Origin of the sequence: Prosthecobacter vanneervenii, assembly GCF_014203095.1 — a bacterium.
GTDB lineage: Bacteria > Verrucomicrobiota > Verrucomicrobiia > Verrucomicrobiales > Verrucomicrobiaceae > Prosthecobacter > Prosthecobacter vanneervenii.
In genome coordinates this window covers 57672-113874 of sequence record NZ_JACHIG010000009.1, presented here as the reverse complement: position 1 = coordinate 113874, position 56203 = coordinate 57672, and the positions used below count along the sequence as shown (strand labels likewise).

At 59.3% G+C, this 56203-nt stretch carries 52 protein-coding genes (2 of these 52 only partly in view); 27 read left to right on the top strand and 25 right to left on the bottom strand.

Features of this window, described 5'->3' with window-relative positions:
• The 9 genes from HNQ65_RS19205 to radC all read left to right on the top strand — a co-directional run.
• Positions 1 to 550: the 3' portion of a hypothetical protein gene (locus tag HNQ65_RS19205; protein ID WP_184341998.1), read on the top strand. Its footprint begins 467 nt before the window's first position; 550 of the gene's 1017 nt are visible here — the last part of the coding sequence; its start codon lies off the left edge, out of view; the stop codon is at positions 548 to 550.
• A gap of 47 nt (positions 551 to 597) precedes the next feature.
• Positions 598 to 1170, top strand: a complete 573-nt coding sequence (locus tag HNQ65_RS19200; protein ID WP_184341996.1) for a hypothetical protein — start codon at positions 598 to 600, stop codon at positions 1168 to 1170.
• Between the two features lie 11 nt (positions 1171 to 1181).
• The gene (locus HNQ65_RS19195; protein WP_184341993.1) at positions 1182 to 1919 is read left to right on the top strand and encodes a TlyA family RNA methyltransferase; all 738 of its coding nucleotides are present in this window, start codon (positions 1182 to 1184) and stop codon (positions 1917 to 1919) included.
• Between the two features lie 147 nt (positions 1920 to 2066).
• Positions 2067 to 2501, top strand: a complete 435-nt coding sequence (locus HNQ65_RS19190; RefSeq protein WP_184341991.1) for a type II secretion system protein — start codon at positions 2067 to 2069, stop codon at positions 2499 to 2501.
• A gap of 109 nt (positions 2502 to 2610) precedes the next feature.
• Positions 2611 to 3018: a hypothetical protein gene (locus HNQ65_RS19185; RefSeq protein ID WP_184341988.1), complete on the top strand. Its 408-nt coding sequence runs from the start codon at positions 2611 to 2613 to the stop codon at positions 3016 to 3018.
• A 40-nt stretch (positions 3019 to 3058) separates the two neighbouring features.
• A complete protein-coding gene (locus tag HNQ65_RS19180; protein ID WP_221306220.1) occupies positions 3059 to 3544 on the top strand; it encodes a LysM peptidoglycan-binding domain-containing protein in 486 nt (161 codons plus the stop codon).
• Between the two features lie 6 nt (positions 3545 to 3550).
• The gene (locus HNQ65_RS19175; RefSeq protein ID WP_221306219.1) at positions 3551 to 4168 is read left to right on the top strand and encodes an N-acetylmuramoyl-L-alanine amidase; all 618 of its coding nucleotides are present in this window, start codon (positions 3551 to 3553) and stop codon (positions 4166 to 4168) included.
• Positions 4169 to 4272: 104 nt separating this feature from the next.
• Complete coding sequence (locus HNQ65_RS19170; protein WP_184341984.1) at positions 4273 to 5283, top strand: polyprenyl synthetase family protein; 1011 nt, start codon at positions 4273 to 4275, stop codon at positions 5281 to 5283.
• Between the two features lie 37 nt (positions 5284 to 5320).
• On the top strand, positions 5321 to 6016 hold the full coding sequence (radC, locus tag HNQ65_RS19165; protein ID WP_184341982.1) for a RadC family protein: 696 nt from the start codon (positions 5321 to 5323) through the stop codon (positions 6014 to 6016).
• 20 nt (positions 6017 to 6036) lie between these two features.
• On the opposite strand, the gene HNQ65_RS19160 is transcribed toward radC, so the two are convergent.
• A complete protein-coding gene (locus tag HNQ65_RS19160) occupies positions 6037 to 6999 on the bottom strand; it encodes a phosphoglycerate dehydrogenase (RefSeq protein ID WP_184341980.1) in 963 nt (320 codons plus the stop codon).
• 48 nt (positions 7000 to 7047) lie between these two features.
• Between HNQ65_RS19160 and HNQ65_RS19155 the strand changes: the two genes are divergently transcribed.
• The gene (locus HNQ65_RS19155) at positions 7048 to 7308 is read left to right on the top strand and encodes a hypothetical protein (RefSeq protein WP_184341978.1); all 261 of its coding nucleotides are present in this window, start codon (positions 7048 to 7050) and stop codon (positions 7306 to 7308) included.
• Between the two features lie 87 nt (positions 7309 to 7395).
• The gene (locus tag HNQ65_RS19150; protein WP_184341976.1) at positions 7396 to 7809 is read left to right on the top strand and encodes a cupin domain-containing protein; all 414 of its coding nucleotides are present in this window, start codon (positions 7396 to 7398) and stop codon (positions 7807 to 7809) included.
• A 21-nt stretch (positions 7810 to 7830) separates the two neighbouring features.
• Here the strand turns inward: HNQ65_RS19150 and HNQ65_RS19145 are convergent, their stop codons facing one another.
• A complete protein-coding gene (locus tag HNQ65_RS19145) occupies positions 7831 to 9048 on the bottom strand; it encodes a hypothetical protein (protein WP_184341974.1) in 1218 nt (405 codons plus the stop codon).
• 135 nt (positions 9049 to 9183) lie between these two features.
• On the opposite strand from HNQ65_RS19145, the gene scpB reads away from it, so the two are divergent.
• Positions 9184 to 9888: an SMC-Scp complex subunit ScpB gene (scpB, locus tag HNQ65_RS19140; protein WP_184341972.1), complete on the top strand. Its 705-nt coding sequence runs from the start codon at positions 9184 to 9186 to the stop codon at positions 9886 to 9888.
• A gap of 15 nt (positions 9889 to 9903) precedes the next feature.
• Positions 9904 to 10989: a bifunctional chorismate mutase/prephenate dehydratase gene (locus HNQ65_RS19135; protein WP_184341970.1), complete on the top strand. Its 1086-nt coding sequence runs from the start codon at positions 9904 to 9906 to the stop codon at positions 10987 to 10989.
• Between the two features lie 7 nt (positions 10990 to 10996).
• Here HNQ65_RS19135 and HNQ65_RS19130 read toward each other — a convergent pair whose 3' ends face one another.
• The 3 genes from HNQ65_RS19130 to xseB form a co-directional block, all read right to left on the bottom strand.
• Positions 10997 to 11944: an SUMF1/EgtB/PvdO family nonheme iron enzyme gene (locus HNQ65_RS19130; RefSeq protein ID WP_184341968.1), complete on the bottom strand. Its 948-nt coding sequence runs from the start codon at positions 11942 to 11944 to the stop codon at positions 10997 to 10999.
• 487 nt (positions 11945 to 12431) lie between these two features.
• Positions 12432 to 14321 (bottom strand): 1-deoxy-D-xylulose-5-phosphate synthase, encoded by a 1890-nt coding sequence (dxs, locus tag HNQ65_RS19125; RefSeq protein ID WP_184341965.1) that lies wholly within the window; start codon positions 14319 to 14321, stop codon positions 12432 to 12434.
• Between the two features lie 3 nt (positions 14322 to 14324).
• A complete protein-coding gene (gene xseB, locus HNQ65_RS19120) occupies positions 14325 to 14672 on the bottom strand; it encodes an exodeoxyribonuclease VII small subunit (RefSeq protein WP_184341963.1) in 348 nt (115 codons plus the stop codon).
• 244 nt (positions 14673 to 14916) lie between these two features.
• On the opposite strand from xseB, the gene HNQ65_RS19115 reads away from it, so the two are divergent.
• Positions 14917 to 15993: a hypothetical protein gene (locus HNQ65_RS19115; RefSeq protein ID WP_184341961.1), complete on the top strand. Its 1077-nt coding sequence runs from the start codon at positions 14917 to 14919 to the stop codon at positions 15991 to 15993.
• Positions 15994 to 16092: 99 nt separating this feature from the next.
• On the opposite strand, the gene HNQ65_RS19110 is transcribed toward HNQ65_RS19115, so the two are convergent.
• The 5 genes from HNQ65_RS19110 to folD form a co-directional block, all read right to left on the bottom strand.
• Positions 16093 to 17391, bottom strand: a complete 1299-nt coding sequence (locus HNQ65_RS19110; protein WP_184341959.1) for a DUF1501 domain-containing protein — start codon at positions 17389 to 17391, stop codon at positions 16093 to 16095.
• 46 nt (positions 17392 to 17437) lie between these two features.
• Positions 17438 to 19651, bottom strand: coding sequence for a DUF1549 domain-containing protein (locus tag HNQ65_RS19105; protein ID WP_184341957.1), 2214 nt, complete (start codon positions 19649 to 19651; stop codon positions 17438 to 17440).
• A gap of 118 nt (positions 19652 to 19769) precedes the next feature.
• Positions 19770 to 21257 carry a sulfatase family protein gene (locus tag HNQ65_RS19100; RefSeq protein WP_343076574.1) on the bottom strand — a complete coding sequence of 496 codons (1488 nt, stop codon included), beginning with the start codon at positions 21255 to 21257 and terminating at the stop codon, positions 19770 to 19772.
• A 22-nt stretch (positions 21258 to 21279) separates the two neighbouring features.
• Positions 21280 to 22836, bottom strand: coding sequence for a S10 family peptidase (locus HNQ65_RS19095; RefSeq protein WP_184341953.1), 1557 nt, complete (start codon positions 22834 to 22836; stop codon positions 21280 to 21282).
• A gap of 49 nt (positions 22837 to 22885) precedes the next feature.
• Positions 22886 to 23764 (bottom strand): bifunctional methylenetetrahydrofolate dehydrogenase/methenyltetrahydrofolate cyclohydrolase FolD, encoded by an 879-nt coding sequence (folD, locus tag HNQ65_RS19090; RefSeq protein ID WP_184341951.1) that lies wholly within the window; start codon positions 23762 to 23764, stop codon positions 22886 to 22888.
• A 232-nt stretch (positions 23765 to 23996) separates the two neighbouring features.
• Here folD and HNQ65_RS19085 point away from each other — a divergent pair, with 232 nt between their 5' ends.
• Both HNQ65_RS19085 and HNQ65_RS19080 read left to right on the top strand, forming a co-directional pair.
• Positions 23997 to 24584, top strand: coding sequence for a sigma-70 family RNA polymerase sigma factor (locus tag HNQ65_RS19085; RefSeq protein WP_184341949.1), 588 nt, complete (start codon positions 23997 to 23999; stop codon positions 24582 to 24584).
• Between the two features lie 293 nt (positions 24585 to 24877).
• On the top strand, positions 24878 to 25309 hold the full coding sequence (locus HNQ65_RS19080; protein ID WP_184341947.1) for a hypothetical protein: 432 nt from the start codon (positions 24878 to 24880) through the stop codon (positions 25307 to 25309).
• A gap of 53 nt (positions 25310 to 25362) precedes the next feature.
• Here HNQ65_RS19080 and HNQ65_RS19075 read toward each other — a convergent pair whose 3' ends face one another.
• Both HNQ65_RS19075 and HNQ65_RS19070 read right to left on the bottom strand, forming a co-directional pair.
• On the bottom strand, positions 25363 to 25569 hold the full coding sequence (locus tag HNQ65_RS19075; protein WP_184341945.1) for a hypothetical protein: 207 nt from the start codon (positions 25567 to 25569) through the stop codon (positions 25363 to 25365).
• Entirely contained in the window at positions 25566 to 25817 is a 252-nt protein-coding gene (locus tag HNQ65_RS19070) for a hypothetical protein (protein WP_184341943.1), read from the bottom strand. Before HNQ65_RS19070 ends, HNQ65_RS19075 begins: the two co-directional genes overlap by 4 nt.
• Before the next feature lie 182 nt (positions 25818 to 25999).
• Between HNQ65_RS19070 and HNQ65_RS19065 the strand changes: the two genes are divergently transcribed.
• Positions 26000 to 26695, top strand: a complete 696-nt coding sequence (locus tag HNQ65_RS19065) for a 3-keto-disaccharide hydrolase (RefSeq protein WP_184341941.1) — start codon at positions 26000 to 26002, stop codon at positions 26693 to 26695.
• Here HNQ65_RS19065 and HNQ65_RS19060 read toward each other — a convergent pair.
• Positions 26650 to 27282: a hypothetical protein gene (locus HNQ65_RS19060; RefSeq protein WP_184341939.1), complete on the bottom strand. Its 633-nt coding sequence runs from the start codon at positions 27280 to 27282 to the stop codon at positions 26650 to 26652. The two genes, HNQ65_RS19065 and HNQ65_RS19060, sit on opposite strands and share 46 nt — an antisense overlap.
• A complete protein-coding gene (locus HNQ65_RS19055; RefSeq protein ID WP_184341937.1) occupies positions 27282 to 28394 on the bottom strand; it encodes an NHL repeat-containing protein in 1113 nt (370 codons plus the stop codon). The genes HNQ65_RS19060 and HNQ65_RS19055 overlap by 1 nt, the downstream gene beginning before the upstream one ends.
• Before the next feature lie 119 nt (positions 28395 to 28513).
• Between HNQ65_RS19055 and HNQ65_RS19050 the strand changes: the two genes are divergently transcribed.
• Positions 28514 to 30754, top strand: coding sequence for a redoxin family protein (locus HNQ65_RS19050; protein WP_246438428.1), 2241 nt, complete (start codon positions 28514 to 28516; stop codon positions 30752 to 30754).
• Between the two features lie 55 nt (positions 30755 to 30809).
• Here HNQ65_RS19050 and HNQ65_RS19045 read toward each other — a convergent pair whose 3' ends face one another.
• Positions 30810 to 32276, bottom strand: coding sequence for a S1 family peptidase (locus HNQ65_RS19045; RefSeq protein WP_184341933.1), 1467 nt, complete (start codon positions 32274 to 32276; stop codon positions 30810 to 30812).
• Between the two features lie 240 nt (positions 32277 to 32516).
• Here HNQ65_RS19045 and HNQ65_RS19040 point away from each other — a divergent pair, with 240 nt between their 5' ends.
• The gene (locus HNQ65_RS19040; protein ID WP_184341931.1) at positions 32517 to 33326 is read left to right on the top strand and encodes an AAA family ATPase; all 810 of its coding nucleotides are present in this window, start codon (positions 32517 to 32519) and stop codon (positions 33324 to 33326) included.
• Entirely contained in the window at positions 33283 to 34248 is a 966-nt protein-coding gene (locus tag HNQ65_RS19035; RefSeq protein ID WP_184341929.1) for a hypothetical protein, read from the top strand. The genes HNQ65_RS19040 and HNQ65_RS19035 overlap by 44 nt, the downstream gene beginning before the upstream one ends.
• A 20-nt stretch (positions 34249 to 34268) precedes the next feature.
• Here HNQ65_RS19035 and HNQ65_RS19030 read toward each other — a convergent pair whose 3' ends face one another.
• The gene (locus tag HNQ65_RS19030) at positions 34269 to 36881 is read right to left on the bottom strand and encodes a protein kinase domain-containing protein (protein ID WP_184341927.1); all 2613 of its coding nucleotides are present in this window, start codon (positions 36879 to 36881) and stop codon (positions 34269 to 34271) included.
• 194 nt (positions 36882 to 37075) lie between these two features.
• On the opposite strand from HNQ65_RS19030, the gene HNQ65_RS19025 reads away from it, so the two are divergent.
• On the top strand, positions 37076 to 37552 hold the full coding sequence (locus HNQ65_RS19025; protein WP_184341925.1) for a low molecular weight protein arginine phosphatase: 477 nt from the start codon (positions 37076 to 37078) through the stop codon (positions 37550 to 37552).
• Positions 37553 to 37604: 52 nt separating this feature from the next.
• Entirely contained in the window at positions 37605 to 39308 is a 1704-nt protein-coding gene (gene rpiB / locus HNQ65_RS19020) for a ribose 5-phosphate isomerase B (protein WP_184341923.1), read from the top strand.
• Here the strand turns inward: rpiB and HNQ65_RS19015 are convergent, their stop codons facing one another.
• The 5 genes from HNQ65_RS19015 to HNQ65_RS18995 all read right to left on the bottom strand — a co-directional run bounded on the left by HNQ65_RS19015 (position 39309) and on the right by HNQ65_RS18995 (position 46600).
• Positions 39309 to 40199, bottom strand: a complete 891-nt coding sequence (locus tag HNQ65_RS19015; RefSeq protein ID WP_184341921.1) for a CvfB family protein — start codon at positions 40197 to 40199, stop codon at positions 39309 to 39311.
• Between the two features lie 39 nt (positions 40200 to 40238).
• Positions 40239 to 41462: an outer membrane protein assembly factor BamB family protein gene (locus HNQ65_RS19010; RefSeq protein ID WP_184341919.1), complete on the bottom strand. Its 1224-nt coding sequence runs from the start codon at positions 41460 to 41462 to the stop codon at positions 40239 to 40241.
• A gap of 14 nt (positions 41463 to 41476) precedes the next feature.
• Positions 41477 to 42487, bottom strand: a complete 1011-nt coding sequence (gene tsaD / locus HNQ65_RS19005; protein WP_184341917.1) for a tRNA (adenosine(37)-N6)-threonylcarbamoyltransferase complex transferase subunit TsaD — start codon at positions 42485 to 42487, stop codon at positions 41477 to 41479.
• An 872-nt stretch (positions 42488 to 43359) separates the two neighbouring features.
• Complete coding sequence (locus HNQ65_RS19000) at positions 43360 to 43872, bottom strand: hypothetical protein (protein ID WP_184341915.1); 513 nt, start codon at positions 43870 to 43872, stop codon at positions 43360 to 43362.
• A 16-nt stretch (positions 43873 to 43888) separates the two neighbouring features.
• Complete coding sequence (locus HNQ65_RS18995; protein WP_184341913.1) at positions 43889 to 46600, bottom strand: PQQ-dependent sugar dehydrogenase; 2712 nt, start codon at positions 46598 to 46600, stop codon at positions 43889 to 43891.
• Between the two features lie 98 nt (positions 46601 to 46698).
• On the opposite strand from HNQ65_RS18995, the gene HNQ65_RS18990 reads away from it, so the two are divergent.
• The 3 genes from HNQ65_RS18990 (at position 46699) to HNQ65_RS18980 (ending at position 49355) form a co-directional block, all read left to right on the top strand.
• Positions 46699 to 47559, top strand: coding sequence for a hypothetical protein (locus HNQ65_RS18990; protein WP_184341911.1), 861 nt, complete (start codon positions 46699 to 46701; stop codon positions 47557 to 47559).
• A gap of 92 nt (positions 47560 to 47651) precedes the next feature.
• The gene (locus HNQ65_RS18985) at positions 47652 to 48653 is read left to right on the top strand and encodes a sugar phosphate isomerase/epimerase family protein (protein ID WP_184341909.1); all 1002 of its coding nucleotides are present in this window, start codon (positions 47652 to 47654) and stop codon (positions 48651 to 48653) included.
• Between the two features lie 114 nt (positions 48654 to 48767).
• On the top strand, positions 48768 to 49355 hold the full coding sequence (locus HNQ65_RS18980; protein ID WP_184341907.1) for a Uma2 family endonuclease: 588 nt from the start codon (positions 48768 to 48770) through the stop codon (positions 49353 to 49355).
• Between the two features lie 21 nt (positions 49356 to 49376).
• Here HNQ65_RS18980 and HNQ65_RS18975 read toward each other — a convergent pair whose 3' ends face one another.
• Both HNQ65_RS18975 and HNQ65_RS18970 read right to left on the bottom strand, forming a co-directional pair.
• Positions 49377 to 50729 carry a neutral/alkaline non-lysosomal ceramidase N-terminal domain-containing protein gene (locus HNQ65_RS18975; protein WP_184341904.1) on the bottom strand — a complete coding sequence of 451 codons (1353 nt, stop codon included), beginning with the start codon at positions 50727 to 50729 and terminating at the stop codon, positions 49377 to 49379.
• Positions 50730 to 50733: 4 nt separating this feature from the next.
• The gene (locus tag HNQ65_RS18970) at positions 50734 to 51957 is read right to left on the bottom strand and encodes a PQQ-binding-like beta-propeller repeat protein (RefSeq protein WP_184341902.1); all 1224 of its coding nucleotides are present in this window, start codon (positions 51955 to 51957) and stop codon (positions 50734 to 50736) included.
• Between the two features lie 191 nt (positions 51958 to 52148).
• Here HNQ65_RS18970 and HNQ65_RS18965 point away from each other — a divergent pair, with 191 nt between their 5' ends.
• The gene (locus tag HNQ65_RS18965; protein ID WP_184341900.1) at positions 52149 to 54524 is read left to right on the top strand and encodes a Tex family protein; all 2376 of its coding nucleotides are present in this window, start codon (positions 52149 to 52151) and stop codon (positions 54522 to 54524) included.
• Positions 54525 to 54529: 5 nt separating this feature from the next.
• On the opposite strand, the gene HNQ65_RS18960 is transcribed toward HNQ65_RS18965, so the two are convergent.
• Positions 54530 to 55384 (bottom strand): alpha/beta hydrolase, encoded by an 855-nt coding sequence (locus HNQ65_RS18960; RefSeq protein ID WP_184341898.1) that lies wholly within the window; start codon positions 55382 to 55384, stop codon positions 54530 to 54532.
• A gap of 72 nt (positions 55385 to 55456) precedes the next feature.
• Here HNQ65_RS18960 and HNQ65_RS18955 point away from each other — a divergent pair, with 72 nt between their 5' ends.
• On the top strand, positions 55457 to 56062 hold the full coding sequence (locus HNQ65_RS18955; protein WP_184341896.1) for a hypothetical protein: 606 nt from the start codon (positions 55457 to 55459) through the stop codon (positions 56060 to 56062).
• Between the two features lie 84 nt (positions 56063 to 56146).
• On the opposite strand, the gene HNQ65_RS18950 is transcribed toward HNQ65_RS18955, so the two are convergent.
• On the bottom strand, positions 56147 to 56203 hold the 3' end of the coding sequence (locus HNQ65_RS18950; RefSeq protein ID WP_184341893.1) for a hypothetical protein. The gene runs 192 nt beyond the window's last position; the window shows 57 of its 249 coding nt (coding positions 193-249); its start codon lies off the right edge, out of view; the stop codon is at positions 56147 to 56149.

The window sequence follows — 56203 nt, the reverse complement described above, 5'->3', positions numbered from 1 at the left end:
CCGGCGGAAGCATTTTCTCCTCGGCTCCGGCCGCAACGCCAAACCAGCAGACGCGCTCCACAGCCCTGGTTTTGATGATCCTTTCCAGCCCACCAAGCCCGGCTCAGATCCCTTCGGCGCTGTCAAAAATGATTCTGCCATCCAGCCGCCGCACAACCTACCGGCCAAGCCTCAGAGCAAAAGCATGGACCCCGTCACACGTTCTGCGGCTCTGGCCAAGGAGCTGCGGCGCTTTCAGAGCCTGCTGGTCTTTAATGAGGAGGTGCGAACCAGACCTGCGGTGCTGCGGCTGCTCTCCACTGTGGCTGATCTGGCGGCGCATTTGATCCATGTGCTGTGTCAGTTTGCCGAAGTGGAAAAAGACCAGTGGCAGTTTCTTGTGGTTGATCTGGAGCAAAGTCTTCCCCTTTTTGCCGCAGCTCTCAATGCCACGGACAAACTGGTGCAGCAGCATCCGCAAGGTGCGGACATGGAATGGCTGGCAGGTGTGCAGGCCAGTCTGCTCAATATCGAGCTGCGCATGCGCGAACTGCTAGGCCTGCTGCGCTGAAGACGACGCGGGGTTGATCCTTTGGGAGCTTGCGTCTAGCATGCGGCATGCGTCTTTCACACTATGCTCTAGCTCTTACCATAATTCTTCTCGCCATCACCGGCTATCTGGCCTGGGAGGCCCAGGAAGAAGCCAAGGGAGCGCGCAAGGAGCTGGAACTGGTGCGCAAGCAGCAGGCTGCCCACGAAGCTGCCATGCCAGCAAAACCAGTGACTGTAGCTGAACTGCCGCCGCCACCTGTCGCGCCTCCTCCTTCTACTGTGCCACCGCTCGCAGGCAGCAGCCTGATGCCGGGCACTCCAGCTCCTCTTCCGTCCCCTCCTCCTGCCGCAGCGCCGCTGACAGATCTGCAAAAGCAGATTCTCGGAATGCCAGCCTTTGCCAAAGTGGTGGAATCTCACACCGACCAGGGCTTTGCCGTGATCAATGTCGGCAAGGACAAGCAACTCACTCCGGGAATGAAATTTGATGTGCGCCGGGGCAACGGTCTCGTTGGTCGCGTCAGCGTGGGTGAGACGATCGAGGCTGCGGAGGCCGTGGTGGATATTGACAACACCATTGTCATCCCCGGGGTGCGGATTGAAGCCGGAGACGAGCTGATTCTGCCAGTCCGCAAGTAACGATCCCTCAGATGCCACGTGAACGACTCGATCTGGCCCTGCTCAAACTGGGCATCGTGCCATCTCGCGAACAGGCGAAGCGCCTCATCATGGCCGGAGAGGTCAGTGTCATGGGAAAGCGTATCACGCAGCCGGGATGGCTGGTTAAGGATCATGAACAGATCGTCGTGCGGGAACGCCCCAAGTTTGTCAGCCGAGGCGGGTTGAAACTGGAGGGCGCGTTGCAGCACTTTGGCATTGATGTCGCCGGCATGACCTCCCTCGATGTGGGTGCCTCCACAGGAGGTTTCACAGACTGCCTTCTGCAGCGTGGTGCGGTGAAGGTGTTCGCCTATGATGTCGGCACCAACCAGCTCGCGTGGAAGCTGCGCAGTGATCCCAGGGTGGTCTCACGGGAGCAGTTCAACCTCCGGCACATGCGACCCGAGGATGTGGGGCAGGACGTGGACATTTTGGTCGCAGACTTGTCCTTCATCTCCCTCACGCTGGTGCTTCCTGCAGTTCTTCAAGTGCTGCGTCCTGGTGGGCATGCTGTGGTGCTGATCAAGCCGCAGTTTGAGCTGAGCCGGGAGGAAATTGGTGCGGGAGGCATTGTGCGAGAGCCGGAACTCCACGCCAAAGCCTGTGCGCGGATCGAGGATTTTGTGCGGTCCCAGCCGCATCTTGAGTGGCGGGGAATGACTGAGTCGACCATTCAAGGGACCGACGGCAACCGAGAGTTTCTGGCTTGGATCGGCAAGCTACAGTGATTTGTGAGATGGAATTCAGTGGAGTGTAAGGTCTTGCGCCTTTCTCACATTTGAGACTCTAATACGCATATTTCGCGTGATTTCGATAATTTCTGGTTGCTTTCCGGCAATAATTATCATAATTTATTATTATTCGCAGAAACAATTATGAAATTTGCCTCACAAACTTCCTCGCTCCGCAGAACGCGCTCTGCGTTCAGCCTGTCTGAAGTCCTCATGGTTGTGGCCATCATAGGTGTGATGGTCGGCATTGTGGTGCCAATGCTGAATCAAAATGATGCGGTGTATGCCGCCCGTGATCGTCGTAATGCGCAGGAACTTTGCTCCACTTGTGCGGTTGCCCAAGCGGCGGGTGTGAACTTTGTGCAGGATGAAAGCGTGATTGATACCGTGCGCTCGATTGTGCGTGGCGGCATGTCCGTAAATGGCGCCATGCGTGGCCGAGTTTTTGTGGTGCCCGGATTGAGCGAAGAAGACATGGTGGGGGCCTCCAAATACCTTCGTGTCAAGGATGGTCAGTTGATGTATTCGCCTACTGACGCGGGCAGTGGTGGCGGCGGCAGCGGCAACCAGCAGTTGTAACCGACTTTTTGTGCGGGAGGGAGGGCTCGGAACTGATGCAGGCTGGCGCACGATAGGCAGCGTGATTTGCCTTGCCTGCACCCCGGCTTGCTACCAGCATGCGCCCTTCATGAATTCTGCATTCTTCAAAAAGAACTGGTACTTTTTCACCCCGGCGGTCATTGTCGTCGTTCCGGCGCTGATGATGGCGTACAGCACTGTCAATTACGGCTACCCGATCTCCGAGTCCCTGAACTCAGTGATGCATTATGGCTCCACGGGCACGCGTTATGCCATGGGATTTTCCGAGCGGAATTTTAAGATGGTGCGGCCGGGCATGGATGGCAGGGCTGTCTTTAATCTCCTGAGAGTGCCCATGGAAGGAAACAGCCCTGGGGCAGAAGTCACCAAATGGCGCTACAGCCTGCCCGCCAGCGGGGTCAAGTATTACCATGAGAGGAGTGTCGTCATGGCGATGGACAAAAACGGCATCCAGAGGGTGAAAGAGACCATCAGTCATTTTCATCCGGTGAATTGATTCATGACTGAAACAGGCGAGAATGCCGCACCTCTCATGCATGAATCATAGCACGTCATTTTTCATCAGAACCACCCTGGTGGCTCAGCTGCTGCTGCTGGCTGCGTGTGAAAATTCCTCTCACATCAAGGGGCTGCCCAAGGATCTGCCGGTCATCAATCTGCACGGTTCCCCCAGCACGCCGGCGCATAGCATGTCCCATGCGGACTATCCCTTTGCTGACAACGGCGACTACAAAAGCGACTGGGCGGCCGAGGGCGGCCAGTCTCCAGGCATGGACTACTCCTCCTGGCGTTCCTCTCACGGGAGCTCGTCTCGAAATTCCTCCAAGAAGAAAACGTCCAAATCCAGCGGCAAAAGCTCCAGCAAAGGTAGTGCTCACAAAGGCGGCGCCTATACCATCAAAAGCGGGGACAACCTGGGCGCTATCGCTCGCAAGCATGGCACGACAGTGGCCAAGCTCAAGGCCGCCAACGGCTTGTCCTCTGACAGGATACGTGCCGGCAAAACGCTCAAAATCCCCTAGCATCCTGTGAGGCCAGGTCTCTCAGGTATCGCGGCATGGTGCCTAGCGTTGATCGTGTGGGCTGCGGCGGGCTGCTTGCAGGCGGCCTCTGTTCGTTTTTCCACGGTGGTGATTGATGCCGGGCACGGGGGGAAGGACGGTGGCTCGGTGAAGAATCATCTGATCGAGAAAAAGCTCTGTCTGGATGTGGCCAGGCGAGTGGAAAGTGGGCTGAAATCGAGCGGCCTAAAAACCACGATGACCCGGCGCTCAGACTCCTTTGTGGAACTGGAGCAGCGAGCGCGTATGGCCAATCGGGTGCCTGCGTCTATTTTTGTCAGCATTCACTTCAACAGTTCCCGCAGGTCTGGTATCTCGGGAACGGAGGTGTATTATCGAAGCGCTCTTGGCAAGGTGATCGCTTCGGCCATCAGCCGGTCTTTCAAGGCGCGGGTGGCTGTAGGCTCGCGGGGAGTCCTCTACGGCGATTTCAAGGTCCTGCGGGAAACGAAGATGCCAGCCGTGCTGGTGGAGTGCGGCTATATCAGCAATAAAAAGGAGGCCCTACGCTGCGCAGATCCGGCTCACCGGCAGAAGCTTGCGGACGCTATTGTCAAAGGGCTGCTGGCTGTCCGCTCCAGGTGACTGGCAGTGCAGCTTTCAATTCTTTTGAAAGTTCACCTTTGCGAGGCACTAGCACGGCATTTGACGAAGCCCCCGCCGTGGTGGATGGAATGGGGTAGTTTTCCATGTCAGCCCCCGTCATCAGCGCCAGCAATCCCGTCTTCCCGTTTCATCTCGTGCGGGCGGACTTGGAACGTGTGGAAGCGTCCATCCTCGAACAGGCCCGCGCCTTTGACCCTGGGGTCGAAGGTTATGTGAGCTATGTCTGCAAAACGTCAGGCAAACGCATTCGTCCAGCTCTGGCAGTGCTTTCCGGTGGTGCCACCGGTGGCACGCATGAGGGGCATACCCGCCTCTCCGTCATTCTGGAACTCGTCCACATCGCCTCCCTCGTGCATGACGACATCATGGACGGTGCGGACATCCGTCGCGCCCAGCCTACTGCTGTGGCCAAATGGGGCAGCAGCCTGAGCGTGCTGCTGGGAGACAGCCTCTTTGCCTATGCGCTGGAGCTTGCCACAGAATTTGACGACACCCACGTCTGTCGCACCATTGCCCGTGCCTCGCGCGATGTCTGCACTGGGGAGATCCTGCAGACTCAGCGCCGTTTCGATTTCAATCTCTCGGTCACGGACTATCTCAAGATGATCGAGATGAAGACCGCCGCACTGTTTGCTGCCGCCAGCGAGCTAGGGGCGCGTCTCAATCATCAGCCCGAATCCGTGCAGGTGGCGCTGCGTGGCTACGGCCTCAAGCTTGGCACTGCCTACCAGATCTATGACGACTGCCTCGACATCGTCGGAGATGAAAAGACCGTGGGCAAAACGCTGCGGACTGATCTGGCCCGTGGGAAGCTCACTCTGCCGATTCTCTACCTGCTGGAAGGTGCCACGGAGGCGCAGAAGCAGAAGCTAAACCGCATGCTGCTCAAGGGAGAACCCATGGACACCACGATCCTCGCTGGGATCGCTGACTATGAGGGAGCGGTGGAGCGTGCGGTGAAGTTTGCCCAAAACATGCTGCTCGAAGCCCGCGCCGATCTCGGCTGCCTGGGAGCCTCTCCGCACAAGCAGGCGCTCGAAGACATCGTCGGCTATCTCCACAACTTGCTGGATCAGTGCCGTGCTATCCGCTGAGAGGCCGTTTAGAATCGTGTGATTTGCGTTCCAGTTCATGAGCCGCATCCACGACATGCCGGAAAACGACCGCCCGCGTGAGCGGCTGCTCCGCCTCGGTCCCCAGGCATTGTCAGACGCCGAGCTGCTAGCACTTTTCATCAACACCGGCACTCAGGGGGAGAATGCGCTGCAGATTGGCCAGCGTCTTCTGCGGGACTACAAGTCCCTCCGCGATCTCTCCCGCCTGGAACCTGCTGTGCTCAGCAAGATCAAGGCCTTGGGGCCTGCCAAGACCGCCAAGCTGGCCGCCGCCTTTGAGCTGGGCCGCCGCGCTGCGCAGGTGCCATCCCACTTGGAGACCATTCTCGACAGCCCGCAGCGCATTTACGATTACATCGGCCCTGAGATGCAGTCTCTAGGCCACGAGTCTGTCCGCATCATCCTGCTCAATAGCAAGCTGGCCGTGGTGCGCAGTGAGGAGGTGTTTCGGGGCAGTCTGAATGAGTGCGTGGCTCAGCCTCGCGATCTGCTGCGGAAGGTGCTTATCCACAACGCCCTTAGCTACATCCTCGTGCACAATCATCCCTCCGGTGATCCCACACCAAGCAAGGCTGATTGCAGCATCACCCGCCGCTTGAAGGAGGCTTCAGAACTCACCGGCCTCATCCTGCAGGACCACCTGATCATTGGCGCGCCCTCAGCATCCCGCACGGTGCCCTATTTCAGCTTTAGGGAGCACGGGATGATGTGAGAGGGCTCTGGGGGTGGGGCTCACCACTTGTTCGCCTGGATCACGTCTTTCTCGCCCTTGAGGTAGTTCACCAGGTTCAGCGTGGCGCGCATGGCCTGGCGGGGCACGCTTTCATAAGTGCGTGAGCCGATGTGCGGGGTGATGAGGGCCTTCGGGTGCTTGAGCAGCGGGTGGTCGGCGGGCGGCGGCTCCACGTCGAGCACATCGGTGGCGTAGCCGCCCACCTTGCCTGCATCCAGAGCGGCGATCATGTCAGGCATGTGGACGAGTTCGGCGCGCGAGGTGTTCACGACAAGCAGCTCGGGCTTGGCGAGCTTGAGACGCTCGGCATTGATGAGGTTGCGGGTGCTTTCGCTCAGGTTGGCATGCAGGCTGAGAACATCGATGTGAGGCAGCATGGTCTCGATCTCCTCGTGCTGGGTGATGCCGTGGATGTCTGCAAAGGCCTTGGGCCAGTATTGTGGCAGGTCCATGGCGTGGATGTTCATGCCAAAGGCGGCGGCACGTTTGGCCACTTCCTGGCCGATGCGGCCCAGGCCGACGATGCCGATGCTCTTGTTCCAGATTTCATGGCCGGTGACACGCTTCCACTGGCCATTGCGCACGGAGTTGGCGGAATCGACCAGATTACGCACCAGGGCCAGCAGCAGGCAGAAGGTGTGCTCCGCCACGGTGGTGTGGTTCACGCCGGGGGTGAAGAGCACGGGCATCTTCTTCTCTGTGCAGGCAGCCACATCGATTTTGTCCAGGCCGATGCCGTATTTGGAGATGACGCGCAGGCGGGGCAGGGACTTCTCCAGCACGGCGCGGGTGATCTCATCATCGCCGCAGAGGAAGGCGTCAAATTCGCCTGCCAGCTCCAGCATCCGGCTTTCCGGCAGGGGGCCGCGCTCGCGGTGCACTTCGTAGCCCTGAGCGGCAAGCAGCGCGTGGTGGTCGCCGGGGGTGTCCTGATAGCTGGTGGTGGTGAGGAGAATGCGCATGGCTGGATTTCAGATTGCAGATGACGGTTTGCGGAATGAGAGGTGATCATGGGACAAGACCAAATCGAGCGCAACATGGGCGTGCAGCCTCTGGACGGGATCATGACCGAACATGAGCTGGGAAATCATGACCTGGTGACCTCCAGTCAGGAGCCCATGACCCACAAGGCCGTGCAGCGCGCCCGCAAAGGACGCCGCCTGACGAAGCACATGAAGCAGCGCATGGCAGATGCCCTAAACCTCCTCCTCAAGCAAAAGGGCGTGGAAATCGAGCGCCCGTGGACGGTGAAGGACCTCTTCACCTACTGAGCGGGAACGGGAGTGGCAAAACAGATAGCCGCAGGTGGATCGCCCGGCTTGCTGTGGTGATGACGGCAGGCTAGCATCCGTGCCATCATGTCCGAAGCCATCGCCAACCGCCGTTTTGTCACCGCCGCTGAAAAAGTGGACTTTCTCTCTCCGTGGACGCTCGAAGAGTGGATCTGCCGGGGAGACATTGTGAACAATGAGCACCTCATGATGGTGCGGGCCAACATGGAGCCCGGTCGCAGCCATCCCTTTCACTCCCATCCCACACGGGAGGAGCTCATCTACGTCATCTCCGGCAAGGCGGAGCAGTGGGTGGGCACGCAGAAAAAGATCCTCGGACCTGGAGACACCGCTTTCATTCCCATGGGGGAGATCCACGGGACCTGGAATGTGGGTGAGGAAATGCTCGTCTTCCTGGCCATTCTATCGCCAGCCAAGGCGGATGAACCCGGTCTGGTGGACCACAGCGAGGAAGAGCCCTGGAAATCCCTGCGCAAGTAGGCTCACTGAACTGCTTTCGACCTACTCTGAGCGGAGCTTTCTGCGCAGATCTGTGATGCCATCACGGATGGCGAAGAGATCGGCGCGGAAGTCATTGAGCAAATTCTGACGATCCTTCCATTCGGGGGCTTCCGTCAGTTCGTTCAAGGCCGCGAAGGCTTCATTGGCCCAATTGAGGCAGCGCCGCAGGATGGCCAGGGTGTGGCCGGTGTGGGATGTTCCCTCAAAGTCTTGCATGCCGAGCACTCCCGCCAGCTTGCCGCTGATGTTCATTGAGTTGTGGATGAAGCGGTCGAGCGGTGTGTTGTCTTCGTCCCCCGCTGTGCTTTCGGAGCGTTCATCCTCGATCTCGGTCAGCAGACGATGGACGAAATCCTGGGCCATGACCTGCAGCGGGTGGGCTTCGTGATCGTGCTCGTCCAGGAAGTCAGAGAAGGCTTCATCGTCGAGTTCGCTCGCGAGAGCGTCCAGCTCCGGTGACTCTTCTTGCCTTTCCTTCCAGGCTTCACCTTCGCCATCTCCGTCATCGGCTCCATGGTCATGGCCGCCGCTCAGCATGTGGTCCCAGCCCATGACAAAGGCGATTCGGTCATCATGGAGACCGTCTTCGCCATACTTCTCGATCGCCTCCATGTGCGCATCCGAGAGCCTGTCGGACTGCTTGAGAGAGTCCTCCCAGGCTTCCTCGCTGTCGTCGAACTCATCTTCGGCCTCTTCCTTCAGTTCTGGACGTTGGATGATGCCGGCCAGCCATTCGCGCATTGCACTGAGGTTGGCCGTTTTCTGCGCCTTCTCCTGGGGGCCGTCCATTTCCCAGACCCAGGCAGAGATGCTGACCTCAAAATCCGTTCCCTCGATAAACACGCGGCCATTTTCTTCGGAGAACCACTCAAAGTAGAGCGCGTTGTGCCATCGGGCAGTAGCATGTCCCGAGGTTTCCTCCTCACAGTTCCTCACCTGATCTTCCGGCCCCGAATAAACCTTCACTTTGAGAGAGGCGGTGATGTCGCCGACCCGGCCCCTCTGTTTTGAATGCAGATTCAACGCAGCAGGGCGGGCAGAGGGAGTGGGGTTGATGAAGGTGACTTTGCAGCCGGCCACATCCCGCCAGGCATTGCCTCTCAGGTCGATAAGGACGGGATCTTCACGGCCGACCAGCCAGAGCCTGCCACGCACGTTGTCGCGGGTGGTATTGTCGATTTCGCCACGGATGACGGCGGTATCAAGACGCAGGGCCATGTGCGCATGAGAACGTCGTGACGGCGGGAGTGTCAAGAACAGGGTGCATGCAATGCTCCCCGGTACTCTGCTTCGAAGTGCCGTTCCCCGGCTTGACTCTCCCCGCTGGCTCGCTTGAGATTGCCAGTCCATGCCATGGAACTGATCTCGATCGTCGAAGCCCTTCTTTTTGCCTCCCAGGAGCCCCTGGGGGTGCCGCAGATGTGTGCCGCTGTCAAAGAGACGGCTAAAGACATCATTGAAGCTGCGGGAGAGCCGCTGGAAGACGGTTCCAGCCGAATCCCCGAATGGGTGGCTCCGCTGGCTGAAACCACAGATGAACAGGTGAGAGGGATCATTGACGCCCTGATCGCCCGTTATGATGCCGAGAAGCATGCCTTTACCCTCGTGGAGCGTGCCAATGGCTGGCGCATTGCCGCCCGTGGCGAGTACGCCGAGTGGTGCCGCGCGCTGTATCCTGGCAAGAAGGTGCAGCGCCTCAGCCAGCCGGCGCTCGAGACTTTGGCCATTGTCGCCTACCGTCAGCCGATCACCAAGGCCGGTATCGAGGCTGTGCGTGGTGTTTCAGTAGATGCCATGGTGCAGCAGCTGATCGACCGAGGTCTGGTGAAGATCGAAGGGCGTGCCGATCTGCCCGGACGCCCGCTGCTCTACGGCACGACGGAAGCTTTCCTCGACCACTTTGGTGTTCGCAGCCTGGATGATATGCCGAACGCTTCCGAACTCCGCCGCGTGAAGCTTCCTTCCGCTGAAGAAGGCGCAGCTACGGCCGCGGAGCAGCCGCATGAGCAGCAGCTCTCCCTGGCGCCTGTCACACCCTCTGCTGCTGAAAATTCTTAACCACCGCTGCGGCCAATGTCCCTCGAAGAAGTCCGCATCAAGATCGACAGCATCGATCAGCAGTTGCTGCGTTTGCTCAATGAGCGCGCCGAACTGGTCCACACTGTGGGCGAGATCAAGCGCAAGGATGATCTGGACATCTATGTGCCCGGCCGCGAGGACAAGCTGCTGCGCAAACTGGCTGAGATTAACCGCGCCCAAAACGGCCGCCTGACCGAACGTGCCATCCGTGCGATTTACCGCGAAATCATGAGCGCCGCACTGGCCCTGGAAGACAGCCTCAAGATCGCCTATCTCGGGCCTGCGGGGTCATGGACGCATCAGGCGGCGGTGAACAAGTTTGGCCACTGTGTGGAGTATCTCGCCGAGGCTACTACCGAAGGCGTCTTTGGCCAGGTGGCCGCCCAGACGGCCGACTACGGCGTGCTGCCCATCGAACACTCCACGGAAGGGGCGGTGCATCACACGCTGGATCATCTTTCGGATAGCTCGCTTCAGATCTACGCCGAGATTTTGTGGAGGGCGGATGCCGCCGTCATGGCGCAGGCGCCAAACCGCTCCATCACGGAGATTCACGGCCGGGCGCAGATGATCGCGCATTGTCGCCCCTGGCTGATGCAGAGCTTCCCGGGAGCCAGGTTGATCGAGTCCGCCAGCTCCAATGCGGCAGCCGCTCTCGCTGCTCAGAATCCTGCTGTAGCAGCCCTTGGCACCCCGTTGAGCGCCGAACTGCACGATCTGCGCGTTATTGCCACCTCTCCGCGTGAATACGCCACACAGACTCGTTTCATCATTCTGGGGCGTCGCTCAGGTCCGCCATCGGGCAATGATAACACGATGCTCATGATCCATTCCAAGGATCGCGTTGGTGCATTGATGGAGGTGCTGCAAGTCTTTGCAGCCCGCAACGTCAACGTTCGTCAGATTGAAAATCGTCCCACCAACAGCGGTGCGGAGGCGCGCTTTTTCTTGGAAATCAGCGGCCACCATTCCGACGCCACGCTTCGGCAGGCCATCTCAGCCCTCGAAATCGAAGGCATCGCTGTTCAGGTCAAAGTACTCGGCAGCTACCCGGCACCGGGCTGGGTGGAGGAACGGTAAGCGTCGCTTACTGGAGACGAGTCACCCGCAAGCCAACGTAAGATGCTGGCAGATCGCCGGGCATGCTGAGACGGCTGGCGCAGCGCGCCTGTTCAGCTGTGTGCCGCCAGCTGCCGCCACGGACGACGCAGTTTTTGCCTGCATCCGGACCATGCGGGTTGTTCATCACTGGTGCACTTGATCCATAGTCGGAATCATAAAAGTCCCAGCACCATTCGGCCAGGTTTCCCGCCATGTCATAAAGGCCGAACTCGTTGGGCTGGAAACTGCCGACTGCAGCGGTGTATGGAGGGCTGCTCATCAAAGCAGACGGGGAGCCCTCGCGCTGGCAGTGGTCATAAGAGACGTATTTGGAGCCATGATAATTGGCATGCAGATGAGAGATGTTGTCTCCTGAGGGAAAACGTTTTCCAGTCAATCCGCCACGAGCTGCAAACTCCCATTCTGCTTCAGTGGGCAGGCGGTAGCCATTGGCCTTCCAGTTCACCTGCTCGTTGCCAATATCAGCCAGTCCTTCACGGGCGACCTTCTGCCGGGTGCTGTCTGTATAGTAGCAGGGCGTCAGACCTTCTTTCTCACTGAGTGCATTGCACCATTTTACCGCATCTCCCCAGGTCATGCCATAGACCGGGTGATTGTAGGCTTTGCCGTTGCCTGCAGGGAGGTCTGGATAACCATGGTCACGGCCCCAGAGCATGACTTTGTCCCACTGTTCCAGAGTGACTTCGTGTCTGGCCATCGTAAAAGGAGCCACGCTGACTCGGTGTGGGCGTGCATCAATCTGTCCATCGAGAGAGTCTCCCATGACAAAATCTCCGCCGTTCAGTTTAATCAGCACTACAGCCGTATCTGGCATCGGTGCTGCACCCGGATTGCTTCCCCCTGCTTTGATTTCAGTGCGGCTGGCACCGAGGAAATACCCGCCGACAGCAGCCAAGAAAAGAGCGGCTGCCACGAGCTTTCTTTGTGCGGGCCGAATCCTCAGATTGGCACGAGGAGGGCGCTGGTAGAAGGGGCGTTCACAAAGCTGGTTTGGCTCTTGAACAGGTTTAAAGTCATCCTGTTCATGTTCACCCGTTGCTACAGGGACTCTGTTGCAAGTTGTGTCGGCGATGAACTTTCCGACATCCTCGATCGTGTCGGACAAAGTGGAGGCGGCAACTGCTGTCTGGGTTAACATGAAGCTACGACAAACGGTCCGGCAAAATCTGCATGGCAGAGTTCAAGCGCGTGCAATGCGGATTCAAGGAGATGATTTCTGCCGAGCAGCGTCTCATGAGGGTGAATTCCCGCAGATCATACGCCAGGAATTTCGCCGCTGACAAGCATGGGCGATGAAAACAGCGTAGTCGCTGCTGTATTTTTCAGTTTCCTAAATTTGCATTTAGGGGAAATCGGCGCAGGGCCTGCAAAATCACATTCTTCGAATATCGGCTGCCTTTTTACTGTCCTAGCGCAGCCATGATCTTGGCCACGGTATTCTCCACACTGAGGCCATGCTTTTTGCGCAGAACTGAAGGTGTGCCGTGCTCGATGAATTGGTCCGGCCAGCCGATACGTACCACGGGAGTGCGAATGCCAGCGTCGCTGAGTTCTTCAATGACGCCTGCGCCGAAGCCGTTTCTCAGCACGTGGTCTTCCAGCGTGCAGATGACCTTCACTTTTCGGGCAAAGGTGGAGATGCAGTCCATATCCAGCGGCTTGATCCACCGCGGATTGATGAGAGCTACGGAGAGGCCCTTGGCTTCGAGTTCTTTTTTGGCCTCCTCTGCAACAGGGAACATATCTCCCAGCGCAACAAGGGCCACGTCGTTGCCATCGGCCACCACTTCGGCCTTGCCAATTTCAAGGCGGACAGGCTTGTCCTTTGGAGTGACGCCCGGGCCGTTGCCACGTGGATAGCGGATGGCGATGGGGCCAGCTTCGTATCCGGCCATGGTCCAAAGCATGTCCACAAATTCATCCTCATTACGCGGCTGCATGTGCACAAGGCCCGGAATACCGCGCAGGTAGGCGATGTCGAAGAGTCCGTGGTGCGTAGGGCCATCGTCGCCACTGAGTCCGCCTCGGTCCATGCAAAGACGCACCGGAAGGTTCTGGATGGCCATGTCGTGCACGATCATGTCGAACGCGCGCTGCATGAAGGTGGAGTAGATGGTCAGGAAGGGCTTCTGACCGCGTGTGGCCAGGCCGCAGGCAAACAGTGCGGCGTGCTCTTCTGCGATACCCACGTCAAAATAGCGTTCTGGGATCTCCTTCTTGAAGACGCTCAGTCCAGTGCCGCCGGGCATAGCTCCGGTGATGGCCACGATCTTTGGGTCTGCTTTGGCAAAGTCGGTCACGCTGCGGGCAAAGACCTGGGAGTAGGTCGGCTTGTCACTCGAGGGTGTCTCGCCGGTTTCAACGCTGTATTTGCCCAAGCCATGGAACTTGCCGGGATCATTCAGTGCCGGGGTATAGCCGCGGCCTTTTTCAGTGATGATGTGGAGGATCACCGGCTCGTCCTGGGTCTTGAGGAACTCAAAGGTCTGGATGAGCAGCGGGATATTGTGTCCGTCGATGGGGCCGTAGTAGCGGATGCCAAACTCGTCGAAGAGGGAGCTGCGGTTGGAGGGCGTCTGGCTCTGCGGGAGAAGGATGTTCTTGGCGTGGTCCTCCACCTTCTTGACGATACGGCGGGCGTCCTCGCCCAGCATGAATTCCAGCAGCTTGCCGGCCTTCTGATGCAGGTTGGCGTAAGCTGGGTGTGTGGCAATGGAGTTAAAATACTTCGCGATGGCACCCACGTTGCGGTCGATGGACCACTCATTGTCATTGAGAACGACGATGAGGCGCTTGGTGTGCGCGGCCACGTTATTCATGGCTTCAAACACAGGACCGCAGGTGAAGGCGGCATCTCCAGCCACGCAGACGACGTTTTCGTCTCCGCCGGCGAGATCACGGCCCGTGGCCATGCCCAGTGCGGCTGAGAGGGCGGTGCCCGCATGGCCTGCGCCATAGCAGTCGTGCTCACTTTCCGTGCGCAGCAGGAAGCCGTTGAGGCCGTCGTGCTGGCGGATGGTGTGAATGCGGTCCCAGCGACCGGTCAGCATCTTGTGCACATAACCCTGATGCGCCACGTCAAAGACAAAACGATCCTTGGGCGTGTCAAAAACCCTGTGCAGCGCAATGGTAAGCTCCACCACGCCCAAGTTGGGGCCGAGATGACCACCGGTCTGGCTGAGGGTCTGGATGAGGGTCTGGCGGATTTTTTCCGCAAGTTCAGGGAGTTTCTCCAGCGGCAGGGCTTTGAGATCGGCAGGGCAGGTGATGGCAGGCAGTTCGGTGTCCACGGGTCAAAAAAGTCGGATTTCGCCACCCTCGGGCTCGGCGGTTTTGCGGCGGCGTGCGGGAGTGCGGGGCTTTTCAGCGTCCTCGGCGCTCTCGTCGTGATCAGCCTCCTCGTCAAATGGCGTGAGCGAGGCTTTTCCACCTTCCAGATCGGCGCTGATCAATTCCACCCGGCGGCGGGCGCCTTCGATGCGCTGGCGGCATAGTTTTAACAACCGCACGCCATCCTCGTAGCTGGAGATCATTTCCTCCAAGGAGAGCTGCCCATCTTCCATGCCTGCCACGATCTCATCCAGACGCTGCATGGCGTCCTCAAAGGATGGTTCATCGGTCTTGGTGCTGGGTTTGCTCATGGGGATTCAGGCCTTGGAAAGTCAGGCAGGAAGGGCGGCCATTATCCGGGCTTCGCAGTGCGCCGCAAGCAGGAAAAGCCATGGATGGAATGCTTGTATCCGCCTCAAGGGTTCAGCTCGAAATTGGGAACGCGAACCAACCTCTGGCGAACTCATTTCTGGTAGCTCCTGAGAGTTATGCAATTCTCAATAGTTTAATAGTTATTGAATTTATATTTATATGGCATAAGCTTATGCTTATCCTGTGAAAGCCAGCCTCAGCAGATTTTGCCTCCAAGCGTGCTTCTTAGGGGCTCTTTTCTGGCCCCTGAAGGCAGGCGCATATCTCGGTGGCTTTGAGGAGCAGGATGGCTATCGAGTGCCCCTCAATGGCCAGATCATCTCCAATTACCTGGCCGGGGATGCCCAGTTCTACCTGAACAACTCGGCTTCAAATGGCTACACCGGGGTGGTGCCTGTGGGGGCTTACCCAAATACGCTGGGAGATGGAACCAATGGGCCGGATGTGACGCGGTACAATGCAGGCCAGTATGGCACCAACAACAGCGGCCCGGGAGGTGCGGCGGCTGACATCACGGACAATTCTGGCCTGTGGCAGGTGCTCTCTGGTGGCAGGCTCTACGAAGACGCCACTGCTCCCTACTACTACGGTAATCAGTATTACCGCGACCAGATCGTGGCCTACCGTAACACCATGCCACATGGGGGCTCACAGACGCTGAACCTGATGGCTGCGGACCAAAGTCTGAGCTACCGCTACAGCATGGACTCTCGCGATCTGGGGGGGATCTCCCCCTCGAGCACCCTGGGCATGGCGGTGCAGATGTCCTTCTGGGTCAAACCCACTGATTGGGATGATCCTGACACCGGCAACATGTTTGGCCTCTCGCTGCTGGATGCAGCCAATCAGCCGGTCTTTGAGGTGGGGTTTACAGGCGACAATTTGCTTCAGTACCGCCTTACAGGCGGGGCATGGCAGACGACCTCCTATGTGATGGGAACTCTGGGCTGGTCTGAAATCACGGTGGTGGTGGACACTGTGCGGAATACCGCCAGTCTGGACATCAACGCCTACAATGATCTCTCGGCTCACCTGAATGGCAGCGCGGCCGTGCTGGCCAGTCAGGGGCTTGGGATAGTCAGCGGAGCACTCAGCGCGCTGCAATGGGACCTGCGGGGCGGTACGCTGGACAACGGTGCCATCAGCTACATCAACAGCTTTGATGATTTCGCGTTTTCTGCCACTCCCGTGCCGGAACCCAGGGGCTTGGTGCTGCTTTTTATCGCTGCTCTGCTGCTGGCTCCTCGCAGACGTAGATAGAGCAGAGGCTGAAAGCGGAAATGCAGACGGGAAGGGTGCATAAAAAAACACCCGGCCTTTCGACCGGGTGTTTTGGTGAGGTAATGCCTCTGCGGATGGTTACGCAAAGATATCGAGGACGGGCACGCCCTTGTCGCCGACCGTGAACGGACGGTTGGAGGGGGACATGACCACTTCGTCCACCGGGAGACCCATGGCATGGCCGATGGTGGCCTGGAAGTCCTGCGGTGTGCACTGCTTGTCCGTCACGCGGCGGCCATCCTTGTCGGTGGAGCCATAGACGAAGCCACCCTTGACGCCGCCGCCTGCAAAGACGGTGGAGTAGGCCAGCGGGTAGTGGTCGCGGCCGTCGTTTTCGTTGATGTCCGGCGTGCGGCCGAACTCAGAACCCATGACGACCATGGTGGATTCCAGCAGGCCATTGGACTGCAGGTCTTCGATCAGAGCGGCAAACACGCTGTCCATGGTGGCTGCGGTGGTGCCGAGGGCCTGGTCGATGTTGTTGTGCATGTCCCATCCGCCGGACTGGACTTCGACGAAGCGGACGCCGGCCTGAACCAGACGACGGGCGAGGAGAGCACCCTGACCGAAGTTGTTTCTGCCGAATTTCTCGCGCACCGTCGAAGGCTCTTGGCTGAGGTCGAAGGCCTTGAGGTCTTCGCTCTTCATGAGCTTCACGGTTTCGTCGTAGAACTCGGAGTAGGTCTTCACTTCGTCCGACTGGAACTTTTTGCGGAAAGCGGTGTCGAACTCATCGGTGAGGGACAGGCGCTTCTTGAACTGCTCCTGGGTGGAGGTGGTGGGCTTGATGTTCTGGAGGCCGGATTCCGGATTGGAGATCGGGATGGGGCTCATCGTGGTGGGGAAGAAGCCAGCGCCCGGGTAGGAGCTGCCGCTGTTGACCACCACGCTGTCTGGAAGAGTCGGGCCCTTGATGCGTCCCAGGAAGTGGGATGCCCAGGCGCCGATGCAAGGATGAACGATCGTGCCACGGGGTTCGTAGCCGGTCTTCATGACGTAGGTGCCCTGGTCATGCACGCCGGTCTTGGAACTCATGGAGCGGATGATGGAGATCTTGTTGGCCACTTTGGCCATCTTCTCCATCGTGCCGCCCAGGCGGTCCAGGTTACCAGAACCTGCATTCACCTTGATGGGGTCGGTCGGACCCTTGGTTTCGCCGTCTTTGGGATCCCAGGTGTCGATATGGGTCATACCGCCACCCATCCAGAGGAAGATGACGCTCTTGGCCTTGCCGAAGCCAGGGGTGCCTGGGCCTGTGGTGCCGGCAGCGGCCACGTTGAGGGAGGGAAGGACCGTCACGCCGAGTGCGGCCTGGGCCGTACGCATCATGAAGTCGCGGCGGGCCATCGGGCTGAGTTTGTTCAGTTCAGATTTCATAAGTCAATTTTAGCGCGTTGTTTTGAGTGATTTCCTTGATGCGAACTTATTGGATGAAGATGAACTCGCGGGTGTTGATGAGAGCCCAGATCATGTTGGCATAGCCGTCTTCACCGTTGGAAAGGGCGCGCTTGGCGATGTCTTTCTCAGCAAGTGTGGGGCGGCGGTTGAGGATGGAGACAAAGAGCGCCTCGACCTTTTCCGGCGGAGACTTCACCTTTTCCATCGTGCGGAAGATGAGCGAATCGGAGCTGGTCAGCATCTGCTGGGCCTTGCCGTTCATCATCATCAGCACCTGCGGCACAGAGCCGGACTTGATGCTGCCGTCGATCAGATTGCGGGGAGACTGTCCGAAATCGATCAGGAAATGACCGTTAGGGGCAGGCTGCTCGAGGGTAGAGGCACGGCGAAGGATCATGCCGTTGTAGGTGAGGGAGGTGTTTTCCATCATGTCTGCAGCGGCTGGCTTGGCGGCTGCCTTGCCCTTGGTCTTGCTGCCACCTTCCATCATCATGTCGCCACCGGCATCTGCCAGGCTGCCACCCTGAAGTGCGCGCTCTTTTTCAGCCATCTTGCGGAAGGCGTCATACTTGATGAGCACGGTCTGGGCGTCCAGCTTGGGATTGGTAAGGTCGAGGTCGATGGAGCGGCTGTAGAGGTCTTCCAGCGGCTTGGCATACTTGTCGGGTTCTCCAAGCACGAGGGTCATGTAGGAGTCCCAGGCCTGCTCAGCCGTCATGCGGCGAAGAAGAGGGCCCTGGAAGTAGTAGGGCTCGCCCATGGCGATCTTCTCGGTGGTGGCCTCTGCCTGGTAGGCATGGGTGTTGTAGATGATGCGCATGAAGGCCTTGATGTCGAACTTCACGCGTTTCATTTCCTCGGCCAGATGGACCAGGAGTTCGGGGTTCACGGCCTGCTTGGGGTCGTCGATGTTGGTCACCGGCTCAGCGACAGCCACGCCGAAGGCGCGCTTCCACATACGGTTGGCGATCGCCATGGCGAAGCGCGGGTTGGATGGGTCGGTGGTCCACTTGGCGAAGGCCGGGCGGAGGTCTTCAGCGGACTTGGTCTTCTGCTTGTAGGCGGCCAGATTCTTGTCGTTCTTGCTCCAGGTGATGAACTTGGGCTCCACAGGATCATTCGGCTTGGCGTCCGGATACTTGTAGTCATGCGGCAGCTTCATCGTGTTGTTGTCCATTTCACCCACCATGTAGGTGTTGGCGGACATGTAGTTGCGGATGCCGTTGCGCAGGCGCTTGATGTCCTGGCCGCTGCTGGTGATCATCTCTTCGATCTTCGGCATCAGGGTGTTCATGGCGTTCATGGAAGCCATGCCCTTGCCCTTTTCCTTGCGGTTCTGGGCGGCGCGCATGTTGGTGGTGGTGGCACCGAAGAAGGAGGCCATTTCATAGAACTGGTGCTGGGTCCAGTCAGAGAATGGGTGGTCATGGCACTGGGCGCAGGCCACGTCCGTGCCGAGGAAGACGGCAAGGGTGTTGGCCAAGTTGTCCAGAGGCATGCCGGCATCGCGCAGCAGGTAGCCGGCGGCACCGTTTTCCCACATCTTGCCCTTGGCGGTCAGCATCTCGAAGACCATCTTGTCCCAGGTGACGTTCTTCTCGATCTGGTGCTGCATCCAGTTGATGTAAGGAACACCGCGCAGATTGTCCTGTTCCAGGCGATCCTTCACGCGCAGCATCTCGGCGAAGTAGTTGAAGGTGTTGCTGTTGTAACCAGGGCTGTCGAGCAGCAGGTCGATCAACTTGGCACGCTTGTTCGGATTGGAGTCCTGGATGAACTGCATCGTTTCCGCATAGTTCGGAATGCGGCCCACGATGTCGAGGTAGACGCGGCGGACGAACTGCTCGTCATTGGCCAGGGGGTTGAAGTTCTTGATCGGTGCCTTCGGCGGATTCATCTTGGCACGCTCCGGATTGGCACGAATCAAACCGTTGGCCACCAATTTGTCGATCGCGGCGGCGGCTTGGGCAACCGAGGCGTTGGCCAGCATCACCGGCTGGTCGGAGGGCTTCATGGTTTTGGCCAGCGTCTGGTCTTCGGCAGACAGCTTGGTCAGCGGAAACTTATGAGTCGCACCGTCTTCAGTTTGAAGAACGATATTTTCTCCATCGAGACCGATGAATGAGGCTTTGACTTGGCGGCCGGAGGTGTCCGTCCAAGTGCGCACCTCAGCCATGGCTGAGGAAGCGACGAGCGCGGAAACAAGCAGGCTGCTGAGCAGTTTTTTGGTTTGTTTCATGGTGGTGTGGAATGAAAGGAGTGGTCTTCCGCTGTCCAAAACGGGTCAGTGGAATCCCTCATTAGAGAAAATCTGCTGTTTTTTTGCTTTTTCGGCAAGTCTGGTCGGCTTCGGAGGCCTATTTTGCAGCGCCAACCCGGGCTTTTTCCAGGTCGGCAGCCATGCTTTGGGCTCTTTCTGGCTGGCTTTTGGCTAGATTTTGGCGTTCTCCGAGGTCTTGGGACAAGTCATAGAGCTGCGGTTCGGGGAAGTTTCCGGTCTCGCTATTGGTATTCTTGTTTTTAGCCGGACCCTGACTGGTGGGGATAAATTTCCATACTCCCTGGCGGAGGCTGACTGGTCCACCCTGCTCGACGAGTTCTTTGCGCCCTGCAGAGTCCTCGCCCAGCAGGGCAGGCAGCAGATTCTGGCTGTCCTTGGCAGACTCAGGTGCCTTCTGCCCGGTCAAAGCGGCAAAGCTGGCTGGGAAATCCACTTGGCAGACTAGGGCGTCGCTGACGCCTGGCTTCACCTTCCCAGGCCAGCGTACGATAAAAGGTACTCGTGTGCCGCCCTCAAAAGCGCTGTATTTCCCACCCCGCAGGGGACCTGCCGGCTGGTGGGAGCCCAGTTTTTCCACCGCATCGTCTTGGTAGCCGTCGTCCACCACGGGGCCGTTGTCGCTGCTCAGCAGCACGAGGGTGTTCTCTCTGAGGCCAAGCCGATCCAGCACAGCCAGGATGGTGCCCACGTTGTCATCAAATTGGAGAATGGCATCGCCACGGGGGCCCATGCCGCTTTTGCCGGTAAAGCGTGGGTGGGGGACACGGGGCACATGGGGATCATGCGCGGCAAAATAGAGGAAGAACGGCGCGGCTTTGCTCGACTCGATGAATTTGACCGCCTCGGCGGTGAAGGTGTCCGACATGTCCTCATCCTTCCAGAGGGCCGATTTTCCGCCCTTCATATAACCAATCCGGCTGACGCCATTGAGCACCGCCATGTCATGCCCATGGCTGGGGTGCATGCGGAGTAGTTCAGGATTGTCTTTGCCTGTCGGCTCGCCGGGAAAGGGCTGCTTGTAACTCACCTGAATAGGGTCTGCCGGGTCCAGGCCTACAACACGGTGGTCTTCCACAAAAACGCAGGGCACTCGGTCTCCGGTGGCTGCCATGATGAAGCAGTGGTCAAATCCGATCTCCAGCGGGCCTGGGCGGATTTCGGTGTTCCAGTCCACCTCTTTGTCTCCCAGTCCCAGGTGCCATTTGCCCACTACGCCGGTGTGGTAGCCTGCTTTTTTGAAAACCGTGGCCATTGTGTCCCGGCTGGGAGGGATGATCATTTTGGCATCTCCAGGCAGCACGCCCGTGCCCTTCTGGCGGAAGGCATATTCTCCGGTGAGCATGGCAAAGCGCGAGGGCGTGCAGGTGGCCGCCGCGCAGTGACCGTCCGTAAAACGCAGCCCCTCGGCAGCCAGCTTGTCGATGTGCGGCGTGGAGATTGTCTTGGAACCGTAGCATGACACATCTCCGTAGCCGAGGTCGTCGGCGTAAAGCAGCACCACATTGGGTTTGTCCGAAGCCGTTGTGGCAGAGGCCAGCATCAGAGACATCCAGAAGCTTTTCATAAAGGACATGAAGGGGGCTTGTTTATTTCAGGGCCTTGGCGATGAACGCAGAGATGTCTGAATGCATTTTTTCCATGTCCGGGCGGTTGGTGTACATCATGTGGCCGGACTCGTATTCCGCGAATTCGATGTTGCCGCGCAGCTCTTCCGGCAGCCGCATCTGGCGCACGCTCAGGAGCATGTTGTCAGGCGGTGTCACCAGATCTCTCCAGCCGGTGAGGGCCAGCACCTTGAGGTGAGGGTTCTGTTTGATCGCCTCGGCCAGCTGACCGCTCACGCTGGTGTAGCTGTTGCCCTTGCCGTGGTTCCAGTTGGGCTGCGGTGCTAGTACTTCATAGGGAAGGTCTTTTTCATAATGCAGCTCCTCGCGCAGGTAGGCGTTCATGGAGGCTGCGGCTATGCTGCCCACCACGCGCATAAAGGGCTCGATCTGCGGATGGATGTCTGACTCATCGCCGTCACGTCCGGTTACGCGGGCATCATAGGCTCCCAGCACCAGCTTTTCCTTCCGCAGCAGCATTTCACGGAAGACATCGCTGTCGATCCGCAGTTCCTGCTGCTCGATCAGCTTGGCCTCCAGTCCGGTAAGACGTACCAGTTTCTTCACCACGTTCTCACGTTCTGCCTGCGTCAGGTCATTCCCCTTCAGCAGGGCGGAGGCGTATTCGCCGAAGGCAAAGGCGCGTGATTCAGCCACGGCTTTTTTGAAGTCGGCCTGCAGGTCGGGGGGCAGCTTTTTGTGGTAATGCGCTGTAGCCGTCATGGCTGGCAGGCCTACGAGATAGGGCGTGTCGTTCAGCGGTCCGGAAATCAGCGTGGCGTAATCCAGCAGGCCTGAGACGATCACGATGCCGTTGAGGTACATGCGGTGCCGCTGCTGCAGATGCTGCGCCAGCCCGCCGCCACGGATGCCGCCGTAGCTTTCTCCAGCGATGAATTTGGGCGAACGCCAGCGTTCCTCCCGCGTGACCCACAGGCGCATGAACTCAGCCACGCTTGCGATGTCCTCCTGCACTCCGAGGAACTCCGGCAGGTTTTTGGGGTCTTCCGCTCGGCTGAAGCCGGTGTTCACCGGGTCGATGAAAACGAGGTCCGTCACATCCAGCAGCGAGAACTCGTTGTTCACCAGTCCGCCTGGTGGGCGCGGGGGCGTGAGCCCGTCGGCAGGCAGGTCCACACGCTTGGGCCCAAAGGCCCCGAGATGCAGCCATACCGAGCTGCTACCCGGGCCGCCATTGAAGCAGAAAGTCACCGGGCGTGCGCTCTTGTCCTTCACGTCCTTCATCGTATAGGCCGTGTAAAAGACCTGGGCTGAAGGCTTGCCATCCGGCTTCAGGATGGGCAGGGTGCCTGCCTTGGCCTGATAAACTATCTCCTTGCCGCCAATGGTCACTTTGCCTTCTGTGACCACCGGCTTGTCGCCATCGGGCTTCTTGTCCTCTTTCTTATCGTCCTTTTTGCCTTCCTTCTTTTCGGCGGGCGGAGATTCTGGCTTGTCTGGTTTGGCGTCTTCAGCGGCAAGAAAAACCGGCGTCGCGAGAGCCAGTACGGTCGTCAGCAGGGTTGGGCGGATGCGCATGGTGGCGGAGCATGACATGCAGGCTCCGTCTTGAGAATCAAAATTCTCGTCAAACCGCCGCCTGCTTGCAGGCCTTGATGGTGTTCGCCATCAGCATGGCGATGGTCATGGGGCCCACACCGCCCGGCACGGGAGTGATGGCGCGGCATTTGGGGGCTACTTCATCAAAGGCCACGTCGCCCACGAGCTTGTAGCCTTTCTCGCTCGCAGGATCGTCCACACGGTTGATGCCCACATCGATCACCACTGCCCCTTCCTTGACGTGCTCCGCCTTGATGAAATGGGGGCGGCCAATCGCTGCGATGATGATGTCCGCCGTGCGGGTGATGGCGGCCAGATCCTTGGTGCGGGAATGCGTCACGGTCACGGTGGCGTCTCCACCCTTGCCCTTGGCCATCAGCAGCAGGGCCATGGGTTTGCCCACGATCATGCTGCGGCCCACCACCACGGCATGCGCGCCGCTGGTTTCGATGCCGGCATCGATGAGCAGGCGCTGGCAGCCCAGCGGCGTGCAGGGCACAAAGCCGGTGGGATCTTCCAGTGCCAGCTTGGCCACGTTCACAGGGTGGAAGCCGTCCACGTCTTTTGCAGGATCAATGGCGCGCACGATGGCTGCTTCGTCGATGTGCTTCGGCGGCGGGCTTTGCACCAGGATGCCATGGATCGCAGGATCGTTGTTCAGCGCCTGCACATGCGCCAACAGCTCCTCCTGCGTGGTGGAGGCGGGCAGCTCGAGCTTGATCGAATGCAGTCCTAGGTCGCGGCACTTTTTGTCTTTGGAACGCACGTAGGCGCGTGAGGCGGGATCATCGCCCACGAGCACGACGGCCAGGCCCGGCTTGCGGCCTTGCGCGGCCAGCGCCGCTATGTCACGGCGGCATTCTTCGAGGACTTTTTCGGCGACGGTGGTTCCAGAGATGAGCTGCATCTTTTCAGGTGATGCAGACGCGGCGGGGAGTCAACCGCCGAGGCCAAAAACCCGAGCCTTGATTTTTCTGTAACCGGCCTCCGAGGACTGGCATTCGGCTCAGTGTGCGGCGCTCATGCCGCGCATCCATCCCCCATACCCATCACTACCTTGAGTCCACTTGGCGCACGCTTTTCGCTGAGCTGCCGTGTTGATTACTATATATGTCCCCTACTATCTGAACCTCCTAACCGTGACCGCTCCCGCCCAACCCCTGAGCCAATTGGACGACGACCTCGTTCTGGTTCAGGCGGCGCAGGCGGGCGATCTCGATGCCTTTGATCAAATCATCATGCGCCATCAGTCCACCGTGACCGCCATGCTCCATCGCTTCTCCACCAGCCGTGCCGATCTTGAGGACATGGTGCAGGAGACTTTTGTACGCGCCTGGCGTGCGCTGCCACAGTGGCGGCCTGACAGGCCCTTTCTGCACTGGCTCAAACGAATCGCTGCCAATGTCGGTCTCGAATTCTGCCGCAGGCATCAGCGTTCGCCTTTTTCGCGACTCGTGCAGCCCACGGAGGAAGGGCACCCGCTGGATCACATCGCCGGCCATGAAGGCACCTCACCTAGCGATGATCTCACTGGCGTGCAGTTTATCCTCTCCCATCTGCCGCCGGATGACCGCGCCCTGCTCACGCTGCTGCATTTGGAACAGCTTCCGCTGAATGAAATTGCTGCTCACTTTGGCTGGAGCAAGGTGAAGGCCAAGGTGAAAGCCTTCCGCGCACGGCAGCGACTTAAAACCATCCTCACACGTCATGGATACACCCTCGAATAATTCACGATCTTGGGATCACCTAACCCGGAGCGCCCGTTCTGCCGCCGTACCGGCGGAGGTAGATGTGCGCGCTTCTATCCGGGCCGGGATCCGTGCGCCACAGCCCCAGTTCGAAGCGACTTCTCTCCTAGATGATGTCCTGGATCTCTTTCGCTCCCGCTGGTTGCAGGCAGGTTTTGCCGCTTTGGCTCTATCGGCATTTCTTGCCTTTCATGACAGCCTGGAAGCGGTGAATGAAATGTCCTGGATCTGGCAGCTTCAGGGCCCCGTTCTCGCAGGCATTTGATTTTTTTATGAATCCTTCCCCCTCTCCCTCATCGCGCTGGAAGGCTGTGCTCCTTCTGCTGCTGGTATTCATTCTCGGTGCCGGCTGCGGTATTGGTGGCGGGTTGCTGGTGGTGCGCCGTGCTCTTCAGCATGCCATCGCTCATCCTAGCGAATCCCATGCGCCAGTGGACCGTCTCATGCACAAGGTTGAATCCGTGATGGTCGCTGAGCTGGCTCTCACGGAAACCGAACGTGCCGCCGTGCATGCTGAGCTGCAGCAGACTGCGACTGACTTCAAAGCGCTGCGTCTAGAAATGTGGCAGAAGGCAGGGGCCAATGTGGAGGGATCTCTGGACCGCATCTGCAAACACCTGCCTGCGGAAAAGCAGGCGCTCTTGAGAAAAAAAGCCGTCGAACGTCTTGGCCCCTGGGGGCTGCTCAGTGACGACAAATCCTGACGCGCCACGCTTCTGGGGCCAGTCATCCGGATGCGCGTGCGTGCACAGAAGAATCAGGCGGCCAGCAGCTTCTGCCTTCCGCCTTCGGCCAGCAGTCCGGCCAGTTCGGGCATGTAACGGGTGATCTCGTGCGCGAGCATCGAGAGCCGGGTTTCGGATTTCCAGCTGCCTTTCCGGCTGCGGTCCATGTCGGTCATTTCGACTTCAACAAGCGCGGAGAAGACGGCGGAGTCAGCCATAAGATCGTGTTGCAGTGTCATGATGAGAGGGAAGGTTGATCCGGCGTCAGAAGGACGAGTTGTCCATCCTTGAGAGTCCATTTGCGTCTGTCCAAAGCCCCCGAGTTCAACATGGCATCAATCCCATTGCTCAGAAGCATCCTCGCCGCCTCGGCGGGGCTGCTCCCAAACGTGCCCTTCAAGGTCATATCTTCGAGGTACTGCTTGATCTGCGGGGTAATCGCGATCGTCAGCGAGAGTGAATCGAAGGTGTTTGAGGGGCGGGCCATCCAGTAATAACCGGGTTATAATCCCATTTTAATTCCAACCGGGCCCAAAGGTCAAGGTTGGTTTGGGTTTATTTGGGGTTTTTACCCCATAAAAACCTCGAAATTATTTAAGTTATATTAAATAACTCGGGCTCGGCGATGGAAAATCACCTGATAGGGCGTTCAAAACCTCCCAATCACTCATGAAACGATACTTCACCGTTACACTCCCCGTGGCCCTTCTGGGCCTTGCTCTCTTCAATTTGCATGCCGAAACCAAGGGTGACGGCTGGCAGAACTGGTTTGCCGATGGCTCCCTTCAGGGTGGCCAGATCATCAGTGGCAAGGCCACTTATAAAGTGGAAAACGGCGTTCTCACCGGTACCACCACCGAAGGCAGCCCCAACACCTTCCTGGCCATCGGTCCCTTCAAAGACTTCGAACTCGAGTTTGAGGTCAATGTGGACGACGCTCTCAATTCCGGCGTACAGGTGCGCAGTCACATCGCGAAAGAGGGGGATCCCGTGCCCGAGGGGGCCAAAGGCAAGCTTCCTGCCGGACGCCTTTACGGACCGCAGTGCGAGATCGCCATCAACGGCACAGCCGGTGACTTTTATGATGAAGCACGCCGCGGCACGTGGTGGAGCATTCTGACGAAGACCGAAGCCGTTCGCACGGATGCCGCCAAGGCTGCCTTCAAGAAGGGCGAGTGGAACCACTACCGCATCGTGGTGAAGGGCGACCACTATCAGAGCTTCGTCAATGGAGTGGCCGCCGCCGACTTCACCCAGCCCAATGACCCCGAGGGCTACATCGGCTTTCAGGTGCATGGCATCAAGGCCGGTACCGGCCCCTACAGTGTGCGCTGGCGGAATGTGAAGTTCCGCGAGACGAAGTAAGCCCCCATCAGTAAAAACAGGCCGCCCGCTCCTGCGGCCGCCATCCAGCCGCGCCACCACGGTGTCTGCTGGATGGGAATGGGGCGGGAGCGGTCCCCCGCCAGCAGGAGCATCCACCGGGGTGGAGTCTCCGGGTGCGTCTCGTCCTGTGTCCAAAGCAGCACGTCGTGCAGCTTGCCCTTCTGCATTTCAAAAACGATTTCAGGCTCGATGCTGCGCCACTTCCATGAAGAGGTGATCAAGGTGTGGGCCTCTCCCTCAGTGCCAGAGGGCAGATAAGCGGCGGGGGCGTAATCTGCCCAGTTGTCGTGCTGCCAGATACGGGCTGTGCCCAAGGAATTCAGCAGTATCAGCTTGTCATGCTGTCGTAGGCGCACCGGATCCGCCAGCGCCTCCCGGGCTGCAGCCTCATCCATGATCAGGGGATTGCTGCCGTAGTCGGCGGTGATTTCGAGCAGCACCTCGGCATCCGGCAGCAGGGTCAGCTTGGCACTCAGAAATTCCGCGCCATGCCCCAAAGCACACAGGGGGGCCAAAAAGGCTCCCCCTGCGGCGAGAATGAGGATGGTTCGCGCAAGGCGCATCATTACTTCTTCACGTTCCACTTCAGCACCCGGCCCCACTTGTTCCACTCGGTTTCAAGGATGTTGCCATCGTTGTCAAAGGTGATGCCGTGCGGGCTGGTCACGATGCCCTGCTTCCAGTCCTGCGGAGGAATGCCGGGGGTGTTGGTCATCGCCGGGCTGGTGCCCAGGTCAGCCACACGCTTGTTGGCCTTGTCCCACACGCTCACATTGCCGGCGATCTCGGCCACGCACATCAGGTCGCCATGGAAGCTGGCGGAACTCGGGTTACGCATTTCCGTGGCGATCTCACCGATGAAATTTCCTGCGAGGTCGGTGTGCAGCATGCGCTTGTGGCCGCGGTCGCAGATCATCACGCGGGCGGGCTCAAAGCGGGTGTCGATGAAGATCTTGTGGGCGTTGGCCAAGGCGAGAGGCTTGTCTGGGCCACCAAAGACGCTCTTGAACTTGCCTTCGGCGCTAAACACGAAGATGAAGCTGCGGCCGTAGCCATCAACCACGTAGATGTCGCCATTGGGGGCCACATCGCAGTTGGTCAGCCTGAGGCCACCGGCGGCACCCACGCCCTTTTCCTTGGTGATTTTTTTCTCCGTGCCGTCTGCCAGCTTCAGAGTGATCTCCGTCTTGGAATCAGCGATCTTCACGCCGGATGCGATGGTTGTCTTCTTTTTAGGATCGGCCTCGTCGCTCTTGCTGACGGTGACGAAATCACGCTGCTCCGCCGGGAAGGCGCTGGTGGGGATCTCCATGACCACGGTGCCGTCCAGATTGCACTTGATGACCTTCTGCTCGCCCAGCACAGCGGCGTAGATGTGCTCGCCATCGGCCAGCTTGCGGATCACAAAGCCGTGCAGGGAAGGGGGCAGCGGCAGGGTTTTGATAAACTTGCCGTCCTTGCCATAGACCTGCAGACCTGCCAGGGCAGGGTCCTTGTCCTGTACGCTCACGTAGATCTTGCCAGTGGAGTCCACCGCGATCTCGCCGTGGCCGTCACCGATGGTCTCCTTGCCGGGAGGCGGGGTGATGAAGTTGGGGACGAACTCATAGGACACCTCGGCAGCGGCGGTGCCGGCCAGGGCCATGACGGACAGAAGGGAGAGGATGCGGTTGCTCATCAGGCCGATTCAAACGAAGCACGGCGGCGGGGTCAATCGTACAACAGCGATTTTGCTGGATGATCCTGTCATACGGCAGGAAACTTCAGGTCACACAGCGTGTTCCCATGCACTTTCCCATGAAAAAGGTTCTCTCCATTCTCCTTGGCGGCGCGGCTCTGGCCGGTTCCGTCGTCGGTCTGCGCGCCCAGGCCCAGCAGGCGGAATTCGATGAAAAGTTCAAGGCTTTCGACCAGAACGCGGACGGCATCATCAGCGGAGACGAGATGAACGGCGCCAGATACCTGCCCCAGCTGGACCTGAACAAGGATGGCAAGCTGACGCGCGAGGAGGCGCTGGAAGCCGTGCAGAAAATGCGCAAGCTCTCAGGCAACCCAACTCCTGCTATCGGAGATGAACCCACAGGTGTGCTCTTCAATCGGCTGGACAAAAACGGCGACGGCAAGCTGACCTCTGACGAGTTGCCAAACAAGAGATGGTTCAACGGTCTCGACACGGACAATGACGGCCATGTCAGCTTGGAAGAGGCGGAGAAAGTCATCGCCACCCTGCGCAAGCGCGGCAGTCCAGCGACTGGCAGCAGTCAGGCATCCAGCTCCCCGATCCAGCCTGCCTCTGAAGACCCGACATTCAAGGAAGCTCCCGAGCTGCTCAAAGGGGCGGAGCTTGGCGTTGGCCGCATGGTGGCAGACACCACCCTCAAGACTCTGGCAGGAGCCGAGCTCAAGCTCAGCAGCGCTGCCGGGAAAAACGGCCTCGTCATCGCTCTCTTCAGCGCCACCTGCCCGATCAGCGGCAAGCTGGCTCCCGAGACAGCCCGTCTGGAAAAAGAGCTGAAGGAAAAAGGCGTGGGCATGCTGCTGGTGAACGCACCTCCCGGGCAGAAATCTGAGGAGGCCGCCAAGTTCATCTCGGTTCACAAGCTGAACTCCCCGGCTGCAAGCGATGCCGATGGCAAACTCGCGCAGCAGCTTGCTGCCACCACCACCACGGAGGTCTTCCTCCTCGATGCTGCACGCACGCTGGTCTATCGTGGCGCGCTGAATGACCAGTATGGCCTTGGCTACACCAAAGATGCCCCGCAGCATCACTACCTGCGCGATGCCGTGGCGGCGATGCTGCGTGGCGAACCGGCAGATGTGGCGGCCACCAGCGCCCCCGGCTGCGCACTCGATCTGCCGCATGAAAAAGCCGTCGCCAGCACAGTGGCGACCTATCACCGCGACATTGCACGCATCATGCAGGCGAACTGTGTAGAGTGTCATCACAAGGGAGGTGTGGGCCCGTTTGCACTGGACTCCTATGAAGACGTGATCGAGCACGCCGGAATGATCCGCAAGCAGGTGGAGCGCGGAGCCATGCCGCCGTGGTTTGCCGCACCTCTGGAGGGCAAAGCCCACTCTCCTTGGGCCAATGACCGCTCTCTCTCCGAGCGCGACCGCACAGACCTCCTGGCTTGGCTGGCCTCAGACCGTCCCAAAGGAGATGTAGCCGATGCTCCGAAGGCCCGCGTGTTCCAGGGGGAATGGACGATTGGCAAGCCGGATGCCATCATCGCTGGCGCGCGGCCGGTTTCCGTCAAGGCCGAGGGCACCATGCCCTACCAGCATGTGACGGTGACCACGGATTTCCCCGAGGACCGCTGGGTGCGCGGCTATGAGATCCTGCCCACCGCCCGCGAGGTGGTGCACCACGTCATTGTCAGTGTGCATGAGAAAGGGCGCCGTGTGCGCGACGGCGGCGATGAAGGTGCCCAGGGCTACTGGGCTGCATATGTGCCTGGCAATACCAAGCAGATCTATCCCGAGGGCTTTGCGCGAAAGCTCTCCGCTGGAGCCACCGTGAGCTTCCAGATCCATTACACTCCCAATGGCAAGGCTGTGGAAGACACCATCCGCATGGGGCTGCTGTTTGCCAAAGAACCGCCCAAGTACGTCATCCACACCACCGGACTGCCCAATGCCCGGATTAGCATTCCGCCGGGAGAGGCTAATCATGTGGAAACAGCCTCGCGCAAACTGCCCACGGACATCAATGTGATGGCCTGGATGGCCCACCTGCACGTGAGGGGCAAGGCCTTCAAATTTGAAGTCACCCTCCCGGACGGCAAAACCGAGACACTTCTGGACATCCCCAAATACGACTTCAACTGGCAGCTGCGCTACGACTACGCCAAACCGCATTTCCTGCCGCGCGGCAGCACCATCAAAATCACCGCCGTGTATGACAACAGCACAGGCAATCCTGCCAACCCTGACCCAACCAAAACCGTGCGCTGGGGCCAGCAGACCTTTGACGAAATGATGATCGGCTACATGGAGCACTACACTCCTCTGCATCCGGAAGTGGCGGCCAAATAAAATGCCGCACCCATGTGAAGGTGCGGCATCCCAAGATCCTCGGTGCTTTGTTCCGTTATTTAAACTGCGCTGCCTCCCTCATGAACGCCTGATGAGCTTCTTTGCGCAGACGAACCATTTCAGGGATGAGCTTTTTCAAGTAGGCTGATCTCTCGGAGGATTCGAGTGCCTGCAACTGAGTGGCCGAGGCTGCTGCAACGGTGTTGTAGAATTCTGCAAAATAACCTGTCACACCTTGTTTGGCCATTCGGGCACCTGAGCCACCCATCCCTACGCCCAGTCTTTGATTCACTCTTGCCACAGCCGAGGCAATCGTTTGTCCAAGGCTGTATTTGCCGCCTTCCCTCAGCACCTTCTGGATATCGTAATCTCCTCGTGAGTTCAAACGGAGGTCGAATCCAGCGTAGTTTGATTTGGGACTGAGATAAGAGGCCGCAGCGAGAGAAAGTGTATCACGCTCAAAGGCGGTGAGTTCGGAGAGCGAGGTCGCAAGGGAGGAAAACAGCATTTTTCTCCACTTGGTCACTTTATCGGGTCGAAGGGCAAAACGGCGCACCCGCTCAAATTTGGTGCCATCGGTCCAGATATCCTGCTGACCTCCGATCAGATAAGATGACAGACCGATGACTTTTTTGCTTTCCTCCAGCACCACAGGGCCTCCGCTGTTGCCGGGCACGATCTCGCTGCTGATTTCGATTCTGTCGGCCCCTACGCCGACAACGATGCCTTCCAGTGCGGTGAAGACGTCGCCGCCAAGACTGTTGCCGTAGGCGACGACCTTGCTGCCCATGGAGACATTGGCGTTGAGTTCCGAAATTTCATAGGCCTTCTCATCGCCTTCGATCTTGATCGGTATGCGAGCCAGATCTTCAAGACCGTTTTCGTCCGAGGTGGAGGGCATGTCCGAGAGTTCCAGCTCACGAGGAATGGGAATATTGTGTCCCGATGCGGTTTGGATGCTGATAATTTTGGAGGTGAATGCTTTCTGTGTGCCACAGAGGACGTGCGCATTGGTGTAAATGTAGGTTGCTCCATCGACCTTGGCGATGAAGCCAGAACCATTGCTGTTGTTTGTCTTGATGAAAACGAGGCAGCTTGGCTCAAATGAAGTGACTACAGCTTGCTTCTCTGAGGCTGATGTGCCGTCGGTCATGGTGACGGCGGCGGCACGTGCGGGTGTTGAGGCTGCTTGAGGCGTGCCCTTGGCTGCGGCGGGCGGCGCGTCTGAGGTGGCTTGGGGCATGGTTGATGCTCCCGGTGCATATTTATCGAGCCACTCCTTTGGCAGGTAGCCGACAGGCACCACGGATATGCCATCGTCATGCGCGATTTTGACTCCCTGAGGAGTCACGGACATGACCTTGACGTTGGTGTAAACTTTTTTGCCGACCGTTCCCTGGACTTCAAGCTGTGGCGTGACCTCTTGCGCGGAGCAGATGGACAATATCAAGCTGGTTAATAGACCTAATGCCACCGAAGGCGGATGGTAAGCGCTGGGCATAGGCTTCATGAGTTTTTTCATGCGAATATTTCGTGGTTCTATCGCTAGAAATCTTATTTTGTATACCAGTTCAAGTATTAATTGGTGATTTATTCTGATGCGCCATTCAGTGATTTTTGCAGGAAATAGTGTGCCATTTGGGGATGCCCAGGATGGCTCATACGCGAACGTCTTTTGTTGATGCGGCATGTGGCGCGCATTCTTGACCAGTCCGCAGCTCAACTTTCTTGCCATTCAGCAATCCCACCCTAGCATCGCTCTGTGATTGCGATTGCAACGGCCAGCCAGAAAGGCGGCGTGGGGAAAACCACGTTGTGCATCAACCTCGCCTACTCTCTGGCGCGGCGCGGCTGGCGTGTGCTCCTGATCGACACTGACCCCCAGGGGGGCGTGGGTCTGTCTCTGGCCAAAAGCGCCAAGACGCGCGAAGGGTTTCATGAATTTCTCGTCCGTGGCGGTGATCTAGGCCAGATGGTGGTGCCAACCCGGCTGCCTGAGCTCGAGATCGTGCCTGCCGGACAGTACGACACCTGCGCCCGGCAGGGCTGGGTGGAGCACGAGGTGCCGGCCCGCCTGGCTGATCTGCTGCGCAGTGCGGAGCTGCGGGGCGTGGACGTGGTGCTGATGGATACTGCTGCCGGCATGAGCAGCACCACCGAGGCTGTGGTGAAGGCCTGCGACTTTGTGGTCCTGCCCCAGCAGGCAGAGCCGCTGGCCATCCGCAGCGTGCCGCATTTGCTGGAGACTTTGGCCCGATTCCGCGCCGAAGGGGCGGGGGTGCGTGTCGCAGGCATTTTGCTTACGATGGTGATGAGGGAAAACGAGATGAGCCTGAAAGTAGCCAGGGAACTGCGGGACATGCTGCCCGCCAACCTGATGTTTCAGCAGAGCATTCCGCGCCTTTCGTCATTCCTGGAGGCCAGCGCCCTGGGAGTGCCCGTGGCTCTGACCAAAAGGAATCCGCCGCCAGAGGCGCTCATTTTTGACCAGATCGCTGCAGAGCTGGAGCAGCGCACCGGACTGACACATGAACGCGAAAAGGAGCATGGCCATGCAAGTCTCATGGATTGATGCCGACCAGATCAAGGCCTTGGTGGCCCAGATCGAAATGCCTGCTCCGCGCCCTGAAGCCGCCCCCGAGGTGGTGGAACTCGATACCGTGCCTTCAGACAGTTCAGAAGCCTGGGGCTTTTTGGCAGAGCGGGAAGTTCCTCCTGCTAGCCACGCATTCTTGCCGCCGGCTCCCCCTGTTCCTGAAAAGTTCGTGGCCGCTCCGGTTGCACCTCCTGCCCCGGTGCAGTCTGATCCATTGAATGCATTCGTGTCGGATGCCGAGGACGAGCCGTTTGAAGAAAGTGGAATCGACCAGCCGCTGCAGAGCCCATCCTCGGCGCTGCCTCTCAGCCGCATTCGTGACAAGCTGCGCGCCATTCGCCAGCGGGCTGCAGATGCTGGCATTCTGACCCGCACCAACGGCGCGGCCCAGGCAGATGCCGTCCCTTTTGTCATGCCAAAACCGGAAGAGAGCCTGCCGCAGACGCCACGTGCCAAAGGAGCGGCTGCTTCCAGCGCTCCCGTCTCTGCCTCGGCGGCGCGTTCTGCTAAAATGGCATTCGAAATACCGCGTGGTCCGCGTGAAGTCCGCCTGGCAGCCTTTGCAGGATGGGCTCGGCAGGTCTTGCGCGAAGATGGCGGGGGGCAACTTCTGGTCATGCGTGATGACGGCGAGGTCCTCTGGGGCGGAGGCGAGGCAAAGTCCGGCCTGGCTCTCTCCACCATGATGGCCTGCGGTGCCGCCATCCGTGCCAGCGTGCTCTCCGCGCGCGAGACGCCTGCGGTGATCCATCAGCCTCTGGCTTCTGGCAACATCCTCACGGTGATTCCTTGTGAAACGACTGGCGGCATTGTTCATGCGGCGGTGGCAGCGCCTACGGGGCTCAGCCATGAGCAGGCACATCAGCTTCGCGGAGCCCTTTGCGCCGCCATGAACTGAGCAGGGACTCTTTGCAGTCGTTACTTCTTGAAGAGCACCACTTCGTTGATGCCCCAGTAGTTGCTGGCGGTTCCCAGCTGAGTGATTCGCACAAAGCGTGCTTTCTGTGGCGTCTTGAACACAATTTCAGTGACAGCCGATCCAAAGCCTTCGTCTGCCGCAGGAGTCCACTGGCTGCCGTTGGAGGAAACTTCGATGCGATGTTTGCGAATGTAGTCCTGGTTGCTGGCCTGGCTGTCCAGCGCCAGACCGGCGATGTTTTCCTCGGCGGGTAGCTCAATCGTGAACCATTCGCCGCCTTTCATCGCTGCGCCGGTGGACCAGCGCGTACCGGTGTTGTTGTCGGTGGCCTTTGAGCAGTCTTCCTTTTTCAGGCTGGCGTTCAGCTTCCACGAGCTGCGGGGTTCGATCATTGCCAGCTTGGTTCTCAGCCGGGTGTTCAGCGGCGGTGGTGCTGAAGGCACAAAGTAATAATCCCTCACGCGTCCATCTATGAGTTGAAGCTGGTCCGGCTTCAAGAGGACGGAGTAGAGAAAAAACTCCGCCAGATAACCGCAGAACTGATCCTGGGATCCCACATTGGCACCAGTGCTTTCATGGTCGCGACCAAACACCAGCTTGTTCAGCGGCTTGTAGGGGGCGGTGGACTTGTTGGATCCGGTGAATCCCTTGCCGTTGGAATCACGCACACGCAGCTCCACCATGCCTGAGTTTGTGCTCCAGGTGATCTGGGCCAGACAGGCGATCGTGCCGCTGACGTCCTTGGAGACGATTGTGGGGCTGCCTCCCTCGTGTTTCACTTCCATGACCACATTCTTTTTCTCGTCCACCAGCAGCGAGACGAGGCTGCCGTCTGCATTGCTCAGGGTGAAAACCCGCATGGGTAGCTTGCTGGCGTCTGCCTGGAAGGCGACCACCGCTGTCATTCCCTTTTCATTAGGAACGGAGACATTTTTGCTGCCAAAGGGCATGTTCGGCTCTTCGATTCCAGTATCGTCGAGCTCCAGGATGCAGGGCTTGCCATTCCGTGGATGGAAGTCGAGCACGACGCGGCCCGGCTTGGGGCTGCCGCCTGTGGCGGCTTCCGGCCAGTTCACACGCTTGGGCGCATAGTCGGGGCTGTCATCATAGCTGCGCAGGATGTTGTCGCCTCCACGTTCGGAGAGATCATGCCACTCGATGACCGGTTCGTTCGTGTTTGCCGGGGCCAGTTTGCCATCACCACCTTTGCGGTTGGTCAGGATGCCGGTGTTCCCCACATAAAACATGCAGATGCCCGCATCTACCGGCGGGAAGGGACGGTCCTGCGGGAGCTGGAACCTGACCTTGGGCGGATTGGCCGAGATGCCAACGGAGGAGAGTACCGATTTGCCGCCACCGGATGACGATTTGCCTTTGCCAAAAAAGAAGCAGCCGCCGATGCCTAGCAGGAGCACACCGCCGCCGATGATGGCTGCGTTTTTGACCAATCTGGCATTTTGCTGGAAAAAGGATCCGCCAGACGCACCTGCAGCCTGCTGGCCGTGGCGTAGCGCCGCGGTATGGCCGGAAGTGGGTCGGCGCGGAGCAGGGGTCAGATGTGTGGTGATGGAGGCCGCATCCGTCACGGGCTGGCCTGTTTCTCCATATTGCACTGCCTCTAACACCGGTTCGGCATAGACCACCGGCTGGGGCTGCATTTCGTACGGCTGCTGGTAGTAGCCGGTCAGGGGGACAGTGCCTGTGCCAGGAGGCATCCCGGGCGGGGGCATGTACACGGGAGGCGGCACATACATTCCCATCCACGGCCCGTAGGGCACCATGGTGGGCATCTTTTCCCAGGCGCGGAATTCTTCGATGGCCTGCTGAGCATTGGCGGGCCGGTCATCTGGCTTCTGCGCCATCAGGCGTGCACACCAGGCACCCAGCCACTGGGGTACATGCGGTGCTATCTGGTGCAGCGGCACCACCACGTGGTCGATGTGCTTGTCGATCACCTCGGCCATGGTGGCTCCGTCAAAGGCTTTTCTTCCGGAGAGCGCTTCGTAAAAGACGCACCCCAGCGAGTAGAGGTCGGTGCGTTCGTCCACTGGCTCGCGGGTCAGCTGCTCCGGAGCCATGTAGTAGATGGACCCCATCACGGTGCCTTCCTGGTCTTCCGTCTGCTTGCGGGCACGCAGGCCGGCGCGGGCCAGGCCAAAGTCGATGATTTTGGCCTGCAGGCGTCCGCCTGGCAGGCGCTCCACCTTGATATTCTCCGGCTTGATGTCCCGATGCAGAATGTGGTGCTGGTGTGCGGAGAGCAGGCCTTCGAGGGTCTGTGAGGCCAGCTCTTTAAAGTCATCGTAGGGCAGCGGGCCGCGGGCCACCACATCAGCGAGGTCTTCTCCCTGCAGCAGCTCCATCACCATGAAGAGCCCCTCGTCATCGCTCGCCACGTCAAAGATGGTCACGATGTTCGGATTGCGCAGCGAGGCCAGCGCGTCTGCCTCCCTTCGCAGCTCTGAGGCCACGTTTTTGTCTTGGTCTGCTTCGTTGGCGGTCAGCAGTCGTTTGACGGCGACCCAGCGTTTAAGCTGGCTGTCGTAAGCCCGGTAAACGGCTCCAACGCCGCCCATGCCGAGCTTTTCATAGATTTTGTATCGTTCCGCCATCCGGGGTTTGACGCTTAGAGAAATAGGACAGCCGAAAGCAAAGCCCATCTGCCTCCCCTTTGGCAAGCGGGATATTCCACGAAAATGCTTATGGGCGCATTTTTGCTCCGCCTTTGACAAAAGGAGGGGGCGCGGCACACTGAACCTCCCCGTGGACTATCTCCCGGGGGCTGAATCAAAACCTGCCCAGCACCTTGAAAAACGTTCTTTTTGTCTGCACTGGCAACACCTGCCGCAGCCCGATGGCGGAGGCGCTCTTCCGCGATCTGGTGAAGGAACGTGCCGACTACCAGGTCTCCAGCGCCGGGGTGGCCGCCGCGCCCGGCATGCCCGCCAGCAAGCACACCGCCGCCATTCTCAAGGAGCGTGGCCTCGATCTCTCCAGGTTCCAGAGCCGCATGCTGGACCAGGAGCTGCTGGAGCGCGCTACGCACGTTTTCGCCATGTCCTCCCACCACATGGCCGCGATTGCCGATGAGTTTCCTGATCATTCGGACAAGGTTTACCTGGTCTCCGAATTTGCCGCCGAGGACGCTCTGCGCGGCAGGGATGTCTCCGATCCCTTCGGCCAGGGCCGAGCAGCCTACGAAGAGACGCTGCGCAGCCTGGAAAAAATGCTCCCAAGCCTGCTTGCCTATATCGACCAGACCTGGAAGAAAAATGAAGGATGACAGCGGCCTCCAGCCCATCATCTTCCGTCCCCCCCAACCCCCAACGCAAAAAATGACCAGCACCTCCAACGGCATCCTCCCTCATAAACTCGCCATCGCTTCCGACCACGGCGGCGTGGAACTGAAAAATGCCGTCGTCGCTCACTTGAAGACCGCCGGTTACGGCGTGGAAGATCTGGGGGTTCATTCGCACGACTCCGTGGACTATCCCGACTACGCAGAGCTCGTTTCTGAAAAAGTTCTCTCCGGCGCAGCCGACGCAGGCATTCTTGTCTGCACCACGGGCATTGGCATGTGCATTGCCGCCAACCGCCACGTCGGCATCCAGGCCTCTCTGGTGGGCGATGCCCAGACTGCGGCTGTCACCCGTGAGCACAACAACTCCAATGTGCTCTGCCTCTCCGGCAAGAACACACCGGAAGCTACCGCCATGGAGATCGTGGACGCCTGGCTGAAAACCCCCTTTGCCGGTGGCCGTCATGGCCGTCGGGTCGATAAAATGAACGCACAACCCCACCCCCTCGACATTCTGGAGGCCAGCGACTCCGCCGTGGCCGAAATCATCCGCGGCGAGCAGCATCGCCAGCAGGACCACATCGAGCTCATCGCGAGCGAAAACTTCACCAGCAAGGCGGTCATGGCCGCCCAGGGCAGCTGCCTCACCAACAAGTATGCGGAAGGCTACCCAGCCAAGCGTTGGTACGGTGGTTGTGAAGAAGTGGACAAGGTGGAGCAGCTGGCCATCGACCGCGCCTGCCAGCTCTTTGGTGCCAAGTATGCCAACGTGCAGCCGCACTCCGGTTCCCAGGCCAATGCCGCTGTTTACTTCAGCGTGCTCCAGCCCGGAGACAAGGTGCTGGGCATGAACCTGGCCCACGGCGGCCACCTCACCCATGGCAATCCGGCCAACTTCTCCGGCCGCTTCTACCAGTTCTGCCAGTACGGCGTCAGCGCCACGGATGAGCGCATCAACTACGACGAGCTTGCCGAAGTGGCCCTGCGTGAGAAGCCCAAGATGATCACCGCCGGTGCCAGCGCCTACCCGCGCATCATCGACTTCAAGAAGATGAGCGAGATCGCCAAAAGCGTGGGTGCCTACCTCTTTGTCGATATGGCCCACATCGCCGGTCTCGTGGCCGGTGGCGCGCATCCCTCCCCCATGGAGTATGCCGACTTCGTCACCACCACCACCCACAAGAGCCTGCGCGGCCCTCGTGGAGGCATGATCCTCACCAACAACGACGAACTCTTCAAAAAGATCCAGAGTCAGGTCTTCCCTGGCGTGCAGGGCGGTCCGCTCATGCACGTCATCGCCGCCAAGGCCGTCTGCTTCGGCGAGTGTCTCAAGCCCGAGTTCAAGGACTACACCGCACAAGTCGTCAAAAACGCCCAGGCGCTGGCTGCTGCCCTCATCGAGCTTGGCTACCGCATCACCAGCGGTGGCACGGACAATCACCTCATGCTGGTGGATCTCCGCCCGAAAGGCCTCAACGGCAAGATCGCCAGCGAGACCCTCGACAAGGCCGCGATCACCGTAAACAAGAACGGCATTCCGTTCGACACCGAGAAGATCACCCTCGGCGGCGGCATCCGCGTCGGCACCCCCGCCGTGACCACCCGTGGCATGAAAGAAGCTGACATGAAACAAATCGCCGCCTGGATCGACCGCGCTCTTACCAATCGCGAAAACGACGCCGTCCTGGCCGAGATCCGCAAGGAAGTCAGCGAGGCGAACAAGCGCTTCCCGCTGCCTTGATCAGCCCTGCCTTTTAGGGCCTGAAGGCTGCCAGTCACCGTCTTTCGCTTCACGAATGTCCAGGGCTTCGATGCCCGGGTTCGTGAAGCGGATGCGGCGCTGCTTGTAGAGCGCGCCGAGCGCCTGTTTGAAGGCTTTCTTGCTGGCCTCAAAATGACTGCGGATGACTTCGGGCGGGCTGTCGTCGTCATAGGAGAGTCTGCCGCCGTTGTTCTTCAGGGCTTCCAAAATACGGTCCGTCAATGAGGCCACGCGCTGGTAGCCTGAGGCGTCCAGGCTGAGGTCGATCTTGCCGCCGGGCTGCAGTGCGGTGACGTAGCCATTGAGCTTTTGCCCCACCTGGAGCGGCGCACCCACGTTGCTGTGGTACAGCAGTCCCATGTGGGTGCCGCCCACGATGGCATTGTATCCTAGAGGTGTGCGTGCAGTGATCAGCAGCGGCACAGCCTGTCCGGGTTTAAACGGCGGGCGCGCTTTGCTCAGGTGCCGGTTCAGTCGTGTGGTGGCGATGATGCGGTCCGTCTTCTCATCCAGCAGGATATAGACGACCACTTTCTCTCCCACATGCACCGGGTTGGCCTGCTCGCGGAAGGGCAGCAGCAGATCCTTGAGCAGGCCCCAGCTCAGAAACGCGCCGATGTTACGGTTCACGTTCACGACTTCCAGCGTGGCAAACTCCCCCACCATGGCAAAGGGCTTCTCCGTCGTGGCCACCAGGCGGTCCTCTGAGTCACGATAAACAAAGACCTCCACCGCTTCATCCAGGCCGGTGCCCTTGGGGATATAGCGGTTCGGCAGCAGGATCTCCCCATGCTCGCCGCCATCGAGATAAACGCCATGCGGCGTGCTGTGAAGAACGATGAGGGAATTGAGTCTGCCGATCTGAGCCATGAAATGCAGACTAGACGCTGTGCGGGATCAATCCAGCGCCTACTTCACCTTCACCACCACGAGTTTCTCCGCATCGCGGGCATAAAGCAGGCCGTTGGCAAAGGCACCATGGCTCCGGTGGCCCGCGCGGGTGATCTGTGCGCGCTGCAGGAGGTTGAACTTCTTCGGATCGGCGCTGAAGATCCACAACTCTCCGGCCTCGGTGTGCATGAGCAGCTTGTCTCCCACGAGGATCAAGGTGCCTCCGGGAACGCGGTCAGAGGCCTCCCAGGTTACGTGACCGTCAGCCACATCAATGCAGCGCAGCGTCATGCCGCTCTCCTGCCTTCCGTGCAGCCCATAGACATGACCTGCGTGATACACCGGCGTGGTATAGTGGCAGTCGAGCGCGTCGGCCTTTTTCCAAAGGTTGGTGAGCTTGCGCTCGGCCTTGTTCCAGCGCCACAGGCCCGCACCCACGTCGTAGGCGGCTGAAAAGAACAGCCTGTCTTCACCGCAGGGCACAGGCGCGGCGGCATTCACGGAGGCATCGATCTGCGCGCGGAAAAACTCATCCGCCAGGACCCTGCCATCGCTGTTTTGCGTCAGCAGCACTCCGCGCCGGGTGAAGAAAGCGCTCACCTCCTCATTGCCAGGAATCAGTACCGGGGAGGAGTAGCTGGCCTCATCCTCCGTGACCTGCCAGACGAGTTTGCCTGTGGCCAAGTCCAGCGCGATGATGCCTGCGCCGCCTTTGGCATTTCTGCCTCCTACATTCAGCAGCACCTTTCCATCAGTCACCAGTGGCGAGCAGGCTCGGCCAAAGTAGCCCTGTGGAGATTCCAGCTCGGCCACGGTGTCATAACTCCAGAGTTCCTTGCCCGTTTCAAAATCGAGCGCCTGTACCATGCCCTCCGGGCCATGCGTGATCACCTTGTCCGCAGAGACGCAGGGCACGGCGCGGGGGCCGTTGTCAAAACCAAAGCTGTCTCGGTAGGTGGTGGGATAAGCGTGCTTCCAGATCGGTTTACCCTCATCGGCGGTTAGCGCCTCGGTGACGATCTCCCCACCCACGCGATGCGTCATGATCACACGACCGCCAGAGATGACAGCCCCGGCGTGGCCACTGCCCAACATGCGCTTCCAGACCATCTCAGGCTCGGCGCTGCCGGTGATTTCGGCTTCTCCAGACGCAGTGCAGTTGCGCTGCGGTCCGAGAAACTGCGGCCAGTCCCCAGCTTGCAGGCTGGCGACGGTGCAAAGAAGAAGAAGGAGCGGGCGCATCGGGTGATGGTGGGTTAATTGATGAGCGGCAGATTCGGGTCCACATCCGCCTCCAGAGGCGAGGTGTGCCCTGTGCTGAAGCGCTGCGCAGCGGCAAAGCCGATCATGCCCGCATTGTCAGTACAGAGATCAGGCCGCGCCAGCAGCAGTTGCAGCCCAGCCTTGGCGCACCGCGCGCTGAGCGCAGCGCGCAGGCCCTTGTTGCAGCTCACTCCGCCGCTGACGGTCACGAGTTTTTCTCCGCACTGCCGGGCGGCCAGCACCAACTTTTCCACCAGCACCTCCACGATCGCCGCCTGCACGCTGGCGCTGAGATCTGCAAGGACCTGCTCGTTTTTCAGATCCAGGCGTGGCAACTCGTACAGCACGGCGGTTTTCAGGCCGCTAAAGCTGAACTCCAGACTGCGCCCGTCCAAAAAACTGCGTGGGAAATCAAAGGCCTTGGGGTCACCGCGTGTGGAGAGCTTGTCGATTTCTGGTCCTCCAGGGTAGTGGAGGCCGACCATCTTGGCCACTTTGTCAAAAGCCTCTCCAGCGGCGTCATCGCGTGTGCGGCCCAGCAGCTCATAGCGTCCTACGCCATGCACGCGCACCAGCATGGTGTGCCCGCCGCTGACGATGAGCGCCACGCAGGGGCGCACCGGGCCGTTGCCACTCATGAAAGGGGAGAGCAGATGCCCCTCCATGTGATTCACAGCGATAAAGGGCTTGCTCTCAGCAATCGCCAGGGCTTTGGCCATTGAGGTGCCGATGAGCAATGAACTGACCAGACCCGGGCCGCTGGTGGCCGCAAAAGCGGCCATGTCTCGCGGAGTTTGCCCCGCCTCCGCCAGGACCTCCTCCACTAGCAGGCGCACATGCAGGATGTGGTTGCGCGAAGCCACCTCCGGAACCACGCCGCCATACTGACGGTGTATGGCGATCTGCGTGGCGATGCGGCTTGAGATCAGCTCTCCTTCCAGGGTGCAGACAGCCGCGGCGGTCTCATCGCAGGAGGATTCTAAGGCTAGCAGGCAGTCTGGCATGGCGGCAGAGCATACGAATGGCGCAGATATGGAAACTGACACCCGGAAACCGGTGGCATGAGGGTAAAAAAATGCCGCCGTTCCCTGGTTGGGTAGGGAACGGCGGCGTTCAGGCAAGATGCCTGTCTTAAGTTGAGCGCTTCTGACCGTCTTTACAGTCGGCCTTCGCTTCGGCGTCGCACTTGGCACATCCCTCTCTTGCTGGCTCAAGATGCTTGTGGCACCAAGGACGCAGCGAACAGAACAGTGGCAAGACGGATCACGAAATGATCACGCGCAAGATTTGCAATCGACCGCTCTAGGCGGCGGATTACTTACTTGCCGGAGTGCACCGGGGGCGGAGGGGGAGGAGGAGCGGGCTGCTGGCAGGCGGACAGAACGGCGGAAGCCGCGATAAGGGTGAGGATAGCGATTTTCATGTGTGTGGGTGTTAACCAGTTTGTTAAGCTTCCCATCCACCAGACTCCTGGCAGCGGGATTTTTCGAGATTAACGACAACTTCTGCTTTTGCAAATATCCAAATGCATTCTCTGCGAAAACTCGCAGAAAAGAGTAGTAATGCGCAAACTTGAGACTACCAGAATATCAGTTTTTCTGATGGTAAAAGTTACCCATAAGGGCCGCTTTCTCCCAGGCCATAAGCCGTGCCTATCACTTCGCCATCATCTTCAGAAAAGAAAATGCGCAGCGGTCTGCAGCACACCTCACAGTCATAGTCCACATCGCATGGAACCTCATCAAACGAGGGGGCTGGAACTTCGAATTCCTGAAAGCAGCTAGGGCAGGTGACAGGTGTGGTGAACATCAGCGGCGTGGCGGTCTGGTGGTGGCAGCATGTGCGGCTTTTATGCGGTCATCAAAGTAAAGACGCTTCATCTGGCCGCATGGATGCGCCTCAAAAAAGCACGGATGATGAGCGCAAGGCCTCCGCCAAATCCGACGCCGTAGCTCGTCAAATGGGCCGCCCAAGCACCGAGAAAGCGGGCTCTCATTTGCGGGGGGATTTGGTTTTCAGTGAGGTCGGCGAGATCAACTGGACTGCAATGCCGAGATAAAAGCCAGGTGGTGCCCCCCGCAAATGCGGCAGTGCCTGCCATGACCAGCAGCAAGCAAAGGAGCGGGCGTCGCAGATCACGCCAGCCCAGCCGGGGCCAGCTTCCGGCCCGGGCCGCAAAGGCCAGAGGCACACCCAGCAGCACTCCCACCCACCATGTGGCAGCCACGCCCCAGAACAGTCCCAGCACCGTGGGCGAGGTGGACTCGATCAGGCGCGGATGCGCGATGGTAAAGTACTCCAGGCAGACGCGCGTGGTGATCTGGTCGTGAATGATGCCATAGCAGACCGCCGCCAGGATGCACTGGAGGATGATGGCGGCAGAGGGCATCGGTGGCAGGCGCATCTTATTTCAATCCCGCCAGATACGCGAGGACATCTGCCGCCTCCTGCTCGGTCACGCTTTGCAGCAGACCCTCGGGCATTAGGGAAACAGGCTGCGGCTGCTGGCTCTTGATCTGGTCGCGTGTCATCGTCATCGCCTGGCCGGTAGGAAGCTTCAGCGTGATCTCGCCATCGCTGGCTTTGAGCATGAAGCCCGTCTGCGCGCTGCCATCCTTCAGGGTGATGATCCAGGTCTCGTAGCCTTTGGCGATGACCTTCGAAGGCTGATGCAGGCTTTCGAGAATCTTCTCGCGGTTCATCCGCGCGCCCACCTTGCTCAGATTAGGGCCGAAATCGAGGCCGCTGCCGTTGATGATGTGGCAGGCAAAACACGCGGCCAGTTTGCCCGTCATGCTGAGGAGTTCGCCGCCTCGCTTTGCGTATCCGGGGGCGGATAGAAGTTTTTTGGCATCGAAATGCATGCCGAGTGTTTTGACGCGCTGCTCAGGAGGCAGGAAACGCTCGAAGTAGCATGAGACGTCTGAGTTTGCGATCTGTGCCAAATTGGCGTCAAAGTCGGCCTCCTTGCGCGAGATCGCGCTGGCTAGGATGAGTGCTTCACTGGCGCTGGACGGTGGGGCTTTCGGTTTTGGAGTCTTGGTTCCTTGGGCAATCCAGTCCCACAGCAGACGAAACCCGTGAGGATCCACCTCGCGTGCGCCGATCATGGGCATGTGGCCGCTGCCGCTGCGTGAGATCCGGGCCACGAGCACACTCTGCTCCGGTTTGCCCGGTGAGATGACGCGTGCATCTGTCAGCGCCAGATCACCCCGCACCGGTTTTTCATTCCACATCATCGTCTCTGCGGTGAGTAGGTCAAAATTGACCATCAGCGGCACGCTGCCTCCCCCGTGCCGGCGATGGCAGTGGGCGCAGTTTGCATGCAGCCAGGAGCGGGCACGACTTTCCAAGTCAGACTTCTCGTCATGGCTGGAGACCAGGTGCTGCTCCAGCCGTTCTAAATAAGGACCGTCAAAAAGTTCAGCCGCCTCGGCTGGCTTTTTGCCTCCGATACTCACAAGCTGGTCCGGCTGAAAGCCCACGGCAAAGCCGCTCCAGTTGTTGTGGCAGCGGGCGCACTCGGCGCGGCCATGGATGCGCCAGGGCTGCTTCTGCACGGTGAGTTCCGTACCATCCGCAGCCACCAGTTCGGCATCGGTGCCCTTCTCATTCCAGCGGTAGGAGTAGCCATTCCACGAGTCGCCATCATAATGGAGGATCTGCGTTTCGATGCGTTGCTGAGTGGCTGGCCAGGTGATGGTGCGTGCGAGCACGGCGCCGACCGGCCACTCGATTTTGAAATCTGGCTTGGCAGGATTGCCGCCCTTCTTGGTCTTGATGCGCCGGCCTTCCGGCAGGGCGATAAAACGCGAAGCAGATGCGCCGTCCTGCCACATGGGCTCGGCGATCTCAAACGGCAGCACCCCAGCCGCCGGAGCTTGTTCGGCGGTGTATTTAAACAGTCCCGTCTCGCTGAGCTTGTGCGGAAACTGGCTGGGCCTGCCCACCGCTGGGTTTCGCGCCAGGCGGTAGATGTGCGTATCCTTTTCCCAGTTCATCCAGTAGATCTCGCCATCGGGGCCCTGACCGAAGCTCACGATCTTGTGCGGTGTGTCGGCGATTTCCTCCCGGCGTGTGACCTGCTTGCCGTCATGCCACAGCGCCCAGATTTTGCCCGTTTCATAGTCGCCGTAGATGTAGGCATCCTTCAGCTCTGGAAAGCGGCGGCCATGGTACACATAGCCGCCGGTGATGCTCGCCGCCTCCGTGTGCGGATGTGCGGCCACGGGCGGGATGATGGGCTCGGGGCGCGCGGTTTCAGGCTTGATCGGCTGGCTGGCCTCGTAGGCGCTCCAGCCATGATTGCCGCCGCGCTGCACCAGGTGGATCATTTCCCAAAGCTCCCAGCCCACATCGCCGCACCAGAGACGCCCTTGGTCGTCAAAGCTCATCTTCCAGGGATTGCGGAAACCGAAGGCCCAGATCTCCGGCATGGCATTGGGCGTTTTCAGAAACGGATTGTCCGGCGGAATGGCGTAGGCTTTGCCGCTCTTCTCGTGATCCACATCGATGCGCAGAATAGATGAGAGCAGGTCGCTCAAATCCTGCCCGGTGTTCAGTGGATCAGGCGGGGAGGGCACCTCGGAGTCGCCGGTGGAGATGTAGAGCATGCCGTCCGGGCCAAACTGCAGGCTGGCACCGTTGTGCCCGCCGCTGCGCCAGGTCAGCAGCACCGTTTCAGACTTGGGATCGAGCACTGGCGGCTCCTGCTGCGTGAGCTTGAAGCGGGAGAGCTTGGTGCCATCCGGTACCTTATCGCCATAAGCGTAGCAGAGAAAGACGAGACCGTTTTCCTTCCACTTGGGGTGGAAGGCGATGCCATAGGCGTATTGCAGTTGAGGATGCTCAGGCTTGAGGTCGATGAGGAGGTCTTGCTGCTTCGCCTCAGGCGTGTCCTTGAAGCTCCAGATCTTGCCACCTTTTTCCACCGCGATGAACCGTTGCGCGCCAGGCACCGGCACCATCTCAAGAGCATCTTGGAGGGAGATTCCGGCAAAGGCCTGCTCCGGGATGCAAGGCTTTGCCGCCTCGGGTGAACCCTGAATGCGCGAGGTCGTCCATTGCGCAGAGATCGTGGTGGAAAAGGCCAGGCAAAGCAGCAGCACGCGGGTCATGGCCGCATGATGCAGGGGGACGGGCCTTTTAGCCAAGCATGAAATGCAGCGCACTTGCAGCTTGTGCGTCTTTACGTGTTTTTGATAGGCTCAGCGCCATGCGCTTTTTGCCCCGCTTCTTTCTGCTTTGCCTGGCAGCCGTGCCGCTGAATGCCGCAGATCGCTCCTCTCCGGTAGATCTCGGCTCACCCTCCGGTCTGCGCAGCGGCACTCTGTTGCGGGAAAAGCGCGAGATTCGCGTGCAGGAAGGCAAAGGACGCATGGAGCCGTCAAATACTGGCAGCGGCTTTTCCTGCCGCTTTGTGCAGAAAGTGAACCTCGTGCGTCGCCTGCTGGGCAGTGACTCCGAGGAGGTGCAGGTGCGCGAGATGGTTTGCGAACTGGTAAACTACAATGGTGTGCCGCCGCCATCTGCAGAGCGGGCAGCACCCCTGGTGGGCAAAACTCTGCGGATGCGCAAAACGGGCGGCTCGTGGAAGCCCCTCATGACTGGCGGCAAGCCCAGTGCTGAAGAGCAAAAGTTCATGAGTGACCTGGCTTTCACCAAGCTGCTGCTGGAGATCCCTGACGCCTGCCTGCTCAATCAAACACGCAAAGCCGGAGAGAGTTGGAAAATCAACATCAATGAATCCTCAGGCAAGGCCTACGGAGCCGTGGTGGCCAGGGACATCGACTGCACGCTCGTTTCCGTGAGTGAGCAGCCCGGTGGTCGGCAGGCCACGGTGCGCCTCACCGGCAGCTTTACCATGGAGCGGCCCATGGGCTACCTGAGCCGCATTGAGGTCACATTTGATGTCACTCTCGTCCGCCGTCTTTCGGACATGCTGGATCTGGACACCAAGATCTCCGGCCAGCTGAAGCACGTCGGTCTCGTCAATGACCAGTCCGGAAAACAAGCCCAGCTGACCTTGGAACTGCCCTACACCCTGACCCGCTCCCAGGCTCTGGAGCGCAAATAAGCCCCAGGAACCCGCGAAAAAATCGTCTTTCACATTCGACAACCCGCAATCTTTCTCCTTCTTCCCCGCCTCAACTCAACCTTAAACACGTCATGCCTCGCCCTGTCACACTCTTCACCGGCCAGTGGGCCGATCTTTCCGTTGATACCATGATCCAGAAGGCCAAGGCCTTCGGCTATGACGGTGTCGAACTTGCCTGCTGGGGCGACCACTTTGAAGTGGACAAGGCAGACCAGGCCTACTGCGATGCCAAGCGCGCCAAGCTCAAGGCCGCAGGCATGCAGTGCCACGCCATCTCCACCCACCTCGTGGGCCAGGCTGTGTGCGACAACATCGACCCCCGCCACGCGCAGATCCTGCCCCAGCACATTTATGGCGACGGCAATCCGGAAGGTGTGCGCCAGCGCGCCGCAGAGGAGCTCATCAAGACCGCGCATGCCGCCAAGCGCTTCGGCGTCAGCGTCGTGAACGGCTTCACGGGCAGCAGCATCTGGCACCTCGTTTATTCCTTCCCGCCGAATCTCCCCGGCCAGATCGACGCAGGCTACAAAGATTTCGCCAAGCGTTTCACCCCCATCTTTGACGAATACCAGAAGCTCGGCATCCGCTACGCGCTGGAAGTGCACCCCACGGAGATCGCCTTCGACATTGCCAGCGCCGAGCGCGCTCTCCAGGCCGTGGACTATCACCCGGCCTTCGGCTTCAACTTCGACCCCAGCCACTTCGGCTACCAGGGCGTGGATTACATCAAGTTCATCTACAAGTTCAGCGACCGCATTTTCCACGTCCACATGAAGGACGTGGCCTGGGGCATCGGTGACGGCACGGCGGGCGTCTTCGGCGGCCATGTGGACTTCCACAAGCCGAGCCGCTACTGGGACTTCAAGTCCGTGGGCCGTGGCAACATCAACTTTGAGCGCATCATCCGCGCCCTCAACGACATCGACTACGGCGGCCCTCTCAGCGTGGAGTGGGAAGACGGCGCGATGGACCGCGAGTTCGGCGCCGCCGAGTCCGCCGCCTTCGTGAAGAAGATCGACTTCCCGCCCAGCAAGATCATCTTCGACGCGCAGTTCGCCGAGAACAGCAAATAATGCGGTCAGCACACTCCGTGTGCACATGCCTCACGCCTCAGCGGCCCGGGATCACCTCCCGGGCCGTTTTTGCATGATTGAATCTGAAATCTGGAAGTGATAGCTTTAGAGATCATGGGCATCGCCAAAGCCAAAGCCAAACACACCGTGGAGCAATACTACGACCTCGAAGAAAACGAGGTTTATAAAAGCGAGTTTCACGATGGCGAGATATTCGCCATGGCTGGAGGAAGCCCTGAGCACAGCTTGATTGTTACCAATTTGCTTGGAGAGCTACGTCAGCGACTCAAAGGCAAAACCTGCACTCCCTACGACAGCAATCTGCGAGTCAAAGTTCTTGCCACAGGCCTCGTTACCTATCCTGATGCTTCGGTTTTTTGCAAAAAGCTCGAGGTTGATCCCAGAGACAAGCGTCAGCAGACTGCTGTCAATCCGACTATCGTCTTCGAAGTGCTTTCAAAATCCACCGAGAGCTATGATCGCGGAAAAAAGGCGGAAAACTATCGTCAGCTAGAATCTCTTAAAGCCTATGTGCTCGTCTCCCAGGACGCTCCGCACATCGAGATCTACGAACGCCATGGCGACGGCTTCTGGTTTCTCACAGAGGCCAAAGGGCTGGACCAAGAACTTGATATCAAGTGTCTCGGCATCCAGCTTCCTTTGGTCGAGGTCTACGATCGGCTGAAGTTCGGCAAGCGTTGAGCTGGAGATGAGACTGTAGAATTATTCCACCGCGTTCCTCAGCTCCATCACCGTGCCGATGATGTGCTCCTCGGTCTTGTCGCTCCAGCGTGTGGGGTGAGAGCCGTAGATCATGGCACCGCCGCCTTCGTAGCCGCCTTCCTGCCAGATGCGCAGGCTTGGAATGTAGGCCATGACATCGTTGGTGTAGCCGCTGATCCAGACGATGGGATCTTTGAGGTCCTGCTTGAGGCGGAGTGAGTAGTCCACCACCACCTCGCCGCCGAGTGTGACCCAGGTGAGTTCATTGCCGAGGCGTAGCACCTGAACGGGGTAGGGATAGGTTGTGGACAGCGAGCCTTCATCGGCCATGCGTTGAAGGATGCGTGTGCCGTGTCCGACCAAGTATTTGTTGTTGGATTTTTGTTCTTCCTGAAGCTGCTCCTTCGTTGGCAGCTTGTCATAGGCCAGAGGGATCTCTCGATACGCGGCGCGGATGCGGCCCTTGAGGCGCTGCATGTTCGTCTCCAGCGCAGCCTGCACGGAGGTGGCGAGAGATTTGCCGTGCGTCTGCGCCAGCTCCATCGTCTTGCGCGGGTAGGGGTTCTGGTCGCCGCTGCAGCCGTTCGCAAACATCGCCACGGCATCGGGGTGCGCCTTTTCGATCTCCTGCTGTGCGTAGCCCGCGTAGTCGCCGCTGAATTTCTGGTGCCCTAGCACGGTGCAGTGGCAGGAGTAGCCAAAGATGATGGCGATGTCCTTGCCCTCCGCCGTGCTGGCGCGTAACACGGGCACAGTCTGGTCCACCGGTCCTTGGGGATTCGGAAAATTGTTCCAGCCGCCTTTGCCATCCGGTGTGCGGCGGTTCATCGAGACCCCGCAGCGTGCCGTGCTGTGGTCCAGATGCGCTGGTACGGATTTTTTCAGCGCCTCGCCGACGAGACTCACCAGCGTGTTCTCCAGCTTGGCGGTGTATTCTGCGGCCTCCTTCTCGCGCAGTGCCAGATCGTCAGCGCCGTAGATTTTGCTCGTGCGCAGCTCCGGCCCGCTGTGCGTATGGGAGGCATTGATGGCCAGATTTGCGGGCTCGATGCCATGCTCCTTCTTCACCCGCTCTGCCACAGCAAGGCGCAGATTTCTCGGAACGCCGATCAAATCCATCGTGATGAGTGCGAACCGCCCGCCTGCCTGATCCGTGAGCACAAACGCTTTTGCAAACAGGTCCAGCTCAACGCCTTCAGACGGCTTCGTGCGTCCCGCATAGCCTGCCATCCACATGGGTTGCTCCGGCGTGATCTTCGCTGAAGCCGCGCCCGCCTTCCACGCTGGCGGTTCATTTACAGGAGCAGCGGCGATGACGAAAATGCAGAGGAGCAGAGGCAGCCAGAGTTTCATGGGACTACCAAAGCCGCCAGGCTGACAATTCTTTATCGCTGCGTGCAAATATCCTGTTTCCTGCGAATGCCGGGTGCGCCCAGGTTTTGCCAATAATCTGCCAGCGGGCCAGTTCCACGCGCTTGTCAGGCTGGAGTGTGACATAGACGAGTTCACCGTCGGCATTCAATAGAGCGGCAAGGTTGGCAGACTCCTGCATCCACACCAGGCTCATCTGCGGATTGCTGCCCTTGGGCGTCAGCGTGTTTTCATCGCTCCATAAAATTTTGCCTGTCTTGAGTTCGAAGGCCTGCAGGCCACGAGTCTTGTCGAGCATGTAAACGACGCCGTCTTTAAACAAAGGAGCGGACATGAGGCCGCAGATCTTATCCTGATTTTCCCACAACAAGCTGGGGCTCTTTTCCCCGAGCCGAAGCGCCTTCGCTCCATGCCAGTAGCCCGACACAAGCAGGATGCCGTCATGATAAAGCGGCTGTGCGATGCTGACTCCGTACGTGATCTTGTAAGGGAAGGTCCAGTTTACTCTGCCGCTGTCGGGATCAAGGCTCTGCACGTTTTCCGGCCCCCACGCGATGAGCTGACGCGTGCCTGCATGGGTGATGATTTCCGGTGTGCAATAGCCAGCCGGATCAGGACCGCCTCTCCAGACTTCCTTGCCGGAGTTTTTATCCAGGGCTAGCACAGATCCGCCATTCGCACCCACGTGCAGCAGCACGCGGCTGCCATCGGTCACCGGAGACGCCGCGAAGCCCCACTTGGGAATCTTCGCTCCGTAGGTTTGCACCGTGTCCACCTGCCATATCACCCTGCCTGTCACGGCATCGAAACAAGATGCCACGCCAGTCGCGCCCAGTGTAAACGCCTTGCCCTCACTGATATTAACCGAGGCACGCGGGCCGGTGCCGTACTCCATGCCTCCATAGCTCACCTCCCAGCTTTGCTGCCAGAGAGAACTGCCGCTTTCTGCATCAAAACACAGAACGCGTTCGACCTCTCTGGGCGTTCTGACCCGGTCCATCACATACACCTGGCTGCCGCTTGTGGTCACCCCGCCGAATCCTGCGCCGATGTCTTTTTTCCAAACTCGCTCTGGCTCTTTCCTGGCAAAGTCCGCAGGAATGTCCTTGGGATTCCAGCTGCCGTCCGAATGAGGGCCGCGCCAGTGGGGCCAGTCTTCTGCGGAGAATGCAACGCTTGAAATCAGAAAAGCTGCAAAAAATTTCATCATGCAGCCTCAATACGACTCGTCCGGGAAAATTTCGCAAAGCCATGTCAAGCCATGCCTCCGACAAAAGTTTTTCACAAGTCGCGCTGATTGGTTGCCGCAGGGAAACGTCTCGCTAATTCCACCCACCCAAATGGCTGCATGTACTGCAACGGAGTGCATGTGGCCTTCAACCATCCCCAAATTTCCCAACCATGTCTGCTGCCAACGAACTCAATATCAATGTCGCCCACGTCGAGCGCGTCTCCAAGGAGCTGGGCCTGAAGGCCATCCAGGTGGGCGCCACTGCCAAGCTGCTCGCTGACGGAGCCACCGTCCCCTTCATTTCCCGCTATCGTAAAGAGGCCACCGGCTCTCTCGATGAAGTGCAGATCCAGAACATCCAGGAGCGCATGGGCCAGCTCGTGGCGCTGGATGACCGCCGCACCGCCATCGTGAAGTCTCTCGAAGAGCGCAAGCTCATGACGGACGTCCTGCGCGCCAAGATCGAAAAGGCCGAGACGATGAATGCGCTGGAGGATATCTTTGCGCCGTTCCGTCCGAAGCGCCGCACCCGCGCCACCATCGCCAAGGAAAAGGGCCTGGAACCACTGGCCGATTTCATTGAGGCCAATCTCCTCACATCCGGCGTCGATCTCAACACCGAGGTGGCCAAGTATGTGAACCCCGATCACGAAAACGAGGAGCTGCGCGTCAAAGACGCCGCAGACGCTCTCAGTGGCGCGCGCGACATCATCGCCGAGCGCATCAGCGACCACGCAGAGACACGTGCTGCATTGCGTAAACTTTTCACCGAGCAGTCTTCGGTTGTCTCCAAAGTCATGTTTGGAAAAGAGAAGGAGGAAGAGGCGCAGAAGTTCCGCGACTACTTCGACTGGACCGAGCCGCTCAAGTCCATCCCCTCCCACCGCATGCTGGCCATCCGTCGTGGCGAAAAAGAAGGCTATCTGCTCATGCGCATCCAGCCTGCAGAAGACACTGCCATCAAGATCATCGAGAATATCTTCGTCAAAGGCGGTAATGCCTGCACCGATCAGATGAAGCTCGCCTGCGCAGACAGCTACAAGCGCCTGCTCAGCTCCAGCATGGAGACCGAGGCGCGTCTTGAGTCCAAGAAGAAGGCGGACACCGAAGCCGTTCGCGTCTTTGCCGACAACCTTCGCGAGCTCCTCCTGGCCGCACCTCTGGGCCAGAAACGCGTCCTAGGCATCGACCCCGGCTTCCGCACCGGCTGCAAGATCGTCGTGCTCGATGCCCAGGGCCAGCTGCTCTACAATGACGTGATCTACCTCCTCGGCGAAGGCAGCGGCCTGCTGCACGCGAAGAATCTGGTGCTCAATCTGGTGGACCGTTACAAAATCCAGGCCATCGCCATCGGCAACGGTACCGCCAGCCGTGAGACGGAAATGTTTGTGAAGAAGATCGGCGTGCCGGCCTCCATTCCCGTCATCATGGTGAATGAAAGCGGTGCCTCCATCTACAGCGCCAGCGAAGTCGCGCGCGAGGAGTTTCCAAATCACGACGTCACCGTGCGTGGCTCCGTCTCCATCGCCCGTCGTCTCATGGACCCTCTGGCAGAGCTGGTGAAGCTGGATCCGAAATCTATCGGCGTGGGCCAGTACCAGCATGATGTGGATCAAAACCAGCTCAAGACCAGCCTGGACAACGTCGTCATCAGCGCGGTGAACGGCGTGGGCGTGGAGCTGAACACCGCCAGCAAGCAGCTTCTCAGCTACGTCTCCGGCCTAAACAGCGCACACGCCGCCAACATCGTGGCCTTCCGCAATGAGAACGGCCCCTTCCAGAGCCGCAAGGATCTGCTCAAGGTGCCACGGCTTGGCGAGAAGGCCTTCGAGCAGGCCGCAGGCTTCCTGCGCATCCGCGATGCCGCGCATCCTCTGGATGCCAGTGCCGTGCATCCCGAGCGCTATCCGCTGGTGGAAAAAATGGCGGCGGACATCGGCTGCACCGTTTCAGAGCTGATGCAGCGAGCCGAATTGCGCCAGAAGATCGACCTCAAGAAATACGTCAGCGAAGACGTGGGCCTGCCCACGCTGCAGGACATCATGAACGAACTGGCCAAGCCCGGCCGCGACCCGCGTAAGCAGTTCGAAGTCTTCACCTTCGCCGAAGGCGTGAACGAGATGAAGGATCTCACCGTCGGTATGAAGCTCCCTGGCATCGTCACGAACGTGACCGCCTTTGGCGCCTTTGTGGACATCGGCGTGCACCAGGATGGCCTTGTGCACGTGAGCCAGCTCAGCGACACCTTTGTGCGCGATCCCGCCGAAATCGTGAAGGTGGCGCAGCGCGTGCAGGTCACCGTCACGGAAGTGGACATCCAGCGTAAGCGCATCGCCCTCAGCATGAAGTCGAAGCCCGATTTTGAGAAGAAGCAAGGCAGCGCAGGACCCCGCCCCGCAGGCGGCGGTGGCGGCCAGGGCGGTGCTCAGCGCAGCTTCTCCAGCGGTGGTGGTCGCAGCTCTGGTGGCGGCATGGGCAATCCCTTCGGTGGCGGTGGTGGCGGCAATGACTGGTTCACCGCCGCAACGCAGAAGGGCAAGAAGTAGAAGCGCTACTTCGCTGCGGGCTTGAGGTGCTTGTCAAAAAAGGCAAGCACCAGCGGCCGCAGGTCTTTCTGGCTCGGCTGCAGGTGAAAGGTGTGCGGAGCACCTTCGATGATTTCCAGATGATGCTCGATGCCGTGCTTTGCCAGCGCGGCATCCAGTATTTTGGACTGCTCCACATCTACCGTCTTATCAGCCGTGCCGTGCAGAATGAGAAAAGGCGGGTCTGATTGGTCGAGATAGGTGAGCAGGGAAAACTGCTTGTACAGCTCGGGAGATTCTGCGCGGGTTTTGCGCAGTGCGGAGATGTCCTTGTAGTGCTCGATGTCTGCCGGGCCGTACATGTCCACCACGCAGTTCACCCGGCACGATTGCTCACCATAGGGGCCTGCAGGGTCCAGCCCTGCCTCCGGCCCGGTGATGCCCACCATGCTGGCCAGGTGACCGCCTGCGGAGCCTCCGATTACTCCAATGTGCGCGCTGTCCAGATGCAGACGCTCCGCATTGGCCCGCAGCCATCGCACGGCGGTTTTGCAGTCATGCAGGTTCTGAGGCCAGCAGGGCGTGGGGCTTTTGGAATCATGGAGCTGGTAGTCGATGCTCATGCACACGTAGCCATGCGCGGCCAGCGTGGTGCCGATGTTGATCTCGCGTTTGGCATCCTTGATGCCGCCGGTCCAGCCGCCACCGTGAATGATGACGACTCCAGGGTGCTTCTGCCCGTCTTCCGCAGGCAGATACAGGTCGGCCTTTTCTTTTCGTTCCGCCGGCAGGTAGGAGACGTCTTTTTCAATGCGCACGGCGTCATCGGCTCGGGTGGTCGCAGTCAGCAGCAGGCAGCACAGCAGGATGGAACATTTCATGAACACAAAACGCAGCCAATGCGTCGGAGATTGCGCCCTTGCCACACGGCTGGGCGTCTCTTACGCTCTCTTATGAAACTCACGCGCCTCGCCTCGCTGGCTCTTCCGTTGCTGCTCACCCAATGTGTGGACCCCTACTACGGCCCTAACGGCGCGGATCCTTATGCCAACCCCTATCGCCAGGACATGCGGGATCAGGGCGCGCAGATGAACGCCATGGCCTTCGAGCGTGGTCAGCAGGACGGTCAGTCTGATGCCCAGCAAGGATTGAATCCCGACTACAATCGCTACCCATCGCGTTTTGACCGCAATACCACGATGGCATACCGCGACGGCTACAATCAACGCTACAATCAAATCCGCAGCAGCCAGGGCCAGTTGGGCGTCAATCCCGGCTACGGCAACCAGCCCGGAGCACTGCCACCTCCTCCGGGCGCAGCTCAGCAGCAGCAACAAGCCCCCCAGCAGCAGCGAGATCCTGTTTACAATCAGGGCTACGACTACGGCCTGCGCGATCGCACCAACGGCCGGGCCGCTGATCCCGCGGCATATGTCGGCCGCTACGATCCACGCTACCGCTCCAGTTTTGAGCGTGGCTATTATGATGCCTTCAATTCCAGCTCCAACGGCACCACACCCGCCTATCCTGGCAGTGGTGGCACCGGCTGGTTCCAGTAGGCCATTTTTTGGCTGTGTAAAAAAACACCGTCATGGCAGGCCATGACGGTGGTCTTGAAATCGAGATGTCAGTTGATGAACCGATTACTCCTGGGCAGCAGCTTCAGGGGCGGCGGTCTCGGTCACTTCCACGGCGGCGGT

What these genes read in the sequence shown, in the direction of transcription:
- HNQ65_RS19095 (WP_184341953.1), bottom strand. Translation starts at nt 22,836, where the DNA reads ATGCGCATCCGCCCAACCCTGCTGACGACCGTACTGGCTCTCGCGACG.
- HNQ65_RS18995 (WP_184341913.1), bottom strand. Translation starts at nt 46,600, where the DNA reads ATGACCCGCGTGCTGCTGCTTTGCCTGGCCTTTTCCACCACGATCTCT.
- HNQ65_RS19190 (WP_184341991.1), top strand. Translation starts at nt 2,067, where the DNA reads ATGAAATTTGCCTCACAAACTTCCTCGCTCCGCAGAACGCGCTCTGCG.
- HNQ65_RS19135 (WP_184341970.1), top strand. Translation starts at nt 9,904, where the DNA reads ATGTCCCTCGAAGAAGTCCGCATCAAGATCGACAGCATCGATCAGCAG.
- HNQ65_RS19065 (WP_184341941.1), top strand. Translation starts at nt 26,000, where the DNA reads ATGAAACGATACTTCACCGTTACACTCCCCGTGGCCCTTCTGGGCCTT.
- HNQ65_RS19045 (WP_184341933.1), bottom strand. Translation starts at nt 32,276, where the DNA reads ATGAAAAAACTCATGAAGCCTATGCCCAGCGCTTACCATCCGCCTTCG.
- HNQ65_RS19100 (WP_343076574.1), bottom strand. Translation starts at nt 21,257, where the DNA reads ATGAAAAGCTTCTGGATGTCTCTGATGCTGGCCTCTGCCACAACGGCT.
- HNQ65_RS18965 (WP_184341900.1), top strand. Translation starts at nt 52,149, where the DNA reads ATGTCTGCTGCCAACGAACTCAATATCAATGTCGCCCACGTCGAGCGC.
- HNQ65_RS19110 (WP_184341959.1), bottom strand. Translation starts at nt 17,391, where the DNA reads ATGAAATCTGAACTGAACAAACTCAGCCCGATGGCCCGCCGCGACTTC.
- xseB (WP_184341963.1), bottom strand. Translation starts at nt 14,672, where the DNA reads ATGAGCAAACCCAGCACCAAGACCGATGAACCATCCTTTGAGGACGCC.
- HNQ65_RS19055 (WP_184341937.1), bottom strand. Translation starts at nt 28,394, where the DNA reads ATGAGCAACCGCATCCTCTCCCTTCTGTCCGTCATGGCCCTGGCCGGC.
- HNQ65_RS18990 (WP_184341911.1), top strand. Translation starts at nt 46,699, where the DNA reads ATGCGCTTTTTGCCCCGCTTCTTTCTGCTTTGCCTGGCAGCCGTGCCG.
- HNQ65_RS19200 (WP_184341996.1), top strand. Translation starts at nt 598, where the DNA reads ATGCGTCTTTCACACTATGCTCTAGCTCTTACCATAATTCTTCTCGCC.
- HNQ65_RS19035 (WP_184341929.1), top strand. Translation starts at nt 33,283, where the DNA reads ATGAACGCGAAAAGGAGCATGGCCATGCAAGTCTCATGGATTGATGCC.
- HNQ65_RS19030 (WP_184341927.1), bottom strand. Translation starts at nt 36,881, where the DNA reads ATGGCGGAACGATACAAAATCTATGAAAAGCTCGGCATGGGCGGCGTT.
- scpB (WP_184341972.1), top strand. Translation starts at nt 9,184, where the DNA reads ATGGAACTGATCTCGATCGTCGAAGCCCTTCTTTTTGCCTCCCAGGAG.
- HNQ65_RS18960 (WP_184341898.1), bottom strand. Translation starts at nt 55,384, where the DNA reads ATGAAATGTTCCATCCTGCTGTGCTGCCTGCTGCTGACTGCGACCACC.
- HNQ65_RS18975 (WP_184341904.1), bottom strand. Translation starts at nt 50,729, where the DNA reads ATGAAACTCTGGCTGCCTCTGCTCCTCTGCATTTTCGTCATCGCCGCT.
- HNQ65_RS19180 (WP_221306220.1), top strand. Translation starts at nt 3,059, where the DNA reads ATGAATCATAGCACGTCATTTTTCATCAGAACCACCCTGGTGGCTCAG.
- HNQ65_RS19105 (WP_184341957.1), bottom strand. Translation starts at nt 19,651, where the DNA reads ATGAAACAAACCAAAAAACTGCTCAGCAGCCTGCTTGTTTCCGCGCTC.
- HNQ65_RS19070 (WP_184341943.1), bottom strand. Translation starts at nt 25,817, where the DNA reads ATGGCCCGCCCCTCAAACACCTTCGATTCACTCTCGCTGACGATCGCG.
- HNQ65_RS19145 (WP_184341974.1), bottom strand. Translation starts at nt 9,048, where the DNA reads ATGGCCCTGCGTCTTGATACCGCCGTCATCCGTGGCGAAATCGACAAT.
- HNQ65_RS18970 (WP_184341902.1), bottom strand. Translation starts at nt 51,957, where the DNA reads ATGATGAAATTTTTTGCAGCTTTTCTGATTTCAAGCGTTGCATTCTCC.
- folD (WP_184341951.1), bottom strand. Translation starts at nt 23,764, where the DNA reads ATGCAGCTCATCTCTGGAACCACCGTCGCCGAAAAAGTCCTCGAAGAA.
- HNQ65_RS18955 (WP_184341896.1), top strand. Translation starts at nt 55,457, where the DNA reads ATGAAACTCACGCGCCTCGCCTCGCTGGCTCTTCCGTTGCTGCTCACC.
- radC (WP_184341982.1), top strand. Translation starts at nt 5,321, where the DNA reads ATGAGCCGCATCCACGACATGCCGGAAAACGACCGCCCGCGTGAGCGG.
- HNQ65_RS19185 (WP_184341988.1), top strand. Translation starts at nt 2,611, where the DNA reads ATGAATTCTGCATTCTTCAAAAAGAACTGGTACTTTTTCACCCCGGCG.
- HNQ65_RS19170 (WP_184341984.1), top strand. Translation starts at nt 4,273, where the DNA reads ATGTCAGCCCCCGTCATCAGCGCCAGCAATCCCGTCTTCCCGTTTCAT.
- HNQ65_RS18980 (WP_184341907.1), top strand. Translation starts at nt 48,768, where the DNA reads ATGGGCATCGCCAAAGCCAAAGCCAAACACACCGTGGAGCAATACTAC.
- HNQ65_RS19000 (WP_184341915.1), bottom strand. Translation starts at nt 43,872, where the DNA reads ATGCCCTCTGCCGCCATCATCCTCCAGTGCATCCTGGCGGCGGTCTGC.
- HNQ65_RS19075 (WP_184341945.1), bottom strand. Translation starts at nt 25,569, where the DNA reads ATGACACTGCAACACGATCTTATGGCTGACTCCGCCGTCTTCTCCGCG.
- HNQ65_RS18985 (WP_184341909.1), top strand. Translation starts at nt 47,652, where the DNA reads ATGCCTCGCCCTGTCACACTCTTCACCGGCCAGTGGGCCGATCTTTCC.
- tsaD (WP_184341917.1), bottom strand. Translation starts at nt 42,487, where the DNA reads ATGCCAGACTGCCTGCTAGCCTTAGAATCCTCCTGCGATGAGACCGCC.
- HNQ65_RS19150 (WP_184341976.1), top strand. Translation starts at nt 7,396, where the DNA reads ATGTCCGAAGCCATCGCCAACCGCCGTTTTGTCACCGCCGCTGAAAAA.
- HNQ65_RS19080 (WP_184341947.1), top strand. Translation starts at nt 24,878, where the DNA reads ATGAATCCTTCCCCCTCTCCCTCATCGCGCTGGAAGGCTGTGCTCCTT.
- HNQ65_RS19050 (WP_246438428.1), top strand. Translation starts at nt 28,514, where the DNA reads ATGAAAAAGGTTCTCTCCATTCTCCTTGGCGGCGCGGCTCTGGCCGGT.
- HNQ65_RS19010 (WP_184341919.1), bottom strand. Translation starts at nt 41,462, where the DNA reads ATGCGCCCGCTCCTTCTTCTTCTTTGCACCGTCGCCAGCCTGCAAGCT.
- HNQ65_RS19015 (WP_184341921.1), bottom strand. Translation starts at nt 40,199, where the DNA reads ATGGCTCAGATCGGCAGACTCAATTCCCTCATCGTTCTTCACAGCACG.
- HNQ65_RS19195 (WP_184341993.1), top strand. Translation starts at nt 1,182, where the DNA reads ATGCCACGTGAACGACTCGATCTGGCCCTGCTCAAACTGGGCATCGTG.
- HNQ65_RS19060 (WP_184341939.1), bottom strand. Translation starts at nt 27,282, where the DNA reads ATGATGCGCCTTGCGCGAACCATCCTCATTCTCGCCGCAGGGGGAGCC.
- rpiB (WP_184341923.1), top strand. Translation starts at nt 37,605, where the DNA reads ATGACCAGCACCTCCAACGGCATCCTCCCTCATAAACTCGCCATCGCT.
- HNQ65_RS19155 (WP_184341978.1), top strand. Translation starts at nt 7,048, where the DNA reads ATGGGACAAGACCAAATCGAGCGCAACATGGGCGTGCAGCCTCTGGAC.
- HNQ65_RS19160 (WP_184341980.1), bottom strand. Translation starts at nt 6,999, where the DNA reads ATGCGCATTCTCCTCACCACCACCAGCTATCAGGACACCCCCGGCGAC.